A 56,885-nucleotide genomic window follows, 5' to 3' on the forward strand; every position below is an offset into this window, starting at 1 on the left:
TCGGCGCGCGGTGAGGGCCTGCCCCGCCTGGCCGCGCTGCTGCGCAACCTGGGCGGCATGGTGGACGGCCTGGTGCGGCGCGACCACCGCATGCAGGAGCGCGACGCGCTGGCGCTGATGTCCAGCATCCAGGCGCTGTGCGATGCCCTGCGTGCCCCCGCTGAAGGCCCGGAGGCGGCAGAACGCACTGCCGCCCTGCGCGGCCGGCTGCGCCGCGCCTTCGACGAAACCACGGCCCTGGAACTGCTGCCCCTGGGCGCCCACTGGTGGCAGACCCTGGGCGGCGCGCGCGGCCTGACCCTGGCCTTCTGGGACCTGGCCGGCCAGCGGCTGCTGCAGGCCGTGCTGGCGCGCCCCGATGGCAGTGACACGGGCTTCACGCGCCACAGCGCCTGGAACATCCATGCCGTGTGGCCCGGCGTGGGCGCCGCGCAGTCCCTGTGCCAGGCCCCGCTGCGGCTGGAGCAGCCGCGCCTGGCCGAAGACGACCGGCTGGCCCTGGCCGGCACGGCGCGGGCGCAGGCCCTGGCACCCTGGCCCGTGGGCGATGCGCGCCTGGCCACGCTGGGCTGCGGCCGCTGGGCCGAGCTCGCGGCACAGCTCAGCGCGGCCACCGGCCTCTCGGGCGACGGCGCCGAGCTGGTGCTGTTGCGCCCCGCCGCCACGCGCGCACCGATCCTCGACGAGGCGCACCAGCAGCTGCTCTGGCCGGTGCAGGACGCCGACGGCCTGTGGCTGCACCTGACCGTGCCCGTGGGCGATGCCAGCATGCTGCGCGTGGACAACCTCGACCGGCTGGCCGCGCGCGGTGCCCCGGTGCACGCGGTGCTGGTGCGCGTGGAGCGCACCGGTACCAGCACGCTGCTGGTGCCGCTGTCGCTGCTCAGCAGCGATGCCAGGGGCCAGGTGCATGCCGTGTCGCTCGACTACGCGAACGAGGCCGCGCGCCCCACGCCGCTGGCCCAGCGCATCCTGCGCCTGGTGCAGTGGCGCAAGGAGCAGGCCACGCCGGCGGCCACCCAACCCACGCGCGCCCAGCGCCTGCTGGGCCCCGTGCTCGACGTGCTGGAGACCCAGGCCGCCACCGGGCGCATGCCGCTCACCGGGACGCAGTCGGAGCGCCTTGGTGCCGCGTTGCCGGGCATCGCCTCGGTAGGCCTGCACACCGTGGCATCGGCCCTGCGACACCACCTGAACGCACCGCAGCCCGCGGGCGCGCTGCGCCTGCAGCAGCTGTGCCAGCGCACGGTGGAACTCGACGGGCTGCCATCCATCGCTGCGTAGCGACTTGATGGCCTGGCCGTGCCCCCGCGCGGTGTTACAAGCCATTACCTTGAAAGCGGGCAAATTGCACGCGGGCGCGGCCTGGCGCCACGGTGGCGCCATGGCGCGCTGACAAAATGCGGGGCTCTATTCAGACCACAGGGGATCGTGCATGGGACTGCTGGACAAGATCGTGGGGGTGGTGACGGGCCGCTCGGACAATGATGGCAACGGACTGAGCACCGCGCAGAACAACCTGCTGCGCCAGGCCATGGAGCCGCTGGACAAGGCGGCGCCGGGCCTGGCAGACAAGGCCCTGGCCTTTGTGACCCAAGGCACCCACGAAGCCGTGCTGCTGGAGCTGCAGGCCCCCCATGCCCTCGAGCCGGGCCAGTTGCTCGGCGCGCCCGGCCGGCTGCGCTGGGGCTTCAACCTGTACAACGACAAACCCCTGGAGGCCGCGGGCAAGAAGAGCCTGGCCGGCCGCTCCGGGTTCTACGCCAGCATCCCGGCAGACAAGCCGCCGCTGGCCATGCTGGTGCGCCTGGGCAAGCTGCTGGCCGCGGCCGATGCCGGCAAGTCGCTGGAACACCCCGGCGCGCCCGTGCCCGACTGGCTGCAGTACCTGGTCAACGATGCGGTGCACGCCAGCTTCAAGGACGGCAACAGCAGCAAGCACGAGCTGGGCAAGGACCGTGCGGCCTGGACGGTCGATCTCATCGCGCAGTTGCTGGCCGAGGAGGGCCTGGACGAGACCCTGGCACTGCAGCTGGTGTTCGAGCGCAAGGGCCTGGACAGCTACTACCAGGACCGGCTGGACGGCCTGGTCAAGGCACCGGCCCTGGCCGCGTACATGCTGGCGCGCCCCGAGGCCGTGCAGGCCCTGCTGCAGCAACTCTCGGCCTCCGGCCGCGTACAGCTGGCTTCGCGCATCGGGCCCGACAAGGCGCTGCGCGCGGGCTTCGCACCGCTGCTGGTGGCCCTGGCGGCCGATGGCAGCAAGACCGTGCGCGCCGAGGCCGTTCCCCACCTCAAGGGGATCGACGAGGCCGAGCGACTGCGCCTGCTGGCCGCGCTGCTCAGCGATGGCGATACCAGCCAGCGCACCCAGGCGGCCGAACTGCTGGCACGCCTGCCCGCCGAGGCCACGCGCGGCCTGCTCGAGGCCGCGCTGGCCAGCGAGGCCAGCAAGCCCGTGCAGCAGGCCATCCGCGCGGCGCTCAACCGCATCGACGCCGCTGGCGGGGCCCAGGAGCAGGACCTGCCCGAGCCCCCGCCCTGGACCCCGTTCGCCGACAGCCCGCTGGGCGAGGATGCACTGGCCCTGCTGCTGGCCAACCGCACCGAGGTGATCGAGCGCGCGCGCCGCGCCGCCGAGGAAGAGGCCGAGGAAAACAAGACCCAGAAGCACAAGTACACCTGGCGCCAGAAAAGCTATGCCAACCTGGCCAAGCTCACCGAGGACGACGTGCGCCAGGCGCTGGCCCTGCTCAACGGCCAGCTCGAGAAGAAGCAGATGGAGAAACTGCGCAACAGCGAGGTGGCCCAGGTCGTCACGCATGGCAACCGCCTGTTTGCGCTGCCGTCCTTCGGCCCCTCGCACCTGGTCCGCTGGCTGGGCGTGTCGCGCTACAGCCGCAGCTTCTGGTTCGACGACGGCTTCCACAAATGGCTGGGCGGCCAGCCACACGGCAGCGTCGACCTGCGCGCCCTGGGCGACCTGCTGCAGCGCTCGGGAACCCCGCTGATCGAAGTGGCCCGCGCGGCCCTGTTCGACTACTGGAACACGCCCAGTGCCACCGACCTGCTGCCACCCGAGCGCGTGTGGCCGTTCTTCGCCGAACACCCCGAGTTCCTCGACCAGGCCCTGGGTCTGGCAGCGCAGCAGAACCAGGGTGACCGCTACGCGAGCACGCTGGAGCTCGGGCCGGCCTTGCGAACGCTGGCCACTTTTCCGACCATTCCCGCGCGCTGGCTGCCGCGCGTGATGGAGCTGGCCCTGGGCGAGGGCAAGACCCACCGCCCCATGGCGCAAAAAGCCTTGTCCACGCTGCCGGGCATCGGCCGGCAGGTGGTGGAGTCGCTCACCCACACCAAGAGCGAGGTGCGCATCGAGGCCGCCAACTGGCTGGCCGAGCTGAAATACACCGACGCCGTGCCCGCCCTCACCAAGGCGCTCGAAAAGGAAAGCCGCGAAACAGTGCGCGCCGCCTTCCTCACGGCGCTCGAAGGCCTGGGCGAGGACATCTCGCCGCGCCTGGCGCCCGCCATCCTGCTGGCCGAGGCGAAGAAGGGCCTGAAGGCCAAGCCCCCCGCAGGCCTGGCCTGGTTCGCGCTGGATACGCTGCCGGCGGCGCGCTGGGCCGGCAGCACGGCCGTGGAGCCCGAGATCCTGCGCTGGTGGGTGGTGCTGGCCTGCAAGCTCAAGGAGCCCGGCGGCAACGCCCTGCTCACGCGCTACATGGGCCTGCTCGATGCCGCCAGCCGCCAGGCCCTGGGCAGCAGTGTGCTGCGCCAGTTCATCGCGCACGACACGCGCCACCCGCCGCTGGAGGAGGGCATTGCCTACGCCCAGGCCCATGCGCCGCAGCGCTACCAGTCCTACCAGAAGGGCTGGCAGAACGCCAAGCCCGAGTACCGCCAGTACTACGAGGCCGACTACGCCAAGTCCGAGGACCAGGTGTTCGAGGAGTGCAAGCGCGAGAAGATGTCCGAATACCTGGGCAGCGCCATCGGCGAGAAGGGCATCCTGGCCCTGGCCGCCTTTGCGCCGGGCCACGAGATCGTGACCTTGCTGCAGCAGTACATGCGCGACCACTACCAGCGCCGCTCGCAGATCGAGGCCATGCTCGAAGGCGTGGCGCCAGGCAACGACCCGGTGGTGATCCAGCTGATGCTGGGCCTGTCGCGCCGCTACCGCACGGCCTCGGTGCAGACCAAGGCCCGCGCCCTGGTGCAGGAGATCGCCGACCGCAACGGCTGGACCCAGGATCAGCTGGCCGACCGCACCATCCCCACGGCCGGCCTGGACGACAGCGGCACGCTGGCGCTGCCCTATGGCGAGCGCATCTTCACCATGGTGCTCGACGCGGCCATGAAGCCCGAGCTGCGCAACCCGGAGGGCAAGGCCATCAAGACCCTGCCCGAGCCGCGCCAGAACGACGATCCGGCCCAGACCAAGGAGACCAAGGCGCTGCTCTCCACGAGCAAGAAGGAGCTCAAGCAGGTCATCGACCTGCAGACCGCGCGCCTGTTCGAAGCCATGTGCACCGGCCGCCAGTGGCCCGTGGCCGAATGGCGCGAGTACCTGCACCGCCACCCCGTGGCCGGCCGGCTGGTGCAGCGCCTGGTGTGGCTGGAGGTGGACGCCGAAGGCGCCGCACTGCAGAGCTTTCGCCCCACCGAGGACGGCAGCCTGATCAACACCGAGGACGACGAGGTGGAGCTCGGCGACGGCGCCCAGGTGCGCCTGGCCCATGCCTCGCTGGTCGATGCGGCCACGGCCAGCGCGTGGACGAAGCACTTCAAGGACTACAAGCTCGCCCCCCTGTTCCCGCAGATGTCGCGCCAGTCGCCCACCCTGGCCTTCACCGACGACAAGGGCCTGGCCGTCACGGAGATCCGGGACCGCCAGGGCTGGGTCAGCGACAGCTTCACCCTGCGCGGCGCCTTCACCAAGCTCGGCTACCAGCGCGCGCAGGCCGAGGACGGCGGCTTCTTCTACGAATACACCAAGGACTTCTCCAGCGTGGGCGTGCGCGTGTCCATCGAGTTCTCGGGCAACACCCTGCCCGAGGAGAACGTGGCCGCGGCCTTGAAAACCCTGTCCTTCGAGGACAGCCGCTCGCGCAGCTGGAGCGAGAGCACGCTGCCCCTGGCCAGCGTGCCCCCGGTGCTTCTGGCGGAAGCCTATGCCGACTACCTGGCCATCGCGAACGCCTGCACGGGTTTCGATGCGGACTGGGAAAAGAAGATGCCCTGGTAGCACAGGTTGACGGCGCCCGTGCGCCCGCGTTACAACCTCAGCCGATGATGATCCACGGTGCGCTGCCTTGCCTGAAGCCAGGTGGCCGCGGCGTGCAAACACGACAAAGCAGGCGGAGGGAATGCGAATGGGATGGCAGGACATGGCAGGCGATGCGGCGGCCGGCGGCACCGGAATCACCAACGGCCCCCCGGGAACGGATGGCCTGACGCAGGCGCAGCACGGGCTGCTGCGCGAAACCATGGAGCCGCTGGAGATGGCGCGGGCGGGCCTGTCGGACAGGGCGCTTGCCTTCATCACGCAAGGTACCCACGAATCCGTGCTGCAGGAGCTGCAGGCCCTGCAGGCACCGCTTGCGGCCGGCCAGTTGCTGGGGCAACCAGGCCGGCTGTATGCGACCTTCGACGCCGGGGGCGACCCTGCCATGGCGGCGGCTGCGGACAGGAGCCTGGTCCCCCGGGCCGCGTTCTATGCCAGCCTGCCGGACGGCACCACCGCGCTCGCACCGCTGGTGCGCCTGGGCAAGGTCCTTGCGGCCGCCGACCGGGGCCTGTCGCTGCTGCGCCCGGGAGCCCCCGTCCCCGACTGGCTGCAGTACCTGGTCAACGACGCGGTGTTCGCAACCATCCAGTGGCGGTACCCCGAAGTGCGTGGCCTGGCGAAGGACCGCGCGGCATGGACCGTCGAGCTGGTGGCACGCCTGCTGGCCCATGAGGGAATGGACGAGGACCTGGCGCTGCAGCTGGTGTTCGAATGCAAAGCCCTCGAAAGCTACCAGCAGGCGTCGCTGGCCGGACTCGTCCAGTCGCCCGCCGTGGCGGGCGTCCTGCTCGCCCGGCCCGAGTCGGCGCGCACGCTCCCGCGCAAGCTCTCGGCCTCCGGGCGCGTGCAGCTCGCGGCGCGCATCGGCAAGGATGCCCAGTTGCGAACGGGCCTGGCCCACGTCCTGATGGCACTGGCTGCCGACAGCGCCAAGGCTGTGCGCGAGGCGGCGGCGCCCCATCTCGCAGGCATGTCCGAAGCCGAGCACCTGGATGTGTTGCGCTCGCTCCTGCAACACGGTGACACCAAGCAGCGTGGCCAGGCCATCGAACTGCTGGGGCGGCTCTCGGCGCAGGTCTCGCGCGGCATTCTCGCCACGGCCCTGGAGCGGGAAACCAGCAAGCCCCTGCAGCAGGCCCTGCGCGATGCGCTGGCGCGGCTCGATGCGGCGCAGGATGCCCAGGAGATGACCCTGCCCGAGCCGCCCGCGTGGACACCGGTTCCCGACACGCTGCTGGGCGGCGATGCCCTGGCGTTGCTGCTGGCCAACCGCGCGCAGTGGATCGAAGACGCGCGCCTTCTGGCGCAGGAAGAGATCGACCAGAACGAGGGCCGCGTCCAGAAGGATTTCTGGTACCAGCAAGCGCTTGCGCGTGCGTCCAGGCTGAGCGAGGACGACATGCACATGGTCCTGGCGGTCTTCAACGGCCAGGCCAGCGCGCAGGACGCAGAGCGTTTGCGCAGCGGTGACGCAGCAAAGGCCCTGGCGCTGGGCCAGCGCATCCATGCCCTGCCCGCTTTCGGGCCACTTCATCTGTTGCGTTGGCGCGGTCCCTGCCCGCATGGGCGCAGTTTCTGGTATGACGAGGCTTTCCAGGACTGGCTCGCCCGCCAGCCGCAGGGCACGGTGGACCTGCGCGCACTGGCCGACGTGGCGCAACGGGCCGGCGTGCCCCTGGTCGAGGTGGCACGCAGTGCACTGATCTCCGACTGGAACCACAGCAGCGCCAGCGAGCTCCTGGCGCCCGGATGCGTGTGGCCGTTCTTCATGGAGCACCCCGGCTTCATCGACGAAGCCCTGGGACTGAGCCACCGGGCCAAGGACGGCGCCCCGTACAAGGAGCTGGAGCCCGGCCGCGCACTCAAGACCCTGGCCCTGTTCCCCTGCATCCCTGCGCGCTGGCTGCCGCGTGCGCTGGAGCTGGCCCTGGGTGATGCCAGGGCCCTTCGCTCCCAGGCGCAGGACGCACTCCGCGGTGCTCCCGGTATCGGCCGCGCCGTTGCCGGAGCGCTGGCGCATACCCAGCATGAAGTGCGCACCGAAGCCGCCGCCTGGCTGGCGCAATTGCAGTACGCCGAAGCCATTCCCGCGCTGCGCACCGCGCTGGACAAGGAAAGCCGCGAAACGGCGCGCGCTGCCTTCCTGAGCGCGCTGGAAGCGCTGGGGGAGGACATCTCGGCCTGGCTCTCTCCCTCCATCCTCCTGGCCGAGGCAAGAAAGGGCCTCAAGGCCAAGCCACCTGCCGGCCTGGCCTGGTTCGCCATGGACGCTCTGCCCGCCGCCCGGTGGGAACAGGGAACCCCGGTGGAGCCGGAAATCCTGCAGTGGTGGGTCACGCTGGCCTGCAAGCTCAAGGAACCAGCAGGCAACGCACTGCTGACCCACTATGCGGCCCGCCTGGATCTGCCCAGCCGCCAAGCGCTCGGCAGCTGCGTGCTGCACCAGTTCGTCGGCCACGACACGCGGCGCCCAACGCTCGCACAGGCCACTGCGCATGCGCAGGTCGAAGCGCCCTTGCGCCAGCAGCAATACGCGCGCGCCTACCACGGCGCGGCAGAGCAGAACCGTCCGTTTTACGAAGCCGACTACCGCAGAACCCTGGAGCAGCTGCTGGAGGAATGCAAGCGCGAGAAGCTTGCTGAATACCTGGGTACTGCGATCGGAGAAAAGGGCATGCTGGCCTGGGCAAGCCATGCACCCGGCCACGACATCGTGGACGTGCTGCGCCAGTACATGCGCGATTACCCGCAGCGCCGCGCTCAGATCGAAGCGCTGCTCGAAGCGGCGGCCGCCAGCGACGATCCCGCAGTGCTCCAGCTGCTGCTGGGTGTGTCACGCAGCCACCGCGCTGCATCGATCCAGGAAAAGGCACTCGCCCTGGTGCAGGAAATCGCCCGCCACCGCGGTTGGACACCTGACGAACTGGCCGACCGCACCATTCCCAGTGCCGGGCTCGATGACACCGGAAGCTTGGCACTTCCCTTGGGCGACCGGGTTTTCACCCTGTTGCTCGGCCCCGGCATGGCGCCCGAGCTGCGCAATCCCGATGGCAAGGTCGCCATGGCGCTGCCCGAACCACGCCAGGACGACGACCCGGGACAGGCCAAGGAGACCAGGGCATTGCTGTCCCAAAGCAGGAAGGCCTTGAAGGAGGTGGTCGAGCAACAGACCGCCCGCCTGTTCGAAGCCATGTGCACTGGCCGTTCGTGGCCCGTGGCCGGCTGGAGCGAATACCTGCACCGCCATCCTGTGGCCGGCCGTCTGGTCCAGCGCCTGGTATGGCTGAACATCGACAGCCAGGGTACGGTGCTCCAGAGCTTTCGGCCTGTGGAAGATGGCAGCCTGCTCGATGCCGAAGACCGGCAAGTGGACTTGGCCCGCGGCTCCCTGCTGCGCCTGGGCCATGCGGCACTGGTCGATGCCGCCACTGCAGACGCCTGGCTCCGGCATTTCGAGGACTACCGGGTCAGCCCGCTGTTTGCGCAGATGTCGCGACGCACCCCTGCGGTGGCCCTGGCCGATGCCACAGGCCAGGCCGTCCATGGGATTCGCGATCGCCTGGGCTGGACGAGCGACAGCCTCACGCTGCGCAATGCGTTCACCCGGCGTGGCTACCAGCGCGCACCGGCCGAAGAGGGTGGGCTGTTTACCGCATACACCAGGAATTTCGCGGGCGCCGGAGTACGGGTGGTCATCGACTTCTCCGGCAACTTGCTGCCCGAGAAGAACGTGCCCGCAGCGCTCAAGGGCCTTTGGTTCGAGAACACGCGCGCACGCGGGCGCAGCAACCCGGCCCTGCCCCTGGCCAGCGTGCCGCCCGTGCTGCTGGCCGAGGCCTACGCCGACTACCTGGCCGTGGCCCAGGCCTGCACCGGCTTCGACGCCGATTGGGAAAAGAAGATGCCTTGGTAGCCGGCATGCAGAGCACCTCAGGGGACTGTTCTGCGAAAAATCAAGCCGTAACTGTTTGAATCGAGCGACGAAACCGGAACGAATTCACGTTTTTTTGGTGAGGTCTCTCCATTCTCACAATTTGCGACATCTTGCCGGCGCAAGTCCCGCGATGATCCAGCCCTCGCACCGCAAAACAGCCCATGAGCTGGCGGGATTTTTAGTGAATGTGAATGATTGAGGGAGGTATTTTCATGCCGGGTTTTGTCCGAAAGATTCTGATTTTCATCACGGGCTATGCATGGCTCATCCTGCTGGCGGGCCCGGGCCTGGCCGGCCTGGCCATCTGGAGCAGCTGGAAGGCCGATGGCGACCACGCCTACACGGCGCGCGAACAGCTGCAGACAGTGGCCGGCAAGGTCACCGGTGCCAGCGAAGTGACGGTCAAGCGCAAGCGCCGCTCCACCAAGCAGTACTACGAGATCACCGTGGCACCCGATGCCGGCGGTGAAGCCCGCAAGCTGCGCATCGCGCACAGCACGCCCAAGGACATCGTGGGCGGCATCATCGACGAGAAGATCACCGCACTGTACGACAGCAGCGACAGCGACATCGTCTATGAAGTGGTGACCGGCGGCAAGGCCGTCATCAGCTACGAAGACACGCGCAAGCGCATGCAGGCCGAAGCCGCGTCGACGGCACAGTCCTTCAGCGGCGCCGGCATCTGGATCCTGGCCGTCCTCCTGACCCTGGTGGGCGCCGGTGGCGTCTGGTCCAACCGCAAGCTGCGCCGCGCCGACGAACTGGCCGCCGCCTGAACCAACAACAGAGAGAGAGGCAAGGAGCGGCCCACGAGGCCGCTCCTTGTGTGAGAAGTAGCAACCCAACCGAGGAGCATCCTTGTGAATACCAATGTCCTGACCCCTGAAGACCCGTCCGGCTCCCCCATGGAGCGGCGCGAGTTCATCGTCTCCACCTACAAGCACCTGGGCGCGGCCATCCTGGCCTTCGTCGTGCTGTCGACGGTGCTGATGGTGAGCGGCTTTTCCAGCACCACGGCCAAGATGCTCATGGCCAGCGGCAACAAGTTCATCTGGCTGGGCGTGATGGGCGCCTTCATGCTCGTGGGCTGGCTGGCCTCGTACCTGGCCGACAACGCCGAGAAGCCCCAGACCCAGCTCATGGGCCTCGGGATCTACGTGCTGGCCGAAGGCCTGATCTTCGCGCCGCTGTTCGGCATCGCCCAGATTGTGGCACCGGGCGCCATCGGCGCCGCAGGCTTCATCACGCTGCTGATGGTGGCGGCACTGACCTGGACGGCCTTCACCAGCAAGTCCGACTTCTCGTTCCTGGGCGGCATCCTCAAGGTGGGCGGCCTGGTGGCCCTGGGCACCATCGTGGCCGGCGCGATCTTCGGCTTCAAGCTCGGCATCTGGTTCTCCGGCATCATGGTGCTGTTCGCCGGTGCCTGCGTGCTGTATGACACCTCGCGCATCATCCACGACTACCCGACCGACCGCCCCGCCGGTGCTGCCCTGCACCTGTTCGCGTCGATCGCGCTGATGCTCTGGTACGTGCTGCGCATCCTGATCAGCCTGGCCTCCAGCGACGATTGAGCCGATGGCTGTGGCGGTGCCCCGCGAGGGGCATCCACCAGAAAGAAGAACACCGGGCCATGCCACAGCATGCCCGGTGTTTTTTTGGGGGGAGCAGGCAGCGGGTCAGTCCGCCACGTCCACCGTGACCTGGCCCAGCTCCCTGCTGCCCTGCACGCGTGCCGTGTTGGCCGTGCGGCCCCATTCGAAAGGCACGCGCAGCAGCTCGCGCTCGCCCTGCTCGCGCACCGCCTCCACCACCATCTGGTAGCGCCCTGGGGGCAATTGGGCCAGCGGCCCCTTGCCGCCGGCGAAGTGCAGGGCATGCGTGCCCACAGGCCGCGTGGCACCTGTAATGCCGTCCACGGGCAGGGCGAGCTGCTCGCCACCCATGCGCCACCAGGTGCGCAGGTTGCGCAGCCAGCCCTTGCCCAGGCCGTCCTTGAGGCGCGTGTCGTACCAGACGGCGAGGGTTGCCACCACCGCCTTCTCGTCGGCCTTTTCCACCCAGGCCGCCAGGTAGGGCCGGTAGTAGGAAGCGGTCTTGATCTCGGGCAGCGTGATCTGCAGCGTCAGCGATGCCGCAGCCGCCGGCCCTGCGGCCAGTGCCAGCGCGGCGGCTGCCAGGCAGCCGCGCGGTGCTCCAGCCCTGGCCTCAGTCGTCATTGGCGCGGGCCTGGGGCGGGCGCTGTGGGTCGTCCTTGGAGACGGTGCCATCGCCATTGGTGTCGAGGTTCTTGAAGGTCTTGTCGGCGATGGCCGCGTCCTCGGCCGCAGTGAATTTTCCGTCACGCGCGCGGTTGACGATGGCAAAGCGCACGTGGGCCTGCTTGATGCTGTTCTCGTAGGCCTTGTCGGGCTGCTTGCCTTCGTCGAAGTACTGGCGCTTGAGGCGGCCTTCGAATTCGGCCACGTACTCGGCTTCGCTCAGCACGCCGTCGCCATTGGTGTCTGCGGCGCGAAAGCGCTGCAGGCGCACAGCGTCGAACTCGGCGCGCGTGACCTGGCCGTCATGGTTGGTGTCGTAGCTGCCCAGGAAGGCCTGCAGGCCGTGGCCACCGGCCGGGCGGGCCGGCTGGCCCGGGGCTGCCGGGGCGCTGGCAGCGCTGCTTGCACAGGCCGACAGCAGGGCCGCTGCGGCGAGTGCTCCCAGCAGGGAGGAGGTCTTGGAAATCGTCATGGTCATGGCCTTTCGTTCGAGGGGGTGGGAGGGGAAAGATGGGTCATCGTCAGAAGTCCACATTCATGCTGAGCGCATAGGTGCGGCCGGGTGCCGTGGACAACGCGATCTGGCGCCGGTCCTGTGCGGACTGCGGCTGCAGGTTGCGGGTGCTGCTGTAGGCCCAGTACTTCTTGTCGGCGATGTTGAGGATGCCGGCGGTCAGGCGCACGTTCTTGCTGACGCGGTAGTAACCTGCCAGGTCGAAGCGCGCGAAGCCCGGCACGCGGAACAGCTCGGTGGTGGAGTCCGTGAGCGTGGCGCCGGGGTCGTTGCTGAAGGCCAGGCGGTTGGTGTAGATAGCCTGCTTGCCCTTCACGAAGGTGCCGGTGAGGTTCAGGCCCCAGGCCTTTTGCGGCGCGTCGAACCCCAGGCCGATGATGGCCTTGCCCGGTTGCACCGAGTCGAGGTCGACCTTGCGGTCGCCCTTGAAGTGGGATTGGGAGCTGCCCTGGCTGTAGCCAACGGCCCAGGTGCTGTACAGGCCCCGCGCGGCCGGTGTCCAGGTGCCGTGCTCCAGGCGGGCGCTGAACTCGGCGCCCGAGATGTGGGCCTCGTCGCGGTTGCTGGCCTGGTAGAGGATGCTCAGGCTCTGCTGGATGTGGGTGAACAGTTCGGGGTTGTTGGCCCGCGTGTAGCGGGTGTAGGAGATGAAGTCCTTGTAGCGCGTGTGGAACACCGAGCCGTTGAACACCACGCCCTCGGTGGGTGAGCCTTTCAGCCCCAGGTCGAAGGCGTTGCTGGTCTCCTTGCCCAGGTCCTTGTTGCCGACCAGCGCATAGGTGCCGCCGCCGCCGTTCCAGTAGCCGAAGACCTCGCTGTTGGTCGGTGCGCGGCCGCTGCGCTTGTACTGGGCATAGGCCGTGAGCGCGGGCGCCACGTCGTAGAGCACGGCCAGGCTCGGGCTCACGATGGTGGTGGCCGCGGTGCTGCCGTACATGCGTTCGAGCTCGGCCGCCGTGATGCGCTCGTTGGCAAAGCTGGCTGCGTTCTCGATGCGCGGCCGCACCCGGTCCACGCGCAGGCCGGGCACCAGGGCCAGGCGCCTGCCGCCCACCTGCCACTCGATGGTGTCCTCGGCGAACAGGCCCATGCGCACCGTGTTGGTGTCGGGGAAGGGCTGGCGCCCCGCGAGCGGGTCGGTGGAGCTGAACGGGTGCGCGTTGTCCGCGCTGGAGTAGTTCACCCCGAACTTGAGCGCGTGGTTGCCCACGCGCCTGTCGGCCACGCTGGAGAAGCCCAGCTGCCGCGTGGTGTTCTTCGAGATGTCGCGCTCGCTGGCGCGCGTGGCCAGGGTCACCGTGTCGGTGACGTCGTTCATCTCCGTCTCCTGGAAGTGGATGCGCGTGTTGAGCTGGTCCAGCAGGCCACCGCCGATGGGCGCCCAGGTGTGCGCAGCATGCAGGGTGCTGCGTTCGGTCCTGGCGACCTGGTGCGAGTTGCCGGTGACGGCGGTGGCCGCCGTGTTCCAGGCCTCGAAGCGGGTATCGCCCTCGCGGCGGTACAGGTCGGCGCCCACCTCCAGCTTGTGCTCGGGGTTCACGCGCAGGCTGCCCTTGAGCAGCAGGGCGTCCGAGTGCCAGTCGTCCGGGTAGCTGGGCACGCCCAGGCTGTTGTTCTTCGTCTCCTTGCCGTCGCGGCGCACATAGCTCACCAGCGCGCCGAAATCGCCCGACAGGCCTGCCGCCGTCATGCCCTTGGTCCAGGCACTGTTGGCCCCGCTGTAGCCCAGCTTGGCGCCCAGGTACAGGGGTTTGCTGGCGCTCACATAGTCTTCGGGCGACTTGCTGCGAAAGCTCACCGCGCCACCGATACCACCGGCCGTGCGCTGCGCATTGGTGGTGCCCGACTGGATCTCGACCGCCGAATAGATGTCGGGGTCGATGAAGTTGCGGCCCATGCCGAAGGTGCCGTCCTGGGCACGGTTGGTCAACGGGGCGCGGCTCACGGCGTCGGGCATTTCGATGCCATCCACGTCCAGGCCCACGCGGTTGCCTTCGATGCCGCGGATGTTGTAGCCCGTGGTGCCGCTGCGGTCATAGCGGCTGGCACCGCGCGTGGCGCCGCTCACCGTGCCGGGCGCTTCCACCAGCGGCTGGTAGCGGATCACGTCGGCAATGCCCGTGGCACCGGTCTTCTCGACCTCTTCCTGCGTAACCACCACCTTGGCACCGGCATCGCGGCGCAGCGCCTCGGCGCTCACCTTGACCTCGGGCAACGACTCGCGCTCGCGCGCCTGGGCCAACAGGCCGTTGTCGGCAGGCGTCTGCGCCGCGGCGGGCGCTGCAGGCCACAGCAGGGCCTGGATGGCCAGCGCGATCAGGCTGGCACGCCATGGCGGGGTAGCGAAGAAGACAGCGGTACGAAGGAAGGCGAGCGCATGGGCGGTATCGCCAGGCACGTGCTTGGCCAGGGCCTTGCGGCCGGACTGGGTCATGGAGGTTTCCTCGGGATTCAAGGGGGGTTGCTTGCTGGACCCCTTTGAACTCAAAGAAACATCTGGCTGTGAAGTAGCCAATTGTATCGATGCGAGTGATACGCATTCATCAATCAGTTGCACACCCGCCACGGAGGCTGTGTAAAGCTGGTCCAAAATAGCCTTGAAGGGTGGGGCCCCGCCCCGCCATCCACTCCAGCCATCCATGAGCACCACCCCACCTTCCGCGAACCAATCCGTACGCCTGGCGCCCGAGCAACGCTGGGCCGACGAACTGGCCCGCCTGGCCGCGGCAGACAGCCACGCCCGGCCGCCGGGCTGGAAGCTCTCGCCGCGCGCGGTGCGCCAGTTCATCCTGGGCGACGCGAAGCTGCAGGTGACGCAGAAGTTCTTTGGCGACGACCCGCTGGTGGACCGCGCCATCGTCACGCTCATGGGCCACCAGGGCCTGATGCTGGTGGGCGAGCCGGGCACGGCCAAGTCGCTGCTGTCCGAGCTGCTGTCGGCGGCCATCAGTGGCGACTCGGGCCTCACGGTGCAGGGCACGGCCGGCACCACCGAGGACCACATCAAGTACAGCTGGAACTACGCGCTGCTGCTGGCCGAGGGCCCGAGCCAGCGCGCACTGGTGCCCTCGCCGCTGTACCAGGCCATGCGCGCGGGCAAGCTGGTGCGCTTCGAGGAGATCACGCGCTGCCCGCCCGAGATCCAGGACGTGCTGATCTCGCTGATGAGCGACAAGCAGCTGATGATCCCCGAGCTGGGCGACGACGCGCGCCTGTTCGCGCAGCGCGGCTTCAACATCATCGCCACGGCCAACCTGCGCGACCGGGGCGTGCACGAGATGTCGTCGGCGCTGAAACGCCGCTTCAACTTCGAGACCGTGCGCCCGATCCGCGACCACCAGTTCGAGGTGGACCTGGTGATGGCCCAGTTGGCGCGCGAGCTGGCTGGCAACGAGGCGCCGGTGAACGTGCCGCGCGACGTGGTCGCACTGCTGGTCACCACCTTCCAGGAGCTGCGCGCCGGCCAGACGCAGGAGGGCACGGCCATCAAGGGGCTCGATGCCGTGATGTCCACCGCCGAGGCCGTCAACGTGGCCTATGCGGCCGCACTGCAGGCGCGCCATTTCAATGGGGGCGAACTGACGCCGCGCGAGATCGCCGGCCAGTTGCAGGGCGTGGTGCTCAAGGACAGCGCCGACGACGCCAAGCGTGTGCGCCACTACTTCGACACCGTGGTGCGCGAGCGCGCGCGCCGAGATGCGCAGTGGAAGAGCTTCCACGACGCCGCCCGCGCGCTGTGGCAGTGAGCGTGGGCGCCGCTTCAGCCGCACCGCAGCCCGCGGGCCTGCCCCCGGAGATCGCGGCCCTGCTGCCGCAGCTGCTCGGTGACGAGGGCGTCTTCTTCGTGCCCGTGCGCCACCACAGCCCGGCCTGCGCCTGGGCGCTGCGCCACCTGCTGCGCGAGGTGCGCCCGGCCGCCGTGCTGATCGAGGGGCCGGACGACCTCGACAGCCTGCTGCCCCTGCTGCAGGACCCGAAGACCCGCACCCCGGTGGCCTGGCTGTGCCAGGCCACGCGCGAAGCCCGGGCCGAGCCGGCCCCGCCGGGCGAAGACGGCGCCGAGGCAGAGCCCGAACCGGCCGGGCCGCGCACGGTGACCAGCAGCTCCTTCTACCCCCTGTGCGACTACAGCCCCGAATGGATCGCCGTGCGCGAGGGCGCAGCCCTGGATGCGCAGATCGCGCTGATCGACCTGCCCTGGCGCCACAAGGCCTGGGAGCGCCGCTACGGCGGCGATGGCGATGGCGAAGACGGCACCGAAGCCCCCGACACCGCACGCAGCCAGATGGAGGAACGCCACTTCGCCCACAGCCGCTACCTGAACGCCATGGCGCGCCAGCTCGGCTGCGTGGACCACCACGACCTGTGGGACCGGCTGTTCGAGCTGCGCACGCCCGAGGCCCTGGCCGACTGGCGCACGCTGTTCGCTGACGTGTTCAGCTGGTGCGCCATGGCCCGGCAGGACTACGAACCCGAGGTGCTCGAGGCCGAGCTGAGCCTGCCGCGCGAGCGCCACATGGCGGCGCACATTCGCCGCTGGCGCAACGACGTGACAGGCCCCATCGTGGTGGTGACAGGGGGCTTTCACACCGCCGAGCTGCTGCGCAGCTGGAAGGCGGCCCCGCCCCTGGCGGCGCCCGCCAAGGCGGCGGTGAAAAAAGGCAAGGCCACCGAGCCCGATGCCTGGCTGATCCGCTACAGCTTCGAGCAGCTCGACGCGCTCAACGGCTACGGCGCGGGCATGCCCTCACCGGGCTACTACCAGCGCACCTGGGACGCCCTGGAGGCCCAGGACCTGCGCGCTGCGCCCGCGACCGGGGCGGCGCACCCCCTCACGGTGGTGGCGCTGGACCTGCTGGCCCGCTTTGCGCAGCAGACGCGGGCACAGGACCAGACGGACGCCGTCTCCACCGCGCTGGTGCAGGCCGCCGCGCTGCAGGCCTTGCGCCTGGCCGAGCTGCGCGGCAATGCCGGGCCGGGCCGCCAGGACCTGCTGGACGCGATCCGCTCGTGCTTCGTCAAGGGCGCGATGGACGAGGGCACGCGCGGCTTCACGGCCGACCTGCGCGCCTTCCTCGGCGGCACGCGCATCGGCGACGTGCCGCCCTCGGCCGGCTCGCCACCGCTGATCGAGGATGCACGCCGCCAGGCCCGCGCCGCCGGCGTGCGCCTGGACGACAGCGCCTCACGCACCGTGCGGCTGGACCTGTACCGCAAACCCGCGCACCGCGAGCGCAGCCGCTTCCTGCACGCCATGGCCTACCTCGATGCGGGCCTGGCACAGTGGGTGGCCGGGCCCGACTTCATCGCCGGCAGCCGCCTGAACATGCTGTTCGAGGAGTGGCGCGCCGCCTGGTCGCCGATGGTCGAGGCGCGCCTGATCGCGCTGGCCAGCGATGGCGCGAGCGTCGAGGCGGTGTGCCTGGCGCGCCTGCTGCGCGAAGAGGCGGCCCTGTCCGACCAGGGCCGCGGGCGCAGCGCCAGTGCCGCCGTGGCCCTGCTGCAGCGCGCCTGCCTGGTGGGCCTGCACGCGCGGTTGCCGCAGCTCCTGGCCATGCTCTCGGCCCACCTCGACGAGGATGCCTCGCTCGGCTCGGTCGTGGAATGCGGGCACCGCATGGTCACGCTGTGGCGCGCGCGTGAGCCGCTGGGCGTGCAGCAGAACCCGCAGCTCGCCGGCCTGCTGCAGCGCGTGTGGCCTGCCGCCTTGTACCTGTTGCCCCCCCTGGCGCAGACACCGGCGGACGGGCAGGAGCAGGCCGTGCGCCTGCTGCTCTCGCTGCGCGAACTGGGGCGCCTGCTTGCCAGCCTGGGGGCACAAGAAAACACCAGCACCATCGATGCCGGCCTGCTCGTGGAACACCTCACGCGCTTTGCCACCGGCGCTGGCTGCGCTCCCGGCGTGGCCGGTGCCGCCACCGCGCTGCTCTACCTCGACGGCCACTGGGACGATGCGGCGCTGGATGCGGTGGTGCGCCAGCGCTTCGGTCCCGGCGCCCTGCCGCAGGAGGCGGTGCAGTTCCTGAACGGCATGATGACCGCTGCGCCCGAGCTGCTGCTGCGCCTGCCGGCCCTGCTGCAGGGCCTGGATGCGCTGGTACGCCAGTGGGACGACGCGGCCTTCGTGGCCCACCTGCCCGACCTGCGCCAGGCCTTCACGGGCCTGCGCCCACAGGAAACGGCAGACCTGGCCACCAAAGTCGCGCAACTGCATGGGACGGACGAGGCCACGGCCGCCACGCTGGCCGGCATGCACTACGAGACCACCGAAGAGGACCTGCACGCCGGCCTGCGCCTGCAGGCCTTGCTCGAAGCCAGCCTGCAGCGCGACGGGCTGGCGCACTGGATACGCTGACTGGACCTTATTCGGTTGCGCTGGCGATGACCCCGCCGCCCAGGCAGACGTCGCCGTCATAGAGCACGGCCGACTGGCCGGGCGTGACCGCCCATTGCGCATCGGGGAACTGCAGGGACAGGCCCGCGCCATCGGCGGCCAGCACGGTGCAGGGGGCATCCGGCTGACGGTAGCGTGTCTTGGAGCCATACACGCCCGGCGCGGGCGCATGGCCGGCCGTCCAGCTCACGTCCTGCGCCGTGAGCGCGTGCGACAGCAGCCAGGGGTGGTCGTGCCCCTGCACCACGCGCAGGGTGTTCTTGGCAATGTCCTTGCGCGCCACGAACCAGGGCTCGTGCTCGCCACCGCCGCGCTGCGCGCCCTTTTCCTTGATGCCGCCGATGCCCAGGCCCTGGCGCTGGCCCAGGGTGTAGAAACTCAGGCCCACGTGCTTGCCCAGGGTGCGGCCGCGGTCGTCCTGGATGGGGCCGGGTGCATGGCTGATGTAGCGGTTCAGGAACTCGCGGAACGGCCGCTCGCCGATGAAGCAGATGCCGGTGGAATCCTTCTTCTTGGCATTGGGCAGGCCGATCTCTTCGGCAATGCGCCGCACCTCGGTCTTGTGCAGTTCGCCCACGGGGAACAGGGTCTTGGCGAGCTGCGCCTGGTTCAGGCGGTGCAGGAAGTAGCTCTGGTCCTTGGCAGGATCGAGCCCCTTGAGCAGCTCGAACAGGCCCGAGCCGGGGTTCTGGCGCACGCGCGCGTAGTGGCCCGTGGCGATTTTTTCGGCGCCCAGGCGCATGGCATGGTCGAGGAAGGCCTTGAACTTGATCTCGGCATTGCACAGCACGTCGGGGTTGGGCGTGCGGCCGGCCTGGTACTCGCGCAGGAACTCGGCGAACACCCGGTCCTTGTAGTCGGCCGCGAAGTTCACGTGCTCGATCTCGATGCCGATCACGTCGGCCACGGCGGCCGCGTCCACGAAGTCGATGTTGGACGAGCAGTACTCGCTGTCGTCGTCGTCTTCCCAGTTCTTCATGAAGATGCCGACCACCTCGTGGCCCTGCTGCTTGAGCAGGTGGGCGGTGACGGCCGAGTCCACGCCGCCGGAGAGGCCGACGACGACGCGGTGCTTTTTGGGTGCTGTCATGGCCTGGATTGTATTTTTTATGCCGCGGGTACGCTGCGCGGGCGCGCAGTACGCGTAGCCACCAGCAGGTCATACAGCTGCTGGGCCGCGGGCGACAGGGAGCGCCCGCGGCGCTTGATGAGCCCCATCTGCCGCGTGACCACCGGGTCCACCAGGGGGATGCTGACCAGGGTGGGGTGGTCCTTGCCCGGCATGGCCAGGCGCGGCACGGCGGCCACGCCCAGGCCGGCCTCCACCAGGCCGAGCAAGGTGGTCACGTGCTTGGCCTCGTACAGGCACTGCGGGCGGTCGGGCACATTGGCCAGCGCCAGGTCCATGAGCAGGCGGTTGCCCGAGGTCTTGCCCACCGACATGAAGTCGTGCTGGCCCAGCTCCGCCCAGGTGACCTTCTTGCGCCGCGCCAGCACATGGTCGCGCCGGCAGGCGGCGACGAAGCGCTCGGCCAGCACGGGCTTGAACTCGATCTCGGCCTCCTGGCTGCCGATGAAATTGAGGCCGAAATCCGCATCGCCCTGAGCCACGGCCACCAGCACCTCGTTGGCGCTGGCATCGTGCACCTTGACGCGGATCTTCGGAAAGCGCTCGTGGTAGCGCTTGACCACCTGCGGCAAAAAGTAATACACGGCCGAGGGCACGCAGGCGATCGTCACCTCGCCCATGCGCCGCGCTGCCACGTCGCCCAAGCCCATGAGCATGCCGTCCAGGTCGTCGAGCCACAGCCGCGTCTTGCGCGCGAAGTCGCGGCCCACGGCGGTGAGCGTCACGCGGCGCGTGGTGCGGTCAAGCAGGCGCACGCCCAGGGCCTCTTCGAGCTTGTCGATGCGGCGGCTGAAGGCCGGCTGCGACAGGTGGATGGATTCGGCCGCGGCGCGAAAGCTCTGCAGCTCGGCCACGGCGGCGAAGGCCTGGATATCGGCCAGATCGAATTTGGTGTGCATGGCGCAAGCCCGGTTAAAGGGACCAAGGGACGTGGGTGGCGTGCATTGCGTGCGGTGCATCAATGCTTCGCAACCTTGCAATTCACAGGCGCCATTTCATCACGTACAAGTGCCTGGCATCTATTGCGCAGCATGCATCAATCGTTGCCAACAATGCAATTCACAAACAATCGGCGGCGCCGCACCATGCGGTCCCATGAGCTACCACCTACCTTGCGTCCTGATGCGCGGCGGCACCTCCCGGGGCCCCTTCTTCCTGGCCGACTGGCTGCCCACGGATCCCGCAGAGCGTGACCGCACGCTGATCGCGGCCCTCGGCTCGCCGCACGAGTTGCAGATCGACGGCCTGGGCGGCGGCAACTCGCTGACCAGCAAGGTCGCCATCGTCTCGCGCTCGGCCCATGCCGGCTGCGACGTGGACTACCTGTTCGCCCAGGTCAGCGTGGACGAGGCCCGTGTGGACACACGGCCCAACTGCGGCAACATGCTGGCCGGCGTGGGCCCCTTCGCGATCGAACAGGGCCTGGTGCCCGCCAGCCGCACCGGCGACGTGACGCGGGTGCGCGTCTACAACGTGAACACCCGCTCGCGCATCGACGTGCAGGTGCAGACCCGCGGCGGCCGCGTGCACTACGAGGGCGATGTGCGCATCGACGGCGTGCAGGGCACGGCGGCCCCGGTGCTGATGAACTTCCTCGATGCCTGGGGCGCCGTCACGGGGCAGATTTTCCCCACCGGGCAGCGCATCGACAGCATCCAGGGCCTGCCGGTGACCTGCATCGACGCCGCCCAGGTGATGGTGCTGGTGCGTGCGGCCGACCTGGGCCTGCGCGGCGACGAGAGCCCTGCCGAGCTCGATGCCGACACGGCCTTGCTGGCACGGCTCGAAGCCTTGCGCTGCGAGGCCGGGCTGCGCATGGGCATGGGCGATGTCTCGGGCAGCGTGCTGCCCAAGCCGGTGATCGTCTCGCCCGGCACGGCGCCCGGCAGCATCGTCTCGCGCTACTTCACGCCGCGGCGCTGCCACCGCTCGCACGCCGTGACCGGAGCCATCGGCGTGGCCGCCGCCCTGGTGCTGCCCGGCACCGTGGCCAGCGACGCACGCACCCTGCCCAGCGCCGGCATGCGCCGCGTGGAGGTGCTGCACCCGGCCGGCCGCATCCACGTGGATGTCGAACTCGCCCTGGTGGACGGCCAATGCACGCTGGTGCAGGCCGCGCTGGTGCGCACGGCCCGAAAGATCCTGGAAGGCACCTTGTTCGTCGCAGAGGCCGCGGCACAACAGGTCTGACTTCCCTTTTTTCTCATCCATTCACAACGACATGACAGGAGACAAGACCATGACACACCCTTTCCCATCGCGCCGCCGCACCCTGGCCGCCGCACTGGCCCTCGCCACGCTGGCCGGCGCACCTCTGGTGGCGCACGCTGCCTATCCCGAGCGCTCCATCACCCTGGTCGTGCCCACGGCCGCCGGGGGCGGCAACGACGGCATGGCGCGCGTGGTGGCACAGAAGATGTCGCAGCTGCTGGGTCAGTCGGTGATCGTGGAGAACAAGGCCGGCGCCAACGGCGCCATTGCCGCCGAGTACGTGGCGCGCGCCACGCCGGACGGCCACACCATCCTGTTCGGCTACATCGGCACCCATGGCATGAGCCCCGCGCTGCAGAAGCTGCGCTACGACCCCGTCACCCAGTTCGAGCCCATCGGCATGGTCTGCTACTCGCCCACGCTGATGGTCATCAACCCCAAGGTGCCCGCGAAGACGGTGGCCGAGTTCGTGGCGCTCACCAAGGCCCATCCGACCTCCTACAACTACGCCTCGGCCGGCAACGGCACGGCGCCGCACTTCTCGGCCGAGATGTTCAAGCTCGAGAGCGGCGCGCAGATGGCGCATGTGCCCTACCGCGGCTCGGCCCCGGCAATGAACGACACCATGGCCAACCAGACGCAGGTGATGTTCCCCAGCCTGTTCTCGGCCTCGTCCCACGTGAAGAACGGCAAGCTGCGCGCCCTGGCGCTGGCCGGACCCAAGCGCTCTTCGCTGATGCCCGACGTGCCCACGCTCGAAGAGGCCGGCATCAAGGGCGTGGAGATCACCCAGTGGTACGCGCTGTTCGCCCCGGGCAAGACGCCCAAGGCCGTGGTGGACCAGCTCAACAAGGTGCTCAACACCGCCCTGGCCGACAAGGACGTGGCCCGGCGCATCGAGGAGCAGGGCGCCGTGGTCGACAGCAGCACACCCGAGGCCCTGGCTCAGACCGTGCGCCAGGAACTCGCGAAATGGCGCGGCGTGGTGCAGAAGGCCCAGCTGACCGCCGATTGACCCCGTCGAACAAGAACACCCACCGAGGAGACCGCATGAAGAACACGACCGGCGCCCTGTGCGCCTCATTCGCCCTGCTGGCCTGCGCGCCCGCCTTCGCCCAGACCGCATCCACCCAACTCACGCTGTATGGCGTGGTGGACCTGGGCCTGCGCCACGCCAGCGGGCTCACCGCCGCCAACGCCCCCGCGCCCGGCTCGCACCACAGCCTGGGCAGCGGCATCCACACCACCAGCCGCTGGGGGGTCCGCGGCAGCGAAGACCTGGGTGGCGGCGCCCGCGCGCTGTTCAACCTGGAAAGCGGCCTCAATGCCGATACCGGCGCACCCGCCAACAGTGCGAAGTACTTCGACCGCGCCTCCTGGGTCGGGCTGCAGAACGCCTGGGGCAGCATCGCACTCGGGCGGCAGACCACGCTGCTGGCCGACGCCATCTCGCCCGTCGACCCCTTGGGCATGCGCTTTGCCAGCTTCAACCCCAACATCGGTGTCACCGCGTTGAGCCAGCACGGCCTGGGCATCGAATACGGCAGCGCGGGCGCCAACACCGGCTCCTACCGCCTGGACAATGCCGTCAAGCTCACGGGCCGCTGGGGCGGCCTCACGGCGCGGGCCATGCTGGGGGTGGGCGAAGTCGCATCCCAATCGTCCGCCTTGTCCTCGCACGGCCTGGGCCTGGCCTATGCCGATGGCGGCCTCACCGTGTCCGGCGCCTGGCAGACCTTCAAGGACAGCAACCTGCGGCCGCTCGATGCCGCCACGCTGGGCGCAGCGTACCAATGGGGCAGCCTGCGCCTGGCCGCGAATGCCGGGCGCAGCAAGGCGAAGACCGGTGCGGCCACGCACACCGAGCAGCGCGTGCTGTCCACAGGCGCTACCTGGGCAGCGCTGCCGCTGCTGGACTTGACCGCCACCTACTACAAGATCGACCGCACCCGCACGGCCGCGGCCGACGATGGCTACGGCCGCATGGTGGCCTTTGCCGAGTACAAGCTGTCGCGCCGCACCCGGGTGTATGCCGAGCTGGACCACACACGCTGGCGCAACGGCTACCAGGGCGCTGCGAACAAGCGCACGGCCACCGGCGTTTCCGCCGGTGTCATGCACAGCTTCTGAAATGAAGCACCCCCTGAGTCGCTTCGCGCCCTCACCCCTCTCTCGACTCGCTGCGCGAGTCGGGAGGGGGACGCCCCCAGTGCGGCGGGGCGGCCCTTGCACGGGGGCACTGGGCTCGGCCGCGCCAGTTTCATGCATCGCGGGCTGCGCACAGCACAATGGCCAACTGAACTGAGCGGCTCTACACAAATTTGCCCGTGATGCCGCCATCCACCACCAGCTCCGTGCCGGTCACATAGGCCGATGCATCGCTGGCCAGGAAGGCGCAGGCATGGGCCACGTCCCAGGCCGTGCCCATGCGGCCCATGGGCACCTGGCGGGCGCGTGCGGCGCGCGCTTCATCCAGGCTGGTGTCCGAGAACATCTTCGCTACCGTGGTCGCGATGCGCGGCGTGTCGATCAGCCCCGGCACCACCGTGTTGGCACGCACGCCCTGGCCCGCGTACTGCTGCGCCACCATGCGCGTGAAGTGCGTGACCGCCGCCTTGGTGACGCCGTAGGCCAGGTGCGGGTAGCCCAGGTAGCGCATGCCCGCGATGGACGAGATGGTGATGATGGAGCCCCGCCCGCGCTCCACCATGCCGGGCAATACCTCCTGGCAGGCCAGCAGCAGGCTGCCCACGTTCACGCCGTGGATGCGGTCGAGGTCCTCGGCACTGGTCTCCAGCGGCCCGCCGGTCTTGCCGATGCCCACGTTGTGGTGCAGCACGTCGATGGCGCCGCCGAAACGCTCGCGCGCCTCGGCGAACAGGCGCTTCACCTCCTCCTGCACAGCCACGTCGCCCACGAAGGTGGCGGCTGTGCCGCCCTCGGCCTCGATCAGCGCCGTGGTCTCCGCGGCCGACGCCGCGTCGCGGTCGGCCACGCAGACGCTGGCGCCCAGGCGCGCATAGGTCACGCAGGCGGCCCGGCCGATGCTCCAGCCCGGGCCCGCCGATCCGCCGCCGGCCACGAAGACCACGCGGCCCGACAGGTCCAGCGGCAGGGCCGGTGGCGTACTTTTCGGCGTGCTGCTCATGGCGCCAGCCCCACGGTCATGCCGCCGCACACATAGACCACCTGGCCGGTGGTGAAGCCCGCACGCGCATCGAGCAGCGAGGCCACCAGGTGCGCCACCTCTTCGGGCTGGCCCATGCGGCGCACGGGGATGGTGTCCAGGATGCGCTGCGTGGCCGGTGCGCCCGGCGGGTTCACGCGCTCGAACAGCTCGGTGGCAATCGGCCCAGGGCCGATGGCGTTGGCGGTGATGCCGTCGGCGCCCAGCTCCAGCGCCAGGGTGCGCGTGAAGCCGTGCACCGCGGCCTTGCTGGCGGCATAGGCGATGCGTTCGCCCTTGCCCAGCGCCGCGCGGCTAGAGATATTGACGATGCGCCCGAACCGCGCCGCGCGCATGGCCGGCAGCAGCGCCTGCACGCAGGCGATGGCCGCGGCCAGGTTGACGGCCATCACCGCCTGCAGGTCGGCGCTGGTCGCCGCATCGATGCCGGCCGGGCGCACGATGCCCGCGTTGTTCACCAGCCGGGTGATGGGCCGCGCGGCCACGGTGCGCGCCAGCGCGTCGCGCAGCGCAGCCTCGTCGGCCAGGTCCACCAGCACGAAGGTCTCCTTCTGCGCAAGGGCCTCGGGCGCGGCGATGTCGAAGTTGACCACGTCCAGGCCATCGGCCATCAGCCGCGTGGCCACGGCGCGGCCGATGCCGCGGCTGGCGCCGGTGACGAGCACCGTGCCTTCCTGGCCGCCGCTCATGCCTGGACGTCCTTGCCGCCGACGAAGGGAATCGCATGCTCGATGGTGTCCCAGATGAAGCGGCCCGAAGGGCTGTTCTGCTCTTCCACGATGTGCGCCACCAGGCCCGCTGCGCGCGAGATCACGGCAAAGCCGCGCATCACCGCCGTGGGCACGCCGATCTCGCCGAGCAGCGCGGCCACCGCGCCCGTGGCGTTGATGGTGATGGCGCGGCCCGCCACCTCGTCCACCGCCTGCGAGAGGGTCTCCAGCGCGCGGATCTTGTCGCCCTGCAGTTCGGCCTCGGCGCGGCCCATCTCCAGCAGCTTGTAGGCACGCGGGTCCACCGGCTTGTGCAGGTGGTGGCCGAAGCCCGGCACGGGGGATTTCAGGCCCTTGTAGTGGCGCGCGATAGCCAGCGCCTCGGCCTTCGGGTCGGCTGCGGCGCCGATGCGGTCGAGCAGGCCGGCACAGTTCTCCATGGTGCCCACGAAGGAGCTGCCCACGGCCAGCAGGCCGGCCGAGACGGCGCCCTGCAGGTTCTCGGGCGCGCTCATGTAGATCAGCCGCGTGGCGATGGCGCTGGGCGTGAGGCCGTGCTCCATGAGCACGATGAGCACCACGTCGGTGATGCGCAGGTCCACGCCGCGCGGCGCGCGGCCCAGGATCTGCATCAGCATCACCTCGGTGAAGGTCTTCTTCCCCATCAGATCCTCCACCAGGTTCGCATCGCGGTAATGCAGGCTGGTCAGGGTGTGGGTGCACAGGCTGGTGACGGGGGTCTTGGAAGCGGTGTTGGTCATGGGAATGGTTCCTTCAGGCCGTGGCGGCCAATGCCGCATCGCGCACGGCGGACTTGAGCACCTTGCCCACGGGCGAACGGGGCAGGCTCTCGTGAAAATGGATGTGCTTGGGCGTCTGCACAGGGCCCAGGCGTTCGCGCACGAAGGCGATCAGCTCGGCTTCCGTGGCCTGCACGCCGGGGCGCAGCTGCACGGCGGCCTGCACGGTCTCGCCCCACTTGTCGTCGGGCAGGCCGAACACGGCGCATTCGTGCACGGCCGGGTGCTGGCCCAGCGCGTTCTCCACGTCCACGGGGTAGACATTGAAGCCGCCGGTGATCACCATGTCCTTGAGCCGGTCCTTGAGGTAGAGGTACCCGCGTTCATCGATGAGGCCGCGGTCGCCGGTGTGCAGCCAGCCGTCGACCAGGGTCTCGGCGGTCTTCTCGGGCAGGCGCCAGTAGCCGGTCATGAGCAGGTCGCCGCGCGCCACCACCTCGCCCACCTCGCCCGTGGGCAGCAGGCGGCCGTCCGGCGCCATGATGGCCACGTCGCTGAACCAGGTGGTGCGGCCCACGGCCGCCCAGTTGGCCGGGTCCTCGAAGTCCGCGGGCTGCATCACGGTGAGGATCTGCGGCGCCTCGGTCTGGCCGTAGGTGGTGCCCAGCACCGGGCCGAAGAAGTCGCGCACCTGGCGGATCTTCTCGGGCGGCATGGGCGCACCGCCGTAGATCAACCGGCGCAGGCGCGGAAAGTCCGCGCGCGATGCCCCCGGCAGCGCCATCAGCATGTAGACCAGTGTGGGCGGCATGAAGCACACCGTGCCGCCGCGCTCGCGGAAGGCCGTGCGCACCGCCTCGGCCCCCGCGCCGCCCAGCACCACGTGGCAGCCGCCCTGCGCCAGGATGGGCAGCAGGTAGGTAGAGGTGCCGTGCGTGATGGGCGCGGCCACGATGTAGCGCTCGTGCTCATCGAAGCCCCAGGCGTGGATCTGGTTGGTGATGTTGGCCATCCACGCGCGGTAGGGCTGCATCACGCCCTTGGGCGCGCCCGTGGTGCCGCCCGTGAACTTGATGGCCTGGGTCGCGTCGTCCGGCAGGTCGATCACGGGGCGCCGGGCGCCGGCATGTGCGGCCGCCAGGTCGGACAGCCCTGCGGTCGGCAGGTGGACACCGGGCGCGCCCTCGAGCAGCTCGGAGCAGGCGTTGTCCAGCACCACGATGGAGGGCTCGGTCGCATCGATGATGCGGCGGATCTCGGGTCGGGTGCTCTTGGGGTTGAGCGGCACCCAGACCTTGCCGCAGGCCAGCACGGCCAGCAGCGCGGCGATGTGGTCGGCGCTGTTGCCCGCGCAGATGCCGACGCGGCTTTGCGGTGCCGGGTCGATGGCGGTGAAGCCGGCCGCCAGCGCCGCCACGCGCGCGGCCAGCGCGTCGTAGCGGAGGGCGCCCTCGGGTGCGTCGATGGCGATGCGGTCGGGCCAGCGCTGGGCGGCGCGCCAGAAGAAGTCGATGGGGAACATGGGAAGCAGGGTCGTGGTGGGGGAGGGGCTCGCTTACTCGGCCGTCGCGCCGGAGGCCTTGACGACCTCACGCCAGCGCTTGATCTCGGCGGCGGCAAAGCTGCGCATCTTGTCGGGCGTGCCCGAATCGGGGGTGGCGGCCAGCTCCTGCAGGCGGCTGCGCACCTCGGGCTGGGCCAGCACCTTGTTGAGTGCGGCGTTGAGCTGCTCGACCACGGGGCGCGGCGTGCCCGTGGGCGCGGCCAGGCCGAACCAAGACTGCACGTCGAAGCCCGCATAGCCCGACTCGGCCAGCGTGGGCACATCGGGCAGCAGGGGCGAGCGCTGGGCGCTGGTGATGGCAATGGCGCGCAGCTTGCCGGCCTGCACATGCGGCAGCGCCGAGGGCGTGTTGTCGAACATCGAATCCACCTGGCCGCCCAGCAGGTCGGTCACGGCCGGGGCGCTGCCGCGGTAGGGCACGTGCAGCATCTTGAGCTGGCTTTGCATCTTGAACATCTCGCCCGAGAGGTGGATGGACGAGCCGCTGCCCGAGGACGCGAAGGTGATGCCGTCCTTGGACTCCTTGGCGTAGCGCACGTAGTCGGCCAGGTTCTTGACGGGCAGCTTGGGGTTGACCACCAGGATGTTGGGGATCTTGGCGATCATGCCGATGGGCTCGAAGTCCTTGACCGGGTCGTAGCCGAGCTTGGGGTACAGCGAGGCGTTGATGGTGTTGGCGATGGTGTAGACGTACAGCGTGTAGCCGTCGGCCGGGGCGCGTGCCACGTTCTCGGCGCCCACGTTGCTGTTGGCGCCCGCGCGGTTGTCCACCACCACGGGCTGGCCGAGTTGGTCGCCGAGCTTGACGGCCACCAGGCGCGCGATCACGTCGGTGGCGCCGCCGGCTGCATAGCCCACGACGAGCTTGATGGGCTTGGCGGGCCAGCCCGTGGCGCTGGCGGTCTGGGCCTGCAGGGGCAATGCGGTGGTGCAGGCGACGGCAGCGGCGGCCAGGGCCAGCAGGCGCCGGCGCGGCGCGGTGATGGTTGTGGTGTGCGGGCTCATGTCTTGTCTCCTTTGTGTGTCGGGAAATCGGTCTTGGCGCCCCGGCGGCGTGGCTCTGCGGCACACTGCGCACTGGTTGCATCGACGGACAAATTCTTTCCCATGCCCTCCCGACCCGCGAATCGAAACGTCCGCCTGCCGGACGTTTCAACATCCACCCCGCTGCCCGAAGAGCCGCTGGAAGACCCCGGCAGCCGCACCCTGCGCCGCGGCCTGCAGGTGCTCGACGCCGTGCTCGCCAGCGGGCGCGACGGCCTGCGCGTGGTCGAGCTGTGCCGCGCCGCGGGGCTGGAACGGGCCACCGTCTACCGCCTGCTGGCCACCCTGCTCGAAGGCGGCCACCAGGCCCGGCGCGGGCGTTTCCACTACGTGGCCGGGCCGCGCCTGGCGGCCGTGGCCGCGCCCGCCGCCCTGCCCAACATGGCCATGCGCCTCACCCCGATGCTGGAGCGCGTGAGCCGGGCCTGCGGCGATGCGGCCTTCGCCATCGTGCGCGAAGGGCCGGCCTCGCACTGCATTGCGCGCCACGTGGGCACGCACCCGGTGCAGATCCTCGTGATCCAGGTCGGCACGCGCCAGCCGCTGGGCGTGGGCGCGGCCGGGCTGGCGCTGCTGGCGGCCTTGCCCGACGACGAGGTGGACACCTGCATCGCGGCCAACGCGCAGGCCCTGCCACGCTATGGCGGCATGACGCCCGAGCGCCTGGCCATCCTGGTGCGCGCCACGCGCGAGCGCGGCTGGTCGGTGGTGGGCAACCACGCCACCCAGGGCGTGCTGGCCGCGGGCATGGCCGTGCGCAACGCCGAAGGTGCCCCCGTGGCCGCGATCAGCGTGGCCTCGACCCTGGACCGCATGCCGCGCGAGCGCCAGCAGCTCATTGCGCGCTGGATGCGCGAGGCCCTGGCCGCACTGCTGCCAAACGGCGTCTGAGCCGCTGCCCGGGGCGGGTGTGCGAACATCCCCACCCATCACACAGCATGATGGCTGCGCAACGCACACGGCCCGAAGGATCGCCCGATGGAACTGAGACAACTGCGCTATTTCGTGCGCGTCGTGGAGCGCGGCTCCATGAGCCGCGCCGCGCTGGACCTGGACGTGGTGCAGTCCGCACTGAGCCAGCAGATCACCCGGCTCGAAGGGGAGCTGTCCACCCGGCTGCTGCACCGCACGCCGCGCGGCGTGGCACCCACCGAGGCCGGCCTGGCCTTCTTCCGCGAGGCCCAGCTGACCCTGCGCCATGCCGAGCAGGCCGTGCGCGCGGCGCAGCAGGCGCGCCTGTCGGGCACCGCCACCGTGGGCCTGGCGCCCACCACATCGGCCGTGCTCGGCCTGCCGCTGATGCAGGCCATGCGCGCCCGCTACCCCGACGTGCGGCTGCACATGGTCGAAGGCATGTCGGGCCACCTCACGGACATGCTGCATGCCCGCCAGCTCGACCTGGCCGTGCTGTTCGACACCCGGCTGCACCAGGCGCAGCCATCGGGCGCAGGGCGGCGCTGGCAGGTGCAGCCGCTGCTGGAGGAAGACCTGTTCCTGATCTGCGCGCGCGGCGGCCCGGGCACGCGTCGCCTGCCCGAGACCATTACCGTGGCCGAGCTCGGCAACGAGCCGCTGATCCTGCCCACCGGCCCGCACGGCCTGCGCAGCACGCTGGACACGGCCTTCGCGCGCGACCGCGTGGCACCGCACATCGTGCTGGAGGTCGACTCCCTGGCCATGGTCATGGCCGCAGTGGACGCCGGCCTGGGCTCCACCCTGCAGCCCTGGGCGGCCATGGGCCGCTACCCGGATGCGGCCCAGCGCTTTCAATGCGCGCGCCTGACCGATGCGCCCGCGCGCCGCGTGAACCTGCTGTGCAGCCTGTCCGAGGACGAGCTCTCGCCCGCCGCGCTGGCCACCCGCGTGGTGGTGGCCGACTGTGTGCGCGGCCTGGTAGGGGCCGGCCAATGGTTCGGCACCACCCTGATCGAAAGCGCCCCAGGCCATCACGATTCGTGATACCTGCATGACCTGAACCTGCTGCACGCCCTGCAGCGGTCTCCCTACAGTGGCACCACCACGACATGCGGCGGCAGCACCGCCCGGAGACCACGATGATGCGCAGGACGAGCCCCCGCGCTCCCCGCCAAGGGGAGCGCTGACCCATGGAGACGAACACCACCCCCGACGTGCTGGTGATCGGCGGCGGCAATGCCGCCCTGTGCGCCGCGCTGATGGCGCGCGAAGCCGGCGCCAGCGTGCTGCTGCTGGAGGCGGCCCCGCGCGCATGGCGCGGCGGCAATTCGGCCCACACGCGCAACCTGCGCTGCATGCACGATGCGCCGCAGGACGTGCTGGTGGAGGCCTACCCCGAAGAGGAGTTCTGGCAGGACCTGCTCAAGGTGACCGGCGGCCTGACCGACGAGCACCTGGCGCGCCTGGTGATTCGCGCCTCGGGCACCTGCCGCGACTGGATGCGCCGCCATGGCGTGCACTTCCAGCCCTCGCTGGCGGGTGCGCTGCACACAGCGCGCACCAATGCCTTCTTCATGGGCGGCGGCAAGGCGCTGGTGAACGCCTACTACCGCAGTGCCGAGCAACTCGGCGTACAGGTGCGCTATGAAGCCCCCGTGGACCGCATCGAGACCGAGGGCGGCCGCTTCGTCGCCGCGCACTGCAAGGGCCAGCGCATCCGCGCCCGCGCCTGCGTGCTGGCCGCTGGCGGCTTCGAATCCAACCGCGAATGGCTGCGCGAGGCCTGGGGCCAGAACGAGCGCGGCGAATGGCCGTCGGACAACTTCCTGATCCGCGGCACGGCCTACAACCGCGGCGTGCTGCTGCGCCACCTGCTCGATGACCATGGCGCCGACCGCATCGGCGACCCCACGCAGGCCCACATGGTGGCCATCGATGCGCGCGCGCCGCTGTACGACGGCGGCATCTGCACGCGCATCGACTGCGTGTCGCTCGGTGTGGTGGTCAACCGGCAGGCCGAGCGCTTCTATGACGAGGGCGAGGACTTCTGGCCCAAGCGCTACGCGATCTGGGGCCGCCTGGTGGCCCAGCAACCCGGGCAGATCGGCTACTCCATCATCGACAGCCAGGCCGTGGGCCGCTTCATGCCCCCCGTGTTCCCGGGCGTGCAGGCCGACAGCCTGCCCGAACTGGCGCAGCAACTGGGGCTCGACGTGGCCCGCTTCATGCACACGCTCGATGGCTACAACGCCGCCTGCCGCGTCGGCCGCTTCGACCACACCGCGCTCGACGACTGCCACACCGAGGGCCTCGCGCCCGCCAAGACGCACTGGGCGCGCCCCATCGACACTCCCCCTTTCTACGGCTATGCGCTGCGGCCCGGCGTCACCTTCACCTACCTCGGCCTGCGCACGGACGAGAGTGCCGCCGTGCACTTCGGCGGGCAGGCCAGCCCGAATCTCTTCGTGGCCGGCGAGATGATGGCCGGCAACGTGCTGGGCAAGGGCTACACGGCCGGGGTCGGCATGTCCATCGGCACGGCCTTCGGGCGCATCGCGGGCACCAACGCCGCGCGCGCAGCACAGAGCCAGGAGGTGGCCCATGCAGTCGCTTGATGCCCTGGTGCAGGATGCACGGGCCCTGGCCGGTGGCTCCATCGCCCCCTTCTCAGCCCCCGAAACCGAAGTCGCGCGCCAGATGCAGATCTGCAATGCCTGCCGCTACTGCGAAGGTTTTTGCGCCGTGTTCCCGGCCATGACCCGGCGGCTGGAATTCGGCAAGGCCGACATCCACTTCCTGGCCAACCTGTGCCACAACTGCGGCGCCTGCCTGCATGCCTGCCAGTACGCGCCACCACATGCCTTCGCGGTCAACGTGCCGCAGGCCATGGCCCAGGTGCGCGGCCAGACCTATGCCGACTACGCCTGGCCGCCCGCGCTGGGCGCGCTGTACCAGCGCAACGGGCTCACGCTGGCGCTGGCGCTGGTGGCGGGGCTCACGCTGTTCCTGCTGCTCGCGGTGGTGCTGCAGGGCCAGGGCCTGGCGGCACTGTGGGGGCAGAACCTGGGCGGCAACTTCTACCGCCTGTTTCCGCACAACCTGCTGGTGGGCCTGTTCGCGCCGGTGTTCCTGTTCGCCACGTTGGCCCTGGGCCTGGGTGTGCGCCGCTTCTGGCGCGACGTGTCGCCCGCGACCAGCGGCGCCCCCGTGAGCGGCCCGGCGGCGGCCGAGGCCACGGACGCCGTGCTGCGCCTCAAGTACCTCGATGGCGGCCACGGCGAGGGCTGCCACGACGCGGACGATGCCTACACCCTGTGGCGCAGACGCTTTCACCACCTGACCTTCTACGGCTTTGCACTGTGCTTTGCGGCCACCAGCGTGGCCACGCTCTACCACTATGCCTTGGGCTGGGCCGCGCCCTACGACCTGCCCAGCCTGCCCAAGCTGCTGGGCGCCGTGGGCGGGACCGCCCTGGCGCTGGGCACGGCCGGACTGTGGCAGTTGAACCTTCGGCGCCACCCGCTGCATGGCGACGCCGCCCAGAAGCCCATGGACCGCGCCTTCATCGCCCTGCTGTTCCTCACCAGCACCAGCGGCCTGGCGCTGTGGCTGGCGCGCGGCACCCCGGCCCTGGCGTTGCTGCTGTGCCTGCACCTGGGTGCGGTGATGGCGCTCTTTGCCACCATGCCCTACGGCAAGTTCGCGCACGGCATCTTCCGCACCGCGGCCCTGCTGCGCCATGCGGTGGAAAAACGCCAGCCCAGCCCCATCGGCCTGGGCGACGACTGATTCCCCAAAAGACCCACAAAGGAGACACCGATGAACAAACGACAATGGTTGCTGCAGGCGGCGGCACTCACCACCCTGGCCCTGTCCATGCCTGCGCAGGCCCAGGACTTTCCGCCCAGGAAGCCCGTCACCCTGGTCGTGGGTTTTGCAGCCGGCGGCGCAGCTGATGCCGCGGCCCGGCTGATCGCCAAGAAGCTGGGCGAGAACATCGGCCAGCAGGTGGTGGTGGACAACAAGGGCGGGGCGGGCGGCAACATCGCGCACCAGTTCGTCGCCAACGCGGCGCCCGACGGCACGGTGCTGCTGCTGGGCTCCATCGGCCCGCTGACCATCGCGCCGCACCTCATGAAGCTGCCCTACGACCCGTTCAAGGACCTGGCGCCCATCTCGGGCGGTGTCAACTTCCCCAACGTGCTGGTGGTGCACAAGGCCACCGGCGTGAAGACGCTGGCCGAATTCGTCCAACTCTCGAAGAAGAAGCCCGGCAGCGTGGACTTCGCCTCCACCGGCGCGGGATCGGCCTCGCACCTGGCGGGCGAACTGTTCAACCAGCGCGCAGGGATCGACATGGTGCATGTGCCCTACAAGGGTGGGGCGCCTGCGCTGCAGGACCTGCTGGGCGAGCGCGTGGCCTCGTACTTCTCGGCCCCGCCCACGGCCATGCCGCATGTGGAGGCCGGCCGGCTGGTGCCGCTGGCGACCACCGGGCTCACGCGGCCGGCCTATCTGCCGGGCATCCCCACGGTGGCGGAGTCGGGCTTTGCGGGCTTCGAGGCGCTCAACTGGTATGCCTTCGTGGCGCCGGGCAAGACGCCCGCGGCGATCCTGGACCGCTGGAACAAGGAGATCGTGGCCGTGCTGGGCGACCCGGCCGTGAAGGAGGCGCTGGACAGGCATGGCCTGACGCCCCAGCCCACAACGCGCGCGGAACTCACGGCCTTCATGCGGAAAGAATCCGCCCAGTGGGCCGCCATCATCAAGGAGCGCAAGCTGACGGCGGAGTAGCAGGGGCCGGCAGGTCGGCACGCACCAGTCCATCGCGCAGCAGCCCGGCCAGCCACTGCGCCAGCACCTCGGGCGCGGGCAACAGGCCCTGGGTCTGCAACCGCGCGCAGGCCTGCTCCAACGAGGCACCCGCCTGCAGATGGCCTACCCAATCGGCCTCCGGCGCCTGCAGCGTGCGAAAGTGTGGCTGGTGGCCTTGTCGCCACACCAGCAGGCTGACCGGCGCCGGCAATGCCATGGCTTCAGGCACCTCGTCGTCGGCGTGGATGGCATTCCACAGCGCGACGGCGTTGGTGGTTAGCGTGCGCAGCAATGCACTGGGGTGCAGCACCCCGGCGCGTGCCAGCCAGGGGCTGGCGCCAGGGGCCGTGGCCGCATCCAGCGCCGGCACGTCCGCCCCATCGAAGCGCGTACGCAGGTCCCAGTCCAGCTGGGCCAATTCGTGCAACTCGGGGTTGTCGGGGTAGAGCGTGCGCAGGGTATCCGTGAAGCCTTCGCCATAGCGGTTGAGGCTGCGCACCCTGGGCGGGTGCGCCACCGCATAGGCGCGTGCATGGGCCTCGAAGGTGTCCGACCCCATGTACAGCCAGGTCTTGGCATAGGTGTCGGCCAGCACCTCGGCCAGCCGCGCGCGGTAGGCATGGTGGTAGATGCCCAGGCGGCCCGTGACCGGGGCATCGGCGTCCAGGGCCTGCATCGGCTCGGCCAGGATGCGGTCCGCCAGATCCTGCTGCAGCGCCTGCAGGGGCTGGGCAGGCACGGACGTGGCGCCTGGCCAGGACAGTGGCGCAGGGTCCTTTGCGCCCGCCTGCGGCACATGCAGGGCGGCAATGCGCCGCGCCACGGCCATCTCGTCCAGCAGCTCGGCCAGGGGCGGAATGCGGTCGTCGCGCTCGACCATCGTGGCCACGGCGCCGAAGCGTTCGCAGGCCTGCGCATACAGGTCCCACACGGGCGGAGCCACGGGGTGGTCGTGGGTGTCGATGATGTGGTCGCCCAGGTCCGAGTGGCCGGCCAGGTGGATCTGCTGCACGCGGTGCGCGGGCAGCGCGTCGAGGTAGGTGAGCGGGTCGAAGCCGTGGTTCACGCTGCTCACGTGGATGTTGTTCACATCAACCAGCAGCAGGCAATCGGCCTCGTGCGCGATGTAGGCCAGGAACTGCCATTCGCTCGCGCTGTCGCCCGCATGGCGGATGTAGCTGGAGACGTTCTCCAGCACCAGCCGGCGGCCCAGCACGTCCTGCGCGCGGCGCACCTGGGCGATCACATGGCGTGCCGCGGCGTCGGTGTAGGGCAGCGGGTACAGGTCGTGCAACTGCTGATCAGGGCCGGGGCCGATCCAGCACAGGTGGTCCGACACCCACAGCGGCTCGATGCGGTCGGCCAGCGCCTTGACCTGGCGCAGGTAGGCGGTATCCACGCCCTGCGCTGCACCGATGGCCATGGCCACGCCGTGCATGGCCATGGGGTAGTCGCGCCGCAGCGCATCGAGCACTGCCAGCGGCTTGCCGCCCGCGACGAGGTAGTTGTCGGTGATGATCTCCAGCCAGTCCAGCGGCTGGGGAGCAGCGAGGAAATCCGCATAGTGCGGTGTGCGCAGGCCCAGGCCGAAGCCGGTGCCGCGCACGGCGATGGGGTCGTGTGCCATGGTGCGCAGGCGGCCGCGCCGTGGCGCAACCGCCAGGGGCCATCACCCCTTGATGTCGCCAATCGTGCCCTTTTCGCTCAGGCATTGTGCGGCCGTCTTGGCCTTGAAGCCATGGCCCTTGCATGCATTCTGGCCCTTGCAGCTGTGCTCGGCGGTGGAGCAGTCGCTGTTGCCCTTGCAGTCGTGCACGTTGTAGCAGTGCACCTTGTCGTTGGCGGCAACCGCTCCGCCCTTGGAGCCCTTGGGGGCGTCGGCGGCAAAGGCACCGGAGGACAAGGCCAGCAGCGCGGCGGCCAGGGCGAGGGAAGCAGCGGAGGGATTCGGGGTGGACAGCATGGTGGAAGACTCCGTAAGGTGAGGGAGGGGTCGAAACAGGGGGTGTTCAGATCGCGCGGCGCCACGCTCTCTGCCTGTTACTTCGCTCCGCCCACCGCGCGGGTTACATGCGGCGCCACAAATAGTTGCAGCGCACCCCGCGCAGGCCTCTTCAACCCGAGGTCTGGGTCACCGAGATATCCGTGTGCACCAGCGACACCGGGTAGCGCTGGCCCGCCAGGTAGTCGGCCAGGCACTGCAGCAGCAAGGGGCTGCGGTGGCGCTCGGGGCAGGCGCGGATCTCCTCGGCCGTCATCCACACCGTGCGCACGATGCCTTCGTCGAGCGTGCGCCAGGCGTGGTGCGTGCCCAGGGTGCCGGCAAAGGCGAAGCGCAGGTAGGTGAGGTCGTCGCCCGTGCGCGTCTTGGTGAAGCGGTTGAGGTAGACCCCGATGATGTGCGTGGGCTCGAAATCGAACGCCGTTTCCTCGAGCACCTCGCGCGCGCAGGCACTGGCGGGCGACTCCCCGGGGTCGAGGTGGCCGGCCGGGTTGTTCAGCTTGAGGCCATCGGTGGTTTCTTCCTCCACCAGCAGGAAGCGGCCATCGCGTTCGATCACGGCGGCCACGGTGACATTGGGTTTCCAGCGGTTCGGCATGTCAGCCATTATGACCACGGCCCGCGACGGATGCCCGGGGCGTGGCGCCGTCAATACAGCGCCAGCGGATGGGTTCAGCGCTGCGCAGCCACTGCCCCAGGGACGGCTGCCGGCACGGGCCGCAGCACCAGCCACAGCGCCAGCGCGATCAGCACGCCGCCGGCCGCATGGGCCAGTGTGGCCACCTCGCCCAGCACCAGCCAGCCCCAGGCCACGCCGAACAGGGGGATCAGAAAGGTCACCGTGAGCGCCTTGACCGGCCCCACGTCGGCAATCAGCCGAAAGTACAGCACGTAGGCGAACGAGGTGCACAAGAGGCCCAGCGCCAGCATCGCGCCCCAGGCGGCGGGGCCGGCCGTGAGCCACACGGCCACGGGCTGGTGCACGGCCTCCCAGAGTGCGAACGGTGCCAGGGCCAGCACGGCACCCCACTGGCTGCCCAGCGCCACCAGGCGGCTGTCCAGCCCGCCGCGCTGGGTGATCCAGCGGCGCGTGAGAAAGCCCGCCAGGCCGTAGCAGGCCGTGGCCACCAGACAGGCGGCGATGCCGCCGAGCACCGGCGCGCTGAGCGCCACCGGCCCGGCCTGCGCCAGCACCGCGACCCCGGCCATGCCCAGCAGCACGCCCCCCACGCGCGCCGGCGTGATGCGCTCGCCGAAGGCCAGCGCACCGATCACCACGCCCATGAGCGGCGTGGTCGCGTTGAGGATGGCGCTGTACCCCGCCGGCAACACGCGCGCGGCCAGCGCGAACATCAGGAACGGTAGGCCCGAGTTGATGGCGCCCAGCACCAGCGCCGCGCCGAGCTTGCCCTGGAACGCCGGCCGCAGCCGCACCACGGCCAGCAGTGCGAGCAGCCCCGCCGCGCCCAGCACCACGCGGCCGAACGCGGTGGGCACGGCGCCCCACACCGGCGCAGCGATGCGCATGAACAGAAAGCTGCCACCCCACAGGGCGGCCAGGGCGAAAAGGCGGATCAGGCCGGCAAGGTTCATGCCCGAATTTTCGGCACACGCAATAGCCTGGACAAACCATTTATCCTCAACAGCTGTTTAGCCAAGCTATACGATGCACCCATGCGCCTGCCTCCCCTGATCGCCGTCCGCTTCTTCGAGGCCACCGCCCGCCATGCCAGCGTGCGCCGCGCGGCCCAAGAGCTGCACGTCACGCCCGGTGCCGTCTCGCAGCAGGTGCGCAAGCTCGAGGACTTCCTCGGCTGCGCGCTGTTCGAGCGCCAACCGCGCGGCCTGGCGCTCACGGCCGCCGGGCGCGACTACCAGGTGGCCTGCGCCGAGGGCCTGGCGATGATCGGGCACGCCACCTCGCGCATCGCCTCGGCGAACCGGCGCCAGGTGGTGCTGGTGAGCTGCACGCCGGGCTTTGCCGTGCAGTGGCTGGTGCCGCGCCTGCAAGGCTTTCTGCAACAACACCCCGAGATGGACGTGCATGTGGGCAGCACCAACCGCACGGTGGACCTGGCTGCCGAGGGTGTGCACTTTGCCGTGCGCCACGGGCAGGGTGCCTACCCCGGCCTGCAGTCCGAGGTGCTGGTGGCCGATGACCTGGTGCCCGTGTGCAGCCCGCGCCTGCTGGCCCCACGCCGCACGGCGCGCGTGGCCGACATCACCAGCGCCCGGCTGCTGCACGACGAGCACCGCGGCGACTGGCGCCTGTGGTGCCAGGCGCATGGTGTGGCGGATGTGGACTGCGAGGGCGGTGTCGTGTTCGCGCATTCCAACGCTGCCATCGAGGCCGCCGTGGCCGGCCGCGGCTTTGCCCTGGTGCGGCACGCACTGGTGCAGCAGGAACTGCAGGCGCGCGAACTGGTCTCGGTGCACTGCAAGCCCCTTGCGACCCCGCTGGCCTACCACCTGGTGTACCGGCCCGAGGCGCTGATCGACCCCGGTCTGCGCCGCTTCCACGCCTGGATCGTGGCGCAGGGCAGCAACACTGGCTAGAGCCCGCGCACCATGTAGACCGCGCCCTCGCCATAGCCCGCCAGCCGCTCGCGCTGCAGCGCATCGGCGAGAGGCTGCACGGCGTAGCCATGGCGCTCCCAGTAGCCCTGCGAGCCCTGCACCGACACCAGGGCCGTGTGGCGCAGGCCCCAGGCAGCCCCCTGCGCCCACAGAGGTGTGAGCAGCGCCTGCGCCAGGCCCTGGCCCGCACAGGCCGGCAGCACCGCCATGTCGTGCAGGTACAGGGTGTCGGGCGCGCCGGGCGGGCCCTCGAAGTCGCCGTGCAGCGGCGTGACCTTGCCCTGCACCGAGCGGTAGGCCGCGAGGTAGGCACAGACCTGGCCAGCGCGTTCGAGCACCAGCGAGCAGTTCACCGGGCTGGCGAGCCGGCGCGCAAACACCTCGCCGCTTTCAACGAAGCCTTCGCCATAGCAGGCCAGTTGCACCTGCAGCAGGCCGGGCAGGTCGTGCAGCTGCAGCGCGCGCGGCGCACCGGGTACGGGGGAAGGGGGAAGCAATGAATTCGGCATGCAGGGCCCGGATTATCCCGCTGCGCCCCCCGGCGCATGACGCGCCAGGTCATCGACGCAGGCGGGGCCGCCGCGAAGAATGGGCTGCGTGGGATGCCCGTGCATCCGACACCCATTCTTCCACCCCTTGCCTTCAGGAGTTGCCATGAACACCGTTGAATCCTCTGCACCGACCGCCGCCAGCGCCGCCCCCGACATCGCCGCGCGCTACATTGCCGCCTGGAACGCCACCGACACGACCGAACGCGGGCGCCTGGTGCGCGGCGTCTTCAGTGCCGATGTGCACTACCTTGACCCGATGATGGAAGGCCGGGGCCATGACGGCCTGGCTGCGCTGATCGCGGGCGCACAGCAGCGCTTTGCCGGCTACCGCTTTGCGCTGCTGGGCACGCCCGAGGGCCACCACAGCGTGGTGCGCTTTTCCTGGGCGCTTGCGGCCCCGGGCGCCGAGCCCGTGGCGCGCGGCACCGACGTGGCCGAACTGGACGCCGACGGGCGCCTGCGCCGCGTCACGGGCTTCCTCGACTACGTCGCCGACTGAGCCTCAGTGGGGAAGCACCGGCGGCTGGACGAAATCTTCGAGCGAGAGGCCCTTTTCCTTGAGCAGGGCTTCGAGCACGGGCTGCAGCCGGCCCAGGCTTTCCTGCACAGCCTCGCGCACGGTGTCGACCACCACCTGGGTGCTGCGCTCGATCTCGATGTTGAGCTGGTCGCCGGCCTTCTTGCCCTCGAACACTGTGGCGCGGCGCGTCTCGGGGATCAGCCAGACCTCGAACCAGCCCTCGGCGCGGTTCACCTCGGCCACGGTGAGGCTGGCGCCATGGATGGCGATATAGCCCTTGGCGAAGACGTAGCGGCGGAACTCGGGCGGCACGGCCACGCGCCACACCAGGTTGTTGTCGAACTCGCGCACGCTGGCCAGCGTGCCCGAAAAATCGATGTGGCCCGACAGCGGGTGGCCGCCGATCTCGGCGCCGTCCTTGGCCGCGCGCTCCACGTTCACGCGGTCGCCCTGGCCATAGCTGCCCAGCGTGGTGATGTTCAGGCTCTGCTGCATCACATCGAAGTTGGCCTGTGTCGGCGAAAGGATCTCGGTCACCGTGAGGCACACGCCATCGGTGGACACACTGGCACCAATGGCCAGGTCCTGGCAGAAGCCTTCTGGAAAATCGAGCGTGAAGGTGCGCAGGCCTGCGCGGTCATGGATGGCGGCAATGCCTGCCGTGGCTTGAACGATGCCTGTGAACATGGTGGCGCGGCTTTCAGGGTGTGGCCGCCGATTTTGCCACCCGGCCCCGCAACGCGCTGCCCGCCATGCAAAAGGGCTGCCTCCGGGGCAGCCCTTTGCGCAAGGAGCACAGTGGCGCTTGCTTACTTCGCGCGCAACAGCTCACCCACCTCGAGCAGCACCAGCTCGTTGTCGTCGGCCTTGTTCGGCTCGCGGCTGGAGCTGAAGGGCAGGTTGTTGTCGTTGCCGACCACGATGTGCGTGCCGTCCACCACGTCCACGTTCTCGATAGTGAAGAACGGGAAGGTCAGCACGCCGTTGTTCAGCGGCTTCTTGGCCAGGCGCTGCGGGTCCTTTATGGACAGCAGGTCGATGTAGCCCACCTTGCGCAGCGGGCCGCCGACGTTGGCTTCGGTCAGCTCGATCTTGTAGACGCGCTTGAACTTGGCCAGGTCGTGGAAGCAATCCGCGCGCTTGGCGCCTTCGGGGCAGGCCTTGTCGGCCGTGCCTTCGCCGTTGTCGCGCTCGATGATGAGGCCGGTGGTGCCGTCGATCATGTTGAAGTCGCCGATGGCGTGGTGGTTGGCTTCCAGCACGTACTTCCAGTGGCGGCCGGTCCACTGCTCGGCCTTCACGTCGAACTCCAGCACGCGCAGGTACTGCTTGCCGTCCACGGCTTCGTAGGCCTTGCCGGCCTCGTTCCACAGCGGCCCTTCGAGCAGGGCATAGAGCTTGCTGCCGTCCTTGGACGAGGCCATGCCTTCGTAGCCCTTGGAGCGCTTGACCTCGAAGGCCGGGGCCTTGGCATCGGGCGCGCCGACGGTGGTGATGGCCGGGTGGTCGGGCGAGCGCACGACCTTGCCATCCACCTGGGTTTCGAACACGGCGAGCACGCGGCCCGACAGGTCGGCCTTGATCAGGTAGGGCCCGAACTCCTCGCCGATCCACAGCGCGCCGCCGGCGAACTGGAAGCTCTCGGGGTCGAAGTCCGCGCCCGTGAGGTAGCGCTTGTCCGTGCCTTCGTGGACGATGCGGAACGGCACCTTCTTGTCCGGGTCGTGCAGGAACACCGTGGCCTGGCGCTTGAACTGGCCGGCCTTGAAATCCACCTGGTAGTGGCTCAGGTGCAGCATGAAGTCGGGCGAATTGGCCTTGGCACCGGCGCCGTTGTCGGTGAGGATCCAGAACGAGCCATCGGCCATGCGCTTGATGCCCGAGTGGCCCTGCAGCGGCTGGCCCGCGAAGGGCAGGGAGATGCCGGTGGGGCGGCCGCCCGACAGGCCTTCGACCGAACCCAGGGCCTCCACGCGCTTGCCCGTGGTGAACTTGCCACTGACCTGCAGGTCCTGCGGTGCATCCTTGGGCGCGGGCACCAGGCTCATGGCGGGCATCACGGCATGGCCGGCCAGCGTGGCAGGGTAGGCTTGCTGGGCCTGGGCGGTAAGGGAAGCAGCGGCAGCGCAGGCGAGCAGGGCGCTGGCGGCAATGGTGGAGAGTCGGGACATGGTCGCAGACGGCAGGAAATGTAAACCGGCGACGATGCCCGGTGCGCGTGACGGGCGCGTGACAGAACAGGGCCGCCTCAGGGCACGATGCGCACCGGCGTGCCCACCGCCACCCGCTCGAACAGGTCCATCACATCGGCATTGGCCATGCGCACGCAGCCGTGCGAGGCAGGCACGCCCAGCGGCGTGCCGTCGGGGCAGCCATGCAGGTAGATGTAGCGGCGCAGCGTGTCCACCGCGCCGCCGCGGTTCACGCCCGGCTCGCAGCCCGTGAGCCAGAGGATGCGGCACAGGATCCAGTCGCGCCCCGGGTGCTCGGCAGCGAGCCCGGGCGTGTACCGCTCGCCCGTGGGCCGGCGTCCGACGAACACGGTGGCGGCGTCGCAGCCCGCGCCCACCTTGGCGCGCACCCGGTGCAGGCCGCGCGGCGTGCAGCCGCTGCCGTTCATCTCGCCGACGCCCTGCAGCGCCGTGGACACGGCATAGCTGCGCACCAGGGCATCGCCCGCGTACAGATCCAGCTGCTGGCGCGGCACGCTGATGTGCACGTGCACGCCGCCGGGCCCTGCCTGCGTCATGGCGACGGTGCGGGCGGCAGGTAGGCGCCGGTGGCGAAGAGCTGGGCCTCGGCGCTCTCGATGCGGCCGATGCCGGGCTTGCCCGCGCGGCTGACCAAGAGGCCCAGCAGCGCCTCCGACAGGGCCTGCGCACCCGCGATGGAAGGAAAGAACGACGGGCTCTGCGTGGAGAACAGCAGCACCTCGTGCGCCAGCAGGGCCAGCGGGGAGGCGGGTGAATCGGTCAGCGCCAGCACCTGGCAGCCCGCCTCGCGCGCCTGGCGCGCCACGGCGATGGCCTCGCGCGAATAGGGGCTGAAGCTGATGACCACCACCGCATCGCCCTTGTGCAGGGCGCGCAGCTGCATCTCCAGCGAGCCGCCCATCCCGTCGAGCAGGTGCACGCTGTCGCGGAACAGGCGGTACACGTACATCAGCGAGTAGGCCACCGGGTGGCAGGCGCGAAAGCCGGCCACGTGCACGGCGCGCGCCTTCTCCAGCAGCGCGGCGGCGCGCGGCAGGGCGTCGCCGTTGGCGTGCTCGGTGGCGTCCAGGTTCTGGTGGTGCACCGCGAAGATCTCGCCGGCCAGCCCGCCGCCATCGCGCGCGCGGTCCACCAGGCTGCGCGCCTTGTGCGCATAGGGCTCGGAGCCCAGGCCCATGTCCTGCACCAGCGCCGCCTTGAGCTCGGGCCAGCCGTCGAAGCCCAGCAGCTGCGCAAAGCGCACCAGCGTGGCGGGCGGGATCCCGACGCGCGCGCTGACCGTGCGCATGGAGGCCGTGACCACGTCGTTCGGGTGTTCGAGCACGAAGCGTGCGGCCTTCTGCTGCGTGGCGGTCATGCCGTCGAACCGGTCACGGAGGGTGTCTTTCAGGCCCATGGCGGGTGGCGGTGCATGCGCAGGAGTGGTGGTCGCAGCACTGTAGCGGATCACTTCCCGGTGCAGGTGTTCCACCTGGCACCAGCAACAAAACACATGTTCCATTTAATTTGATTTTACGGTACATTTGTTCCATCGATTGTTTGCACCTGTTCCGGAGACCCTGGCATGACCCACGTTTTTCACCGCCACCTTCTGCACACCCCGCCCGTGGCCGTGGGCGGGCAGGGCATGTACCTGCGCGATGCTGCGGGGCGCGAATACCTCGACGCCTCGGGCGGTGCGGCCGTGTCCTCGTTGGGCCATGCCCACCCCGAAGTGCTGGCCGCCATGCACGCGCAGATCGACCGCCTGGCCTATGCCCACACCAGCTTCTTCACCACCGAGGTGGCGGAGCAACTGGCCGGGCAGCTGGTGCGCACGGCCCCGGCCGGCACCAGCCACGCCTACTTCGTGAGCGGCGGGTCCGAGGCCGTGGAGGCCGCGCTCAAGATGGCGCGCCAGTACTTCGTGGAGATCGGCCAGCCCCAGCGCACGCACTTCATCGCGCGGCGCCAGAGCTACCACGGCAACACCCTGGGCGCGCTGGCCGTGGGCGGCAATGCCTGGCGGCGCGCCCCCTTCGCGCCCCTCCTGGTGGAGGCCACGCACGTGGCGCCCTGCTACCCCTACCGCGAGCAGCAGGCCGGCGAGACGCCCGAGGCCTATGGCCTGCGCCTGGCACGCGAGCTGGAGGAGGCCATCCTCGCGCGCGGCCCCGATACCGTGCTGGCCTTCGTCGCCGAGACGGTGGGTGGCGCCACGGCTGGCGTGCTCACGCCCGTGCCCGGCTACTTCAAGGCGGTGCGCGAGGTCTGCGACCGCCATGGCGTGCTGCTGATCCTGGACGAGGTGATGTGCGGCATGGGCCGCACCGGCACCCTGCATGCCTGCGAGCAGGAGGGCGTGGTGCCCGACCTCATCACCGTGGCCAAGGGCCTGGGCGGCGGCTACCAGCCCATCGGCGCGGTGCTGGCGCAAAAGCACATCGTGGACGCCATGTCGCAGGGCAGCGGTTTCTTCCAGCATGGCCATACCTACCTGGGCCACCCGGTGGCCTGCGCGGCCGCGCTGGCGGTGCAGCAGGTCATCGCGCGCGACGGCCTGCTGGCCAAGGTGCGCGAGGACGGCGACTTCCTGGGCCAGGCGCTGCGCGATGCGCTGGGCCACCACCCGCATGTGGGCGACATCCGCGGGCGCGGCTTCTTCTGGGGCGTGGAGCTGGTGGCAGACCGGGCCAGCAAGGCCGCGTTCGATCCCGCGCAGAAGGTGCATTCGCGCCTCAAGAAGAAGGCCATGGACCTGGGCCTGCTGTGCTACCCCTTCGGCGGCACGGTGGACGGCAACGTGGGCGACCACGTGCTGCTGGCCCCGCCCTACATCGCCTCGCGCGAGCAGCTCGCCACCATCGCCGCGCTGCTGGCCCAGGCCGTCGACGCCGTGACCTCGACCGCCACACTGCCGCGCCAGCCCAGCCCCTGCTGAGCTTTATCCCCCGAACCCTCCCTGCCCCTCCCCTGACCTGAAAGGTGCTCCCATGCCGATGAAGACCCTGACGACAACGCTGCTCCCCGCCACCCTGGCGCTGGCCATGCTGCTGGCCTGTGGAACCGCCCAGGCCCAGAGCCCGGCGGGCGGCACGCTCAAGAAGATCCGCGACAGCGGCTCCATCACCTACGGCCACCGCGAGGCCTCGTTCGGCTTCTCGTACCTGGACGGCGGCGGCAAGCCGGTGGGCTACAGCATCGACATCTGCAACCGCATCCTGGAGGCGATCAAGGCCGAGCTCCAGCTGCCGCAGATCGCAGTGAAGTACCAGAACGTGACCTCGCAGAACCGCATCCCGCTGGTCGCCAACGGCACGGTGGACATCGAATGCGGCTCCACCACCAACCTGGTCGAGCGCCAGCAGATGGTGGCTTTCTCGCCCGACATCTTCCGCTACAACGTGCGCATGGCCGTGCGCGCCGACTCGGGCATCAAGGGCGTGGCCGACCTGCAGGGCAAGTCGGTGGTGGCCACCAGCGGCACCACCTCGCTGCGCCTGCTGCGCGAGGCCGACAAGGGCAAGAACCTGGAGATCACACAGCTGGCGGGCAAGGACCACACCGACTCCTTCCTGATGGTCGAGACGGGCCGCGCCGCCGCCTTCGTGCTCGACGACATCCTGCTCGCGGGCCTGATCGCAACCCACCGCAGCCCCAAGGACTTTGCCATCGTCGGCGAGGGCCTGCGCACCGAGAACCAGTCGCTGATGTTCCGCAAGGACGACCCGGAGTTCAAGGCGCTGGTGGACCGCGTGGTCACGGGCATGATGAAGTCCGGCGAGATGGAAAAGCTGTACAACCGCTGGTTCATGCAGCCCATTCCGCCCAAGAACGTGAGCATCAACTACCCGCTGAACGCCGAGACGCGCGACGCCTTCGCCAACCCCAGCTCCAAGGGCATCTGATTGCACCGCGCCCCGCCATGACCCGCATCGCCCTCATCCACGCCCTCGCCCATTCGGTGGCGCCCATCAACGACGCCTTCGCACACGACTGGCCCGAGGCCGTGCGCATGAACCTGCTGGACGACAGCCTCTCGGCCGACCTGGCACGCGAGGGCAGGGGGCTGGACGCGGCCATGCACGCGCGCTTCGAGGCCCTGGCGGACTATGCCGTGGGCACGGGGGCCGATGGCATCCTGTTCACCTGCTCGGCCTTCGGCCCGTGCATCGAGCGCGTGGCGGCGCGGCACGCGCAGATCCCGGTGCTCAAACCCAACGAGGCCATGGTCGAAGAAGCCGTGGCCACGGGCCGGCGCATCGGCCTGATCGCCAGCTTTGCGCCCACGCTCCAGTCCATGCCGCCGGAGTTTCCGCCCGGCACACCACTGCAACTGGCCCTGGCCGAAGGGGCCATGGCGGCCCTGAACGCGGGCAACGGCGACCTGCACGACAGCCTGGTCGCCGCGCAGGCCCAGCGCCTGCAGCGCGAGGGCTGCGAGGTGATCGCGCTGGCGCAGTTCAGCATGGCGCGCGCACGCAGCATGTGCGCGGCGGTCACCGGCCTGCCGGTGCTGACCACGGTGGACAGCGCGGTGGCTGCATTGAAGCGCCGCTTGGCCTAGCCTGCTGCCACCAGCCCCGCCGCATGGCCGCGTGTGAAGGCTTCCTCGAACACCGAATACCCCGACCAATCGCTGTGCGCAAACACCAGGCGCGCCGTGGCCGGCGTGGGCAGCACGGCCACGCGCTCGCCGCCCGCCAGGCGCACGCGCTTGTCCGGCGCCCAGTAGCGGCCCGGCTGGTGCAGCCAGCCCAGCAGCCCCGGCGTGGGGATGGACATGGCATGGCCGTAGCGTGTGATGTCCATGCGCGTGGCGCGCTGGGCCAGGTCGGGGTGCGGGCCGGCCAGTGACTGCATGGCCGCCTGCGCCCAGTGGGTCCAGGGCTGGGTGGCCAGCTGCTGGCGGCCATCGGGCAGGTCGCCCAGGGCCTGGTAGTAGGTGAGCACCGTGGGACCGGGGCGCGGGTCCAGGCGCTGGTGGCCGGCGTCCACGTAGCCCAGGCCGCCGGGGTTGGCATCGGCATACAGCACGTTGTCCCACGCAGGGGCAGCGCCCGCACGGTCGGTCAGCGGCGCATCGATGTGGATGTTGGCCACCAGCCAAGGGGCCCAGGACAGGCGCTGCGCCGTCTCGGCAAGGAAGGCGGGCGGGTTGCGCACCACGCGCGCGGCCAGGAACACGGGCAGCGCCACCACGCAGCGCGGTGCCTGCCAGCGCTCGACATTGCCCGAGGCATGGTTGAGCGCATCCACCTCCACGCCATGGCGCCCCTCGGTGATGCGCAGCACGCTGGTGCCCGTGGCCAGTTGCCCGCCGCCCCGCAGCGGCAGCGCCAGGCGCTGGGTGAGCCAGCCATTGCCCTCGGGCCAGGTGAGCACGCCCTCGCGGTCCTCGCTGCCCGCGTCACCCGGCGCATGGAAGCCATGGCGGCTGGCGAAGTAGTGGATGCCGGCCCAGGCCGACACGCGCGCCGTGCCCGCGCCGTAATCGTCCCGGCAGCAGTAGCCCAGGTACCAGCGCAGGTGCGCATCGTCGAGGCCCTCCTGGGTGAGCCAGGCGTCGAACGAGAGGGCATCGAGCGCCTGGTGCGTGGGCGGCAGCGGCCGCCGGCCGCCGAAGGCCTTGAGCATGGGCATGGTGAAGCGCGCCGCCTTGGACAGCGCATCCACCCGCTCGGAGAAACGGCGGTACTGGGCCAGCGTTGCTTCGCCCACGCCCTGCACCGGCAGCAGGCCTTCCTGCCATTCGCCCTCGAAGTACAGCCGCTCCTGCGGGCTGTGGCACAGGTGGCGCTCGTCGTAGCGCCAGCGGCCGGCCACGCGCTGGCGCAGGCCCAGTTCCTCGAGCAGGTCCTGCACCTCGCTGGCGTCGTCCCCGGGCACGGGCAGGTAGTGCGCGCCCATGGGGCAGGCGATGCCGCCGACCATGCCGCCGCGGCTGTTGCCGCCGGCCTGGTCTTCGAGCTCCAGCAGCGCGAAGTCCTCCACCCCCGCCAGGCGCAGCGCGCGCGCCGCCGCCAGGCCGGCCACGCCGCCGCCGGCGATGATGACCTGCGCGCGCCGCACCACGGCGGGCTCGGGCAGGGAGCCCTTTTGCAGCATCTCGCGCAGCGCATGGCCGCGCTGCATGTCGATGCCGGCAAAACCGCCTTCGAGCGTGCGTGGCGCCTTCTCACAGCCGGGCAGCGCGGCCCCCGCGGCCAGCAGGGCACCGGCCTGCAGCAGCTGCCGGCGGCGCGATGAGGGCAGGGAAAGGGGGGACGCAAGGGACATGGGGCCGTACTCTACGTCACCCGCAAGCCCTCCTGGCAAGACAAGGGTCAGTCTTTCCAGCGTGCCTGGATTTCGAGCAGTTGGGGCAGCTGCGCAATGAACACCTCGACCATCGCCGGATCGAAATGCTTGCCCGCCTGCGCGCGCAGGTGGGCCACGGTGTCCTCGGTGCTCCAGGGCTCCTTGTAGGGCCTGCGCGCGGTGAGCGCGTCGAACACGTCGGCCAGCGTGACGATGCGCGCCTCCACGGGAATCGCCTCGCCCGCCAGTCCCTTCGGGTAACCGCTGCCGTCCCACTTCTCGTGGTGCGTGAGCGCAATGGCATGGGCCAGGCGCAGCACGCCCCCGGGGTGCTCGCCGATGATCTCGGCGCCGATCTGCGGGTGGCGGCGCATGGTCTCCCATTCGCCCGCATCGAGCGGGCCGGGCTTGCGCAGCACGGCGTCGGGGATGCCGATCTTGCCCACATCGTGCATGGGCGCGGCGTTGAGCAGGTCTTCGGCCCAGGCCGGCGAGTGGCCCAGCGCCAGCGCCAGCACATGGGCGAAGTGGCTCATGCGGATGACGTGCATCCCGGTCTCATTGTCCTTGTACTCGGCCGCACGGCCCAGGCGCTGCACGATCTGCAGCCGGGTCTCGCGCAGCTCCTCGGTGCGCACCAGCGACAGGTGGGTGCGCACACGGGCGCGCACCACCGGGGCGCTCACGGGCTTGGTGATGTAGTCCACACCGCCCACGTCGAAGCCGCGCGCCTCGTCCTGCACGTCGGTGAGCGCGGTGACGAAGATCACCGGGATGTTCGCGGTGGCCCGGTCGGCCTTGAGGGCCTGGCACACGGCGTAGCCGTCCATCTGCGGCATCATCACATCGAGCAGCACCAGGTCGGGCCGCTGCTGCTGGGCGATCTGCAGCGCGCGCGCACCATCGGTGGCGAACAGCAGGCGAAAGTCCTCCTGCAGGATGTGGCGCAGCACCTGCAGGTTGGTGGGTTCGTCGTCCACCAGCAGCAGGCGCGGGCGGTGGTCTTCGGGGGCGGCCGTCATGGGGCTTCCTTCGGGTGCCGGGGGCAAAGGGTGCAATTGTCAGACATGCGTTTGCCCCGGCTGCAACGGTGCCTGCAGATGGTGCTGCAGGGCCTGCAGGCAGGTGCGCGCCTCGTCGAAGTCGAAGCGGTCGAGCGCCTCGTGCAGGCCGTTGAGCGTGACCGCGGGCAACTCGCCCTCGAGCACCGCCAGCGGCGCGTCGGCCAGCTCTCCCTGCGCCAGGGCGGCGGCAAGGGCCGCGATGGCGGCCAGCACGCGCTCGCGCTGGGCCTGCTGCAGCGGCGCAGGCGCTGGCGCCGAACCCTGCCGCTGCGCATCGGGCGCCTGGGGGCTGAGCAGGGCACCACCCACGGCATCGAGCGCCGTGGCCAGGGCCAGCAGGGCCACCTGCACCGAGCCGGCATCGCGCTCGCGCGCCGCCTGCTCGATCTGGCCGGAATACTGCTGCACCGCAGGCAGCGCCAGGTTGGCGGCCGCACCGCGCAGGCGGTGGGCACGCGCCGCCAGGCTGTCCCAGTCGTCGGCTTGGTGCGCGGACAGCAGGCCGGCTAGCGCCACGCCGCTCTCCTGCATGAAGCGCTCGATGGCTTCGCGCAGGTAGCGTGCCTGCGTCCACAGCCGCACCCCCCGCTCCCATTCGATGGCGGGTGCCACCGGGGCCGTTGCCGGTTGCCGGGCGGGCGGGGCCAGCAGCCCCTCGCCGGGAGGCAGGGCGCCGAAGATGCTGGCCACGGCGAACACCGGATCACCGCCGTCTTCGCGCACGCCGATCACGCGCGCGATCTCGGCCATGAGCCGCACCGGCTCCACCGGCTTGCTGGCAAAGCCATCCATGCCGGCGGCACGGGCATTGCGGCGGTCCTGTTCGAGCACGCTGGCCGACAGGGCCACGATGGGGGTCGGCTTGCGCCGGCGCGCCTGCTCGAAGCTGCGCAGGTGGCGCGTGGCCTCCAGGCCGTCCATGTCGGGCATCTGCAGGTCCATCAGCACCACGTCGAAGCGCTGCTGCGCGAAGGCCTCGAGCGCCAGCGCGCCGCTGCCCACGGCCGTGAGCTTGTGGCCACCGCGCTGCAGCGTGATCTGCAGCAGCTCCAGGTTGGCGGGCACGTCGTCCACGGCCAGCACGCGCAGCGTGGGCAGGGGGGCGCGCAGCCAGTCGCGGGTCGTCGAAGGGCCGGCATCCGCCGGCGGCTGGCCGGTGCGCAGCGGCAGGCGCACGGTGAAGGTGCTGCCCTGGCCCATCTGGCTGACCACCGCAATGCTGCCGCCCATCAGCTCGGCCAGCTGGCGGGCGATGGTCGTGCCCAGGCCCGTGCCACCGTAGCGGCGCGTGGTCGAGGCATCGGCCTGCGCGAAGGGGTCGAAGATGCGCTCCACACCGGCGGCGTCGATGCCGATGCCGGTGTCCACCACCTGCAGCACGAGCTGCGCATTGGCGCCGGCCACGCGCAGCGTGACCCGGCCCTCGTGCGTGAACTTGATGGCGTTGCCCATCAGGTTGAGCAGCACCTGCTGGATGCGGAAGGCATCGCCCTGCCAGTGGACAGGCACGCCTTCGGGATAGTCGAGCACGACCTCCAGCCCCTTCTTGGCGGCGTTGATGCGCAGCGAGGCCAGGATCTGGTCGCACAGCTCGCGCAGGCTGAAATCGGCGACCTCCAGTTCCACCGCGCCCTTTTCGAGCTTGGCGGTGTCCAGGATGTCGTTGAGCAGGCGCAGCATGGAGCGCGCCGCATGGTGCACCGTGCCCAGGTGCCGGCGCTGGGTGCTTTCGAGCGGCGTATCGAGCAGCGCCTCGGTGAAGCCGATGATGGCGTTCATGGGCGTGCGGATCTCGTGGCTCATGTTCGCCAGGAAGGTGCTGCGTGCTGCGGCCGCATGCTCGGCCTGTTCCTTGGCCGTGCGCAGGTCCGTCTCCATGCGCCGGCGCATGGTCAGGTCGGTGGCGAACTTGACGATCTTGAAGGCCCGCCCCTGCGCGTCGAAGATCGGGTTGTAGGTGGCCTGGATCCAGACCTCGCGCCCGCCCCGGCCCAGGCGCAGGTACTCCCCCGCGTTGAACTCGCCCTGGCCCAGGCGCGCCCAGAAGGCCTGGTAGGCCTGGCTGCCGGCGTACTCCGGCGTGCAGAAGATGCGGTGGTGCTGGCCTGCGATCTCGGCGAGCGTGTAGCCCATGAGGTCCAGGAAATTGCGGTTGGCGGTGAGCACCCGGCCCTTGAGATCGAATTCGATCACCGCCTGCGAGCGGCCGATGGCCGTGACCGTGCCCACGAACTCGGCGTTCTGCGCCTTGGAGGCCGTCATGTCGGTGATCACGCCGTCGATCCAGCGGACTTCCCCCTGCGGCCCCGAGACACCGCGGCCCGTTTCGGACACCCAGCGGATACCACCATCGCGCGTGTGCAGCCGGTACTCCAGCACATAGGACGCACCCGCTTCCAGGGCGCGCGCCACCTGGTCCCCGATGCGCGCGGCATCGTCCTCGTGGATGATGCGGCCGAACGAGATGTGCCCGGCCAGGAAGTCCTCGGCCGGCCAGCCCGTGAGGGACTCCACCGCGTCGCTGATGAACAGCATGGACCAGTCGGCGTCGTAGCGGCAGCGAAACGCCACGCCCGGGATGTTGCGCACCAGCGAGCGCAGCTGCTCCTCGCCGCGTCGGCGCTCCTGCTCCATGGCCCGGCGCTCGGTCAGGTCGGTCAGGAAGCCGACGAGCACCGGCGGCCCCGGCAGGTCCACGCGGCCGACCACCAGCCGCACGGGCACCAGGCTGCCATCCTTGCGCACCACGTGGATGTCCTTGTCCTTGCCCACCTGGCGCGCCTCGCCGCGCGACAGGTCGCGCGGCAGGTAGCTGTGCGGCGTGTCGGCATAGGCCGGGTCCACGAGCATGCGCACGGGCCGGCCCACGGCTTCCTCGGCCGTCCAGCCGAGCATGCGCTGCGCCGAACCGTTGAAGGACCGGATGGTGCCGTCCGCATCTGCCATGACGATGGCGTCCATGGCGGTTTCCACCACCGCGCGCAGGCTCGACTCGCTCTGCTCGGACCTGCGCAACAGCCAGCGGACCCGAAGACCGATGTTGACGGTGGTTACCACCAGCCCCACCAGCACGGCCATCAGCGCGATGGCCAGCGCCATGTAGCGGGCCTGCTCGGGCACCGGCCCCAGGTCTGGCACATTGCCGGAGACACGCACGGCGGCGATGCTGATGAAGTGCATGCCGGCGATCGCCAGCCCCAGGACCAGCCCCCCCAGCAGCGTGCTCAGCCAGGGCCGGCGCGCCCAGGCGCGCAGCATGCCGAAGCGCAGCCACAGCGCCAGGATGGCCATGCCCACCGCGAACACGAGGGAGGCCGCAAAGCCGCCCACGTCGTAGCGGATCATCGGCGCCATGTCGGAGGCCGACATGCCGGCGTAGTGCATGACGCCGATGCCCGCACCCACCAGGGCACCGCCCCAGGCGATGGACAGGCCCGTGGGCTGCCTTTGGGTGAGCACGTGCAGCGCGATCCACGACGCCACCAGGCTGGGCAGAAAGGACAGCGCCGTGACCGAGGGCTCGAAATGGCCGTGTGCGCACAGGTCGAAGGCCAGCATCCCCACGAAGTGCATGGACCAGACCCCGCCGCCCAACGCCAGCGAACCGGAGGCGACGGTCAGGTTGCGGCGCAGCCGGTCCGGCGCACGCTGCGCCAGCGCGGCCAGGTGCAGCGCCATGAGGGAGGAAGCAATCGCCAGCGCGACCGACAGGGCCACGAGCCAGGGGTCGTGCCCCCAGAGATTCTGGGGATCCCGCTGTGCGCCGACAACGAAGAATCTCTCAAGCATCGGGGCGGACAAATGTAAGCGTTGGTTTCCATTCTGCCGGCAACCCCGTGAGCGATTTACCCATAGGGTCTTGAAACCCGCCGCCGCCCCGATTTGTTACATCCGCGCGGCATGGATGCAACAGCGCGGGCTTCCAGAGCTCGCCCGCAGGGGGATGTGCCGAATTCAGTGCGCTGCGACCTTGCCCCACTCCCGCTCATAGGTGTGCACCAGGGCCTGGTTGGACAGACGGTTCACGTCCGCCGGCAGGCGCGCCATGTCGAGCGGAAAGTCGAACAGCAGGGGCAGCGTGCCCGCGCTCAGGAAGCGCAGGTCGGGCGGCAGCGCCTCGGGCATGCGCCAGGGCCGGCGGCTGGCCACCACGAAGCCCCACTCCCCGAAGCTCGGCACATGGGCGTGGTAGGGCGCCGTCTGCAGGCCCACCGATTCCATGGTCTGCACCACCGTCCAGTAGCTCTGGCGCGCCACCAGCGGCGAGGTGGTCTGCACCACGGCGTAGCCGCTGGCGGCCAGGCGCTTGTCCAGCAGCGCATAGAAGCTGTTGGTGTAGAGCTTGCCGATGGAAAAATTGGTCGGGTCGGGAAAGTCCACCACGATCACGTCGAAGACATCCTCCGCCGCGTCACAGCCCGGGGCCTTGCACTGCTGCAGCCACTGGAAGGCATCGGTGTTGACCACCTGCACCTTGGGCGAGCGCAGCGCCTCGCCATTGAGCCGGGCGAGCGTGGGGTTGTCGGTGAACAGGCGCGTCATGGCCGGGTCCAGCTCCACCAGGGTGACGGACTCGACCGAGGGGTACTTGAGGATCTCGCGCACGGCCATGCCGTCGCCGCCGCCGAGCACGGCCACGCGCCGGGGCGCGCCGTGCGCCGCCATCGCGGGGTGGACCAGCGCCTCGTGGTAGCGGTACTCGTCGCGCTCGGCGAACTGCAGGTTGCCGTTGAGGTACAGCCGGTGGCCCAGCTTGCCGTTGGTGACGACGATGCGCTGGTAGGGCGATGCGGTGCTGAAGACGATGCGGTCCTGGTAGAACTTGTCCTCGGCGAAGCTGGTGATGTGGTCGGCCCCGAGCAGGCCTGCAAACAGCAGCGCCAGCACGGCGACGCAGGCCAGGGCATGCGCGCGCAGGCGGCGCAGCTCGTCGCGGAACAACCACACCGCCCACAGCGCCACCGCGGCATTCATGAGGCCGAACAGCAGGCCCGTGCGGATCAGCCCCAGGTGCGGCACCAGCAGCAGCGGGAAGGCCATGGACACGGCCAGCGCGCCCAGGTAGTCGAAGGTCAGCACCTGCGAGACCAGGTCCTTGAGCGCCACGTTGCGCTTGAGGATGCGCATGACCAGCGGAATCTCCAGACCCACCAGCGTGCCCACCATGAACACCATGCCATACAGCAGCAGGCGAAAGGCCCCGGGCGCGTAGGCATTGGCCAGGAACAGCGTGGCCGGCAGCGCGCCGCCGATCAAGGCCACCAGCAGCTCGATGCGCAGGAAGTGCGCCGGCAGCTGGCGCTCGAAATAGCGCGACAGCCACGAGCCCACGCCCATGGCGAACAGGTAGGTGCCGATGATGGTCGAGAACTGCAGCACCGAGTCGCCCAGCACATAGGACGCGAGCGCGCCGGCCGCCAGCTCGTAGAGCAGGCCGCAGGCGGCCACGACGAACACGCTGGCCAGCAGCGCCACATCGATGGGGCGCGCGCCCGACGGGGCGGAGGCGGAAGGGATGGAGGTAGGGTTCGAGGACAAGCCGCTATTGTGCTGCGAATGGCGAGGGCACCGGCTGCTGGCGAGGTTCTGCCGCCGCAGGGCCCAGCAGGCCCCTGGGGAGGTCCTTGCCCTGGGCTGTGAGCTGTGCCGCCAGGCCTTGCGCAATGGCCTCGGCGCGTGCCCGGCCCTGGGCCACCTGCCCGGGCGGCAGGCGGGCCTCTTCGCGCTGCATGAAGTCGGCCAGATGTTGCGGGCTGCGCGCCATCCGGGCCAGCAGGATGCGGTAGGCATGGCCTTCCACGGGGTCATGGATGGCAGGGGCAGCCGGCACGCTGGGGCCCGCGTCATAGAGCCATGCCAGGGTGCTCACGGCCAGAAAGGGCTCCCCGATCAGGGCCTGCTGCGCATAGCCCAGCACCTCCCGGTACCAGGCGGCCAATTGCTCGTCGCTCTGGGGTACCCCCGCAAACCCTTCGGGCCCATGGCGGCCGGTGGGCCCCACGTACTGGAAGTGCAGCTGTGCGTCCACATTGCCGGCGCGCGCGTGCAGGCGCAGGATCCCGGTGCGCAAGGCATAGTCTGTGTCCGACAGCCGCGCGCACAGCGCCGTGGCCTGGGCATGCCGAGCATCGAGCTCCTTGAGGCGGGCCGCCGATGCGGTGCCCTGGGAGCGGCCCTCCCACAGCTGTCTTGGCAGGTCGCCGCTGTACTCGCAATAGCTCAGTGCGACCAGCATCTCCACGTCGGCGTCGATGCCCGCTACCGAGGGGCCGGGGTAGCTGCGCAGCATCTCCCACACGGGGCGTGCGGGGGGCATGAAGGCGGCCGACATCGTGCTGAAGCGGCTGGGGGGCCGCTGCGCGGCCGGCGCTCCCGAAGCCGCTGCGGGCGCGCTGGCAGCGCCCAGTTGGGGGTCCCACGGGAAATCCGTGGCCTGGGGCGCCGCAGCACTGGCCGCAGGGCCGTCCCTGGATGCAGTGCCGGCTTTCGGTGCGCCAGCGAGCCTCTCGATCCAGAGCGTGCTGGTGACCAGCGCAACGACAACGATGGCGCCCAGCGCCCAACCCCACCCACCGAGGCGCCCGGGCTTGGAGCGGGGTGGATGGGCCGTCACGCAGCCAGTCTGCACAACGGGGCAGTGCCCCTCGTCCATGCCAGAGAAATGGCGCGAATCAGAACTGGTAGTTCACGCTGACCAGCAGGCTGCGCGGAGCACCCGGCATGGCGTCGGCACGCCAGTATTCCTTGTCCAGCAGGTTGGAGATGGCGGCCGTGGCCGTCCACACGCCCTGGCGCCAGCCCACCAGCGCATCCCAGCGGGTATAGCCGGGCACGCGCGAGGTGTTGGCGGTATTGAGCCAGCGCGCGCTGGTGTGCGTGGCACCGATTTCCGCGTACCACGGGCCTTGCGGCGCATAGCGCACGAAGAAGTTGCCGTTGCGCAGGGCGGTGTCCACCAGGTACTTGCCGAC

The 56,885-nt window shown here is 70.0% G+C and carries 45 protein-coding genes (2 of these 45 only partly in view); 20 read left to right on the plus strand and 25 right to left on the minus strand.

Translation table 11 applies throughout. The annotated features are described in order from the left end of the window. The 5 genes from AC07PF_RS05695 to AC07PF_RS05715 all read left to right on the plus strand — a co-directional run. Nucleotides 1-1,284, plus strand: the 3' portion of a protein-coding gene (locus AC07PF_RS05695; RefSeq protein WP_494611141.1) for a YehQ family protein. The gene continues 801 nt to the left of window position 1, outside the view; the window shows 1,284 of its 2,085 coding nt (coding positions 802-2,085); its start codon lies off the left edge, out of view; the stop codon is at nucleotides 1,282-1,284. 151 nt (nucleotides 1,285-1,435) lie between these two features. Then, on the plus strand, nucleotides 1,436-5,248 hold the full coding sequence (locus tag AC07PF_RS05700) for a DUF4132 domain-containing protein (RefSeq protein ID WP_494611142.1): 3,813 nt from the start codon (nucleotides 1,436-1,438) through the stop codon (nucleotides 5,246-5,248). A gap of 121 nt (nucleotides 5,249-5,369) precedes the next feature. Next, nucleotides 5,370-9,203 (plus strand): DUF4132 domain-containing protein, encoded by a 3,834-nt coding sequence (locus AC07PF_RS05705; RefSeq protein ID WP_494611143.1) that lies wholly within the window; start codon nucleotides 5,370-5,372, stop codon nucleotides 9,201-9,203. Nucleotides 9,204-9,436: 233 nt separating this feature from the next. Further along, nucleotides 9,437-10,000, plus strand: coding sequence for a hypothetical protein (locus AC07PF_RS05710; RefSeq protein WP_494611145.1), 564 nt, complete (start codon nucleotides 9,437-9,439; stop codon nucleotides 9,998-10,000). A gap of 84 nt (nucleotides 10,001-10,084) precedes the next feature. Beyond that, the gene (locus AC07PF_RS05715; RefSeq protein WP_007859082.1) at nucleotides 10,085-10,798 is read left to right on the plus strand and encodes a Bax inhibitor-1/YccA family protein; all 714 of its coding nucleotides are present in this window, start codon (nucleotides 10,085-10,087) and stop codon (nucleotides 10,796-10,798) included. Between the two features lie 105 nt (nucleotides 10,799-10,903). On the opposite strand, the gene AC07PF_RS05720 is transcribed toward AC07PF_RS05715, so the two are convergent. Genes AC07PF_RS05720 through AC07PF_RS05730 form a run of 3 tightly spaced genes read right to left on the minus strand, consistent with a single transcriptional unit; the run spans nucleotide 10,904 to nucleotide 14,433 of the window. Continuing rightward, a complete protein-coding gene (locus AC07PF_RS05720; RefSeq protein WP_494611146.1) occupies nucleotides 10,904-11,443 on the minus strand; it encodes a DUF2271 domain-containing protein in 540 nt (179 codons plus the stop codon). Then, nucleotides 11,433-11,957 (minus strand): EF-hand domain-containing protein, encoded by a 525-nt coding sequence (locus AC07PF_RS05725; RefSeq protein ID WP_494611147.1) that lies wholly within the window; start codon nucleotides 11,955-11,957, stop codon nucleotides 11,433-11,435. Before AC07PF_RS05725 ends, AC07PF_RS05720 begins: the two co-directional genes overlap by 11 nt. Before the next feature lie 49 nt (nucleotides 11,958-12,006). After that, the gene (locus AC07PF_RS05730) at nucleotides 12,007-14,433 is read right to left on the minus strand and encodes a TonB-dependent hemoglobin/transferrin/lactoferrin family receptor (protein ID WP_494611148.1); all 2,427 of its coding nucleotides are present in this window, start codon (nucleotides 14,431-14,433) and stop codon (nucleotides 12,007-12,009) included. A 205-nt stretch (nucleotides 14,434-14,638) separates the two neighbouring features. Between AC07PF_RS05730 and AC07PF_RS05735 the strand changes: the two genes are divergently transcribed. Both AC07PF_RS05735 and AC07PF_RS05740 read left to right on the plus strand, forming a co-directional pair. Further along, entirely contained in the window at nucleotides 14,639-15,745 is a 1,107-nt protein-coding gene (locus tag AC07PF_RS05735) for an ATP-binding protein (protein ID WP_494611149.1), read from the plus strand. 2 nt (nucleotides 15,746-15,747) lie between these two features. Further along, a complete protein-coding gene (locus AC07PF_RS05740) occupies nucleotides 15,748-18,354 on the plus strand; it encodes a DUF5682 family protein (RefSeq protein ID WP_494611150.1) in 2,607 nt (868 codons plus the stop codon). Between the two features lie 7 nt (nucleotides 18,355-18,361). Here AC07PF_RS05740 and mnmA read toward each other — a convergent pair whose 3' ends face one another. After that, nucleotides 18,362-19,483: a tRNA 2-thiouridine(34) synthase MnmA gene (gene mnmA / locus AC07PF_RS05745; RefSeq protein ID WP_145694015.1), complete on the minus strand. Its 1,122-nt coding sequence runs from the start codon at nucleotides 19,481-19,483 to the stop codon at nucleotides 18,362-18,364. 17 nt (nucleotides 19,484-19,500) lie between these two features. Then, a complete protein-coding gene (locus tag AC07PF_RS05750; protein WP_007859094.1) occupies nucleotides 19,501-20,421 on the minus strand; it encodes a LysR family transcriptional regulator in 921 nt (306 codons plus the stop codon). Between the two features lie 196 nt (nucleotides 20,422-20,617). On the opposite strand from AC07PF_RS05750, the gene AC07PF_RS05755 reads away from it, so the two are divergent. Genes AC07PF_RS05755 through AC07PF_RS05765 form a run of 3 tightly spaced genes read left to right on the plus strand, consistent with a single transcriptional unit; the run spans nucleotide 20,618 to nucleotide 23,863 of the window. Next, nucleotides 20,618-21,712 (plus strand): 4-oxalomesaconate tautomerase, encoded by a 1,095-nt coding sequence (locus AC07PF_RS05755; protein ID WP_494611151.1) that lies wholly within the window; start codon nucleotides 20,618-20,620, stop codon nucleotides 21,710-21,712. 49 nt (nucleotides 21,713-21,761) lie between these two features. Then, a complete protein-coding gene (locus tag AC07PF_RS05760) occupies nucleotides 21,762-22,748 on the plus strand; it encodes a Bug family tripartite tricarboxylate transporter substrate binding protein (protein ID WP_494611152.1) in 987 nt (328 codons plus the stop codon). 35 nt (nucleotides 22,749-22,783) lie between these two features. After that, nucleotides 22,784-23,863 carry a porin gene (locus AC07PF_RS05765; RefSeq protein ID WP_494611153.1) on the plus strand — a complete coding sequence of 360 codons (1,080 nt, stop codon included), beginning with the start codon at nucleotides 22,784-22,786 and terminating at the stop codon, nucleotides 23,861-23,863. Nucleotides 23,864-24,044: 181 nt separating this feature from the next. On the opposite strand, the gene AC07PF_RS05770 is transcribed toward AC07PF_RS05765, so the two are convergent. Genes AC07PF_RS05770 through AC07PF_RS05790 form a run of 5 tightly spaced genes read right to left on the minus strand, consistent with a single transcriptional unit; the run spans nucleotide 24,045 to nucleotide 28,939 of the window. After that, a complete protein-coding gene (locus AC07PF_RS05770; RefSeq protein ID WP_494611154.1) occupies nucleotides 24,045-24,881 on the minus strand; it encodes an SDR family NAD(P)-dependent oxidoreductase in 837 nt (278 codons plus the stop codon). Then, a complete protein-coding gene (locus tag AC07PF_RS05775; RefSeq protein WP_494611155.1) occupies nucleotides 24,878-25,609 on the minus strand; it encodes an SDR family oxidoreductase in 732 nt (243 codons plus the stop codon). Before AC07PF_RS05775 ends, AC07PF_RS05770 begins: the two co-directional genes overlap by 4 nt. After that, nucleotides 25,606-26,391 carry a citryl-CoA lyase gene (locus AC07PF_RS05780; protein ID WP_494611156.1) on the minus strand — a complete coding sequence of 262 codons (786 nt, stop codon included), beginning with the start codon at nucleotides 26,389-26,391 and terminating at the stop codon, nucleotides 25,606-25,608. The genes AC07PF_RS05775 and AC07PF_RS05780 overlap by 4 nt, the downstream gene beginning before the upstream one ends. A gap of 13 nt (nucleotides 26,392-26,404) precedes the next feature. Further along, the gene (locus AC07PF_RS05785; RefSeq protein ID WP_494611157.1) at nucleotides 26,405-27,892 is read right to left on the minus strand and encodes a class I adenylate-forming enzyme family protein; all 1,488 of its coding nucleotides are present in this window, start codon (nucleotides 27,890-27,892) and stop codon (nucleotides 26,405-26,407) included. Nucleotides 27,893-27,925: 33 nt separating this feature from the next. After that, nucleotides 27,926-28,939: a Bug family tripartite tricarboxylate transporter substrate binding protein gene (locus tag AC07PF_RS05790; RefSeq protein ID WP_494611158.1), complete on the minus strand. Its 1,014-nt coding sequence runs from the start codon at nucleotides 28,937-28,939 to the stop codon at nucleotides 27,926-27,928. A gap of 102 nt (nucleotides 28,940-29,041) precedes the next feature. Here AC07PF_RS05790 and AC07PF_RS05795 point away from each other — a divergent pair, with 102 nt between their 5' ends. From AC07PF_RS05795 to AC07PF_RS05815, 5 genes are all read left to right on the plus strand, one after another. Beyond that, on the plus strand, nucleotides 29,042-29,869 hold the full coding sequence (locus AC07PF_RS05795) for an IclR family transcriptional regulator (protein ID WP_494611159.1): 828 nt from the start codon (nucleotides 29,042-29,044) through the stop codon (nucleotides 29,867-29,869). A gap of 87 nt (nucleotides 29,870-29,956) precedes the next feature. Next, on the plus strand, nucleotides 29,957-30,937 hold the full coding sequence (locus AC07PF_RS05800) for a LysR family transcriptional regulator (protein WP_494611160.1): 981 nt from the start codon (nucleotides 29,957-29,959) through the stop codon (nucleotides 30,935-30,937). A gap of 146 nt (nucleotides 30,938-31,083) precedes the next feature. Further along, entirely contained in the window at nucleotides 31,084-32,508 is a 1,425-nt protein-coding gene (gene tcuA, locus AC07PF_RS05805) for an FAD-dependent tricarballylate dehydrogenase TcuA (RefSeq protein WP_494611161.1), read from the plus strand. After that, nucleotides 32,495-33,682: a tricarballylate utilization 4Fe-4S protein TcuB gene (gene tcuB / locus AC07PF_RS05810; RefSeq protein ID WP_494611162.1), complete on the plus strand. Its 1,188-nt coding sequence runs from the start codon at nucleotides 32,495-32,497 to the stop codon at nucleotides 33,680-33,682. The genes tcuA and tcuB overlap by 14 nt, the downstream gene beginning before the upstream one ends. Nucleotides 33,683-33,712: 30 nt before the next feature. Beyond that, nucleotides 33,713-34,687: a Bug family tripartite tricarboxylate transporter substrate binding protein gene (locus tag AC07PF_RS05815; RefSeq protein ID WP_494611163.1), complete on the plus strand. Its 975-nt coding sequence runs from the start codon at nucleotides 33,713-33,715 to the stop codon at nucleotides 34,685-34,687. Here the strand turns inward: AC07PF_RS05815 and bufB are convergent. From bufB to AC07PF_RS05835, 4 genes are all read right to left on the minus strand, one after another. After that, a complete protein-coding gene (gene bufB / locus AC07PF_RS05820) occupies nucleotides 34,659-36,335 on the minus strand; it encodes an MNIO family bufferin maturase (protein ID WP_494611164.1) in 1,677 nt (558 codons plus the stop codon). The two genes, AC07PF_RS05815 and bufB, sit on opposite strands and share 29 nt — an antisense overlap. A gap of 42 nt (nucleotides 36,336-36,377) precedes the next feature. Further along, a complete protein-coding gene (bufA2, locus tag AC07PF_RS05825) occupies nucleotides 36,378-36,671 on the minus strand; it encodes a BufA2 family periplasmic bufferin-type metallophore (RefSeq protein ID WP_494603740.1) in 294 nt (97 codons plus the stop codon). Between the two features lie 151 nt (nucleotides 36,672-36,822). Next, nucleotides 36,823-37,308 (minus strand): NUDIX hydrolase, encoded by a 486-nt coding sequence (locus AC07PF_RS05830; protein WP_035202437.1) that lies wholly within the window; start codon nucleotides 37,306-37,308, stop codon nucleotides 36,823-36,825. Nucleotides 37,309-37,382: 74 nt separating this feature from the next. Next, nucleotides 37,383-38,303: a DMT family transporter gene (locus AC07PF_RS05835; RefSeq protein ID WP_494611165.1), complete on the minus strand. Its 921-nt coding sequence runs from the start codon at nucleotides 38,301-38,303 to the stop codon at nucleotides 37,383-37,385. 81 nt (nucleotides 38,304-38,384) lie between these two features. Here AC07PF_RS05835 and gcvA point away from each other — a divergent pair, with 81 nt between their 5' ends. Continuing rightward, a complete protein-coding gene (gene gcvA / locus AC07PF_RS05840; protein WP_494611166.1) occupies nucleotides 38,385-39,266 on the plus strand; it encodes a transcriptional regulator GcvA in 882 nt (293 codons plus the stop codon). Here the strand turns inward: gcvA and AC07PF_RS05845 are convergent. After that, nucleotides 39,263-39,796: a GNAT family N-acetyltransferase gene (locus AC07PF_RS05845; protein WP_494611167.1), complete on the minus strand. Its 534-nt coding sequence runs from the start codon at nucleotides 39,794-39,796 to the stop codon at nucleotides 39,263-39,265. The two genes, gcvA and AC07PF_RS05845, sit on opposite strands and share 4 nt — an antisense overlap. Before the next feature lie 145 nt (nucleotides 39,797-39,941). On the opposite strand from AC07PF_RS05845, the gene AC07PF_RS05850 reads away from it, so the two are divergent. After that, complete coding sequence (locus tag AC07PF_RS05850) at nucleotides 39,942-40,337, plus strand: nuclear transport factor 2 family protein (protein WP_007850730.1); 396 nt, start codon at nucleotides 39,942-39,944, stop codon at nucleotides 40,335-40,337. 3 nt (nucleotides 40,338-40,340) lie between these two features. On the opposite strand, the gene AC07PF_RS05855 is transcribed toward AC07PF_RS05850, so the two are convergent. The 4 genes from AC07PF_RS05855 to AC07PF_RS05870 form a co-directional block, all read right to left on the minus strand. After that, nucleotides 40,341-41,045, minus strand: a complete 705-nt coding sequence (locus AC07PF_RS05855; protein WP_007850727.1) for a riboflavin synthase — start codon at nucleotides 41,043-41,045, stop codon at nucleotides 40,341-40,343. Nucleotides 41,046-41,167: 122 nt separating this feature from the next. Then, a complete protein-coding gene (locus tag AC07PF_RS05860; protein ID WP_494611168.1) occupies nucleotides 41,168-42,529 on the minus strand; it encodes an esterase-like activity of phytase family protein in 1,362 nt (453 codons plus the stop codon). 77 nt (nucleotides 42,530-42,606) lie between these two features. Beyond that, nucleotides 42,607-43,107 (minus strand): L,D-transpeptidase family protein, encoded by a 501-nt coding sequence (locus AC07PF_RS05865; RefSeq protein WP_494611169.1) that lies wholly within the window; start codon nucleotides 43,105-43,107, stop codon nucleotides 42,607-42,609. Next, nucleotides 43,104-43,967: a MurR/RpiR family transcriptional regulator gene (locus tag AC07PF_RS05870; RefSeq protein WP_494611170.1), complete on the minus strand. Its 864-nt coding sequence runs from the start codon at nucleotides 43,965-43,967 to the stop codon at nucleotides 43,104-43,106. Before AC07PF_RS05870 ends, AC07PF_RS05865 begins: the two co-directional genes overlap by 4 nt. Before the next feature lie 168 nt (nucleotides 43,968-44,135). On the opposite strand from AC07PF_RS05870, the gene AC07PF_RS05875 reads away from it, so the two are divergent. The 3 genes from AC07PF_RS05875 (at nucleotide 44,136) to AC07PF_RS05885 (ending at nucleotide 47,117) form a co-directional block, all read left to right on the plus strand. Beyond that, entirely contained in the window at nucleotides 44,136-45,491 is a 1,356-nt protein-coding gene (locus AC07PF_RS05875; RefSeq protein ID WP_494611171.1) for an aspartate aminotransferase family protein, read from the plus strand. Nucleotides 45,492-45,597: 106 nt separating this feature from the next. Beyond that, on the plus strand, nucleotides 45,598-46,458 hold the full coding sequence (locus AC07PF_RS05880) for a transporter substrate-binding domain-containing protein (RefSeq protein ID WP_494604128.1): 861 nt from the start codon (nucleotides 45,598-45,600) through the stop codon (nucleotides 46,456-46,458). A gap of 17 nt (nucleotides 46,459-46,475) precedes the next feature. Beyond that, entirely contained in the window at nucleotides 46,476-47,117 is a 642-nt protein-coding gene (locus AC07PF_RS05885) for an aspartate/glutamate racemase family protein (RefSeq protein WP_494603721.1), read from the plus strand. Here AC07PF_RS05885 and AC07PF_RS05890 read toward each other — a convergent pair. From AC07PF_RS05890 to AC07PF_RS05915, 6 genes are all read right to left on the minus strand, one after another. Then, nucleotides 47,114-48,829 (minus strand): FAD-dependent oxidoreductase, encoded by a 1,716-nt coding sequence (locus AC07PF_RS05890; RefSeq protein WP_494611172.1) that lies wholly within the window; start codon nucleotides 48,827-48,829, stop codon nucleotides 47,114-47,116. The genes AC07PF_RS05885 and AC07PF_RS05890 overlap by 4 nt on opposite strands. Nucleotides 48,830-48,876: 47 nt before the next feature. Next, a complete protein-coding gene (locus AC07PF_RS05895; protein WP_494611173.1) occupies nucleotides 48,877-49,872 on the minus strand; it encodes a response regulator in 996 nt (331 codons plus the stop codon). 39 nt (nucleotides 49,873-49,911) lie between these two features. Next, entirely contained in the window at nucleotides 49,912-53,703 is a 3,792-nt protein-coding gene (locus AC07PF_RS05900; protein WP_494611174.1) for a PAS domain S-box protein, read from the minus strand. A 165-nt stretch (nucleotides 53,704-53,868) separates the two neighbouring features. Further along, the gene (locus AC07PF_RS05905) at nucleotides 53,869-55,452 is read right to left on the minus strand and encodes a polyamine aminopropyltransferase (RefSeq protein ID WP_007850698.1); all 1,584 of its coding nucleotides are present in this window, start codon (nucleotides 55,450-55,452) and stop codon (nucleotides 53,869-53,871) included. A 4-nt stretch (nucleotides 55,453-55,456) separates the two neighbouring features. Then, nucleotides 55,457-56,527 (minus strand): hypothetical protein, encoded by a 1,071-nt coding sequence (locus AC07PF_RS05910; protein WP_494611175.1) that lies wholly within the window; start codon nucleotides 56,525-56,527, stop codon nucleotides 55,457-55,459. A 58-nt stretch (nucleotides 56,528-56,585) separates the two neighbouring features. Then, nucleotides 56,586-56,885 carry the final stretch of a TonB-dependent receptor gene (locus AC07PF_RS05915; RefSeq protein ID WP_494611176.1) on the minus strand. The gene runs 1,845 nt beyond the window's last position, so only the last 300 of its 2,145 coding nucleotides appear in the window; its start codon lies beyond the right edge, outside the window — the gene reads right to left on this strand; the stop codon is at nucleotides 56,586-56,588.

This window comes from Acidovorax sp. GW821-FHT10A04, assembly GCF_059415825.1.

What these genes read in the sequence shown, in the direction of transcription:
- AC07PF_RS05700 (WP_494611142.1), top strand. Translation starts at nt 1,436, where the DNA reads ATGGGACTGCTGGACAAGATCGTGGGGGTGGTGACGGGCCGCTCGGAC.
- AC07PF_RS05705 (WP_494611143.1), top strand. Translation starts at nt 5,370, where the DNA reads ATGCGAATGGGATGGCAGGACATGGCAGGCGATGCGGCGGCCGGCGGC.
- AC07PF_RS05710 (WP_494611145.1), top strand. Translation starts at nt 9,437, where the DNA reads ATGCCGGGTTTTGTCCGAAAGATTCTGATTTTCATCACGGGCTATGCA.
- AC07PF_RS05720 (WP_494611146.1), bottom strand. Translation starts at nt 11,443, where the DNA reads ATGACGACTGAGGCCAGGGCTGGAGCACCGCGCGGCTGCCTGGCAGCC.
- AC07PF_RS05725 (WP_494611147.1), bottom strand. Translation starts at nt 11,957, where the DNA reads ATGACGATTTCCAAGACCTCCTCCCTGCTGGGAGCACTCGCCGCAGCG.
- AC07PF_RS05730 (WP_494611148.1), bottom strand. Translation starts at nt 14,433, where the DNA reads ATGACCCAGTCCGGCCGCAAGGCCCTGGCCAAGCACGTGCCTGGCGAT.
- AC07PF_RS05735 (WP_494611149.1), top strand. Translation starts at nt 14,639, where the DNA reads ATGAGCACCACCCCACCTTCCGCGAACCAATCCGTACGCCTGGCGCCC.
- mnmA (WP_145694015.1), bottom strand. Translation starts at nt 19,483, where the DNA reads ATGACAGCACCCAAAAAGCACCGCGTCGTCGTCGGCCTCTCCGGCGGC.
- AC07PF_RS05750 (WP_007859094.1), bottom strand. Translation starts at nt 20,421, where the DNA reads ATGCACACCAAATTCGATCTGGCCGATATCCAGGCCTTCGCCGCCGTG.
- AC07PF_RS05755 (WP_494611151.1), top strand. Translation starts at nt 20,618, where the DNA reads ATGAGCTACCACCTACCTTGCGTCCTGATGCGCGGCGGCACCTCCCGG.
- AC07PF_RS05760 (WP_494611152.1), top strand. Translation starts at nt 21,762, where the DNA reads ATGACACACCCTTTCCCATCGCGCCGCCGCACCCTGGCCGCCGCACTG.
- AC07PF_RS05765 (WP_494611153.1), top strand. Translation starts at nt 22,784, where the DNA reads ATGAAGAACACGACCGGCGCCCTGTGCGCCTCATTCGCCCTGCTGGCC.
- AC07PF_RS05770 (WP_494611154.1), bottom strand. Translation starts at nt 24,881, where the DNA reads ATGAGCAGCACGCCGAAAAGTACGCCACCGGCCCTGCCGCTGGACCTG.
- AC07PF_RS05775 (WP_494611155.1), bottom strand. Translation starts at nt 25,609, where the DNA reads ATGAGCGGCGGCCAGGAAGGCACGGTGCTCGTCACCGGCGCCAGCCGC.
- AC07PF_RS05780 (WP_494611156.1), bottom strand. Translation starts at nt 26,391, where the DNA reads ATGACCAACACCGCTTCCAAGACCCCCGTCACCAGCCTGTGCACCCAC.
- AC07PF_RS05785 (WP_494611157.1), bottom strand. Translation starts at nt 27,892, where the DNA reads ATGTTCCCCATCGACTTCTTCTGGCGCGCCGCCCAGCGCTGGCCCGAC.
- AC07PF_RS05790 (WP_494611158.1), bottom strand. Translation starts at nt 28,939, where the DNA reads ATGAGCCCGCACACCACAACCATCACCGCGCCGCGCCGGCGCCTGCTG.
- AC07PF_RS05795 (WP_494611159.1), top strand. Translation starts at nt 29,042, where the DNA reads ATGCCCTCCCGACCCGCGAATCGAAACGTCCGCCTGCCGGACGTTTCA.
- AC07PF_RS05800 (WP_494611160.1), top strand. Translation starts at nt 29,957, where the DNA reads ATGGAACTGAGACAACTGCGCTATTTCGTGCGCGTCGTGGAGCGCGGC.
- tcuA (WP_494611161.1), top strand. Translation starts at nt 31,084, where the DNA reads ATGGAGACGAACACCACCCCCGACGTGCTGGTGATCGGCGGCGGCAAT.
- tcuB (WP_494611162.1), top strand. Translation starts at nt 32,495, where the DNA reads ATGCAGTCGCTTGATGCCCTGGTGCAGGATGCACGGGCCCTGGCCGGT.
- AC07PF_RS05815 (WP_494611163.1), top strand. Translation starts at nt 33,713, where the DNA reads ATGAACAAACGACAATGGTTGCTGCAGGCGGCGGCACTCACCACCCTG.
- bufB (WP_494611164.1), bottom strand. Translation starts at nt 36,335, where the DNA reads ATGGCACACGACCCCATCGCCGTGCGCGGCACCGGCTTCGGCCTGGGC.
- bufA2 (WP_494603740.1), bottom strand. Translation starts at nt 36,671, where the DNA reads ATGCTGTCCACCCCGAATCCCTCCGCTGCTTCCCTCGCCCTGGCCGCC.
- AC07PF_RS05830 (WP_035202437.1), bottom strand. Translation starts at nt 37,308, where the DNA reads ATGCCGAACCGCTGGAAACCCAATGTCACCGTGGCCGCCGTGATCGAA.
- AC07PF_RS05835 (WP_494611165.1), bottom strand. Translation starts at nt 38,303, where the DNA reads ATGAACCTTGCCGGCCTGATCCGCCTTTTCGCCCTGGCCGCCCTGTGG.
- gcvA (WP_494611166.1), top strand. Translation starts at nt 38,385, where the DNA reads ATGCGCCTGCCTCCCCTGATCGCCGTCCGCTTCTTCGAGGCCACCGCC.
- AC07PF_RS05845 (WP_494611167.1), bottom strand. Translation starts at nt 39,796, where the DNA reads ATGCCGAATTCATTGCTTCCCCCTTCCCCCGTACCCGGTGCGCCGCGC.
- AC07PF_RS05850 (WP_007850730.1), top strand. Translation starts at nt 39,942, where the DNA reads ATGAACACCGTTGAATCCTCTGCACCGACCGCCGCCAGCGCCGCCCCC.
- AC07PF_RS05855 (WP_007850727.1), bottom strand. Translation starts at nt 41,045, where the DNA reads ATGTTCACAGGCATCGTTCAAGCCACGGCAGGCATTGCCGCCATCCAT.
- AC07PF_RS05860 (WP_494611168.1), bottom strand. Translation starts at nt 42,529, where the DNA reads ATGTCCCGACTCTCCACCATTGCCGCCAGCGCCCTGCTCGCCTGCGCT.
- AC07PF_RS05865 (WP_494611169.1), bottom strand. Translation starts at nt 43,107, where the DNA reads ATGACGCAGGCAGGGCCCGGCGGCGTGCACGTGCACATCAGCGTGCCG.
- AC07PF_RS05870 (WP_494611170.1), bottom strand. Translation starts at nt 43,967, where the DNA reads ATGGGCCTGAAAGACACCCTCCGTGACCGGTTCGACGGCATGACCGCC.
- AC07PF_RS05875 (WP_494611171.1), top strand. Translation starts at nt 44,136, where the DNA reads ATGACCCACGTTTTTCACCGCCACCTTCTGCACACCCCGCCCGTGGCC.
- AC07PF_RS05880 (WP_494604128.1), top strand. Translation starts at nt 45,598, where the DNA reads ATGCTGCTGGCCTGTGGAACCGCCCAGGCCCAGAGCCCGGCGGGCGGC.
- AC07PF_RS05885 (WP_494603721.1), top strand. Translation starts at nt 46,476, where the DNA reads ATGACCCGCATCGCCCTCATCCACGCCCTCGCCCATTCGGTGGCGCCC.
- AC07PF_RS05890 (WP_494611172.1), bottom strand. Translation starts at nt 48,829, where the DNA reads ATGTCCCTTGCGTCCCCCCTTTCCCTGCCCTCATCGCGCCGCCGGCAG.
- AC07PF_RS05895 (WP_494611173.1), bottom strand. Translation starts at nt 49,872, where the DNA reads ATGACGGCCGCCCCCGAAGACCACCGCCCGCGCCTGCTGCTGGTGGAC.
- AC07PF_RS05900 (WP_494611174.1), bottom strand. Translation starts at nt 53,703, where the DNA reads ATGCTTGAGAGATTCTTCGTTGTCGGCGCACAGCGGGATCCCCAGAAT.